General features: G+C 74.9%; 59 protein-coding genes and 1 pseudogene (1 of these 60 only partly in view). 19 read left to right on the forward strand and 41 right to left on the reverse strand.

The features are described from left to right. The 3 genes from ACI79T_RS07785 to cutA all read right to left on the reverse strand — a co-directional run. Positions 1-2 carry a 2-nt sliver of a lipase family alpha/beta hydrolase gene (locus ACI79T_RS07785; protein ID WP_456609474.1) on the reverse strand. 1,009 nt of this gene lie to the left of the window's left edge, so a 2-nt sliver of its 1,011-nt coding sequence is all that appears in the window; its start codon straddles the left edge of the window (only 2 of its three bases are visible, at positions 1-2); its stop codon lies beyond the left edge, outside the window. Positions 3-147: 145 nt separating this feature from the next. Further along, a complete protein-coding gene (locus ACI79T_RS07790; RefSeq protein ID WP_456609475.1) occupies positions 148-1,872 on the reverse strand; it encodes a putative bifunctional diguanylate cyclase/phosphodiesterase in 1,725 nt (574 codons plus the stop codon). A 145-nt stretch (positions 1,873-2,017) separates the two neighbouring features. Then, positions 2,018-2,344 carry a divalent-cation tolerance protein CutA gene (gene cutA, locus ACI79T_RS07795; protein ID WP_456609476.1) on the reverse strand — a complete coding sequence of 109 codons (327 nt, stop codon included), beginning with the start codon at positions 2,342-2,344 and terminating at the stop codon, positions 2,018-2,020. Between the two features lie 115 nt (positions 2,345-2,459). On the opposite strand from cutA, the gene ACI79T_RS07800 reads away from it, so the two are divergent. Continuing rightward, the gene (locus ACI79T_RS07800; protein WP_456609477.1) at positions 2,460-2,696 is read left to right on the forward strand and encodes a hypothetical protein; all 237 of its coding nucleotides are present in this window, start codon (positions 2,460-2,462) and stop codon (positions 2,694-2,696) included. 42 nt (positions 2,697-2,738) lie between these two features. On the opposite strand, the gene ACI79T_RS07805 is transcribed toward ACI79T_RS07800, so the two are convergent. Together ACI79T_RS07805 and ACI79T_RS07810 are read right to left on the reverse strand one after the other, a co-directional pair. Beyond that, positions 2,739-3,776 carry a hypothetical protein gene (locus ACI79T_RS07805; protein WP_456609478.1) on the reverse strand — a complete coding sequence of 346 codons (1,038 nt, stop codon included), beginning with the start codon at positions 3,774-3,776 and terminating at the stop codon, positions 2,739-2,741. After that, positions 3,761-4,207, reverse strand: coding sequence for a hypothetical protein (locus ACI79T_RS07810; RefSeq protein WP_456609479.1), 447 nt, complete (start codon positions 4,205-4,207; stop codon positions 3,761-3,763). Before ACI79T_RS07810 ends, ACI79T_RS07805 begins: the two co-directional genes overlap by 16 nt. 385 nt (positions 4,208-4,592) lie before the next feature. Here ACI79T_RS07810 and ACI79T_RS07815 point away from each other — a divergent pair, with 385 nt between their 5' ends. From ACI79T_RS07815 to codB, 3 genes are all read left to right on the forward strand, one after another. Then, positions 4,593-6,107 (forward strand): tannase/feruloyl esterase family alpha/beta hydrolase, encoded by a 1,515-nt coding sequence (locus ACI79T_RS07815; protein WP_456609480.1) that lies wholly within the window; start codon positions 4,593-4,595, stop codon positions 6,105-6,107. Positions 6,108-6,291: 184 nt separating this feature from the next. Then, the gene (locus ACI79T_RS07820; protein ID WP_456609481.1) at positions 6,292-6,780 is read left to right on the forward strand and encodes a nucleoside deaminase; all 489 of its coding nucleotides are present in this window, start codon (positions 6,292-6,294) and stop codon (positions 6,778-6,780) included. Continuing rightward, entirely contained in the window at positions 6,777-8,069 is a 1,293-nt protein-coding gene (codB, locus tag ACI79T_RS07825; protein ID WP_456609482.1) for a cytosine permease, read from the forward strand. The genes ACI79T_RS07820 and codB overlap by 4 nt, the downstream gene beginning before the upstream one ends. 81 nt (positions 8,070-8,150) lie before the next feature. Here the strand turns inward: codB and ACI79T_RS07830 are convergent, their stop codons facing one another. The 4 genes from ACI79T_RS07830 to ACI79T_RS07845 all read right to left on the reverse strand — a co-directional run bounded on the left by ACI79T_RS07830 (position 8,151) and on the right by ACI79T_RS07845 (position 12,022). Continuing rightward, a complete protein-coding gene (locus ACI79T_RS07830; RefSeq protein ID WP_456609483.1) occupies positions 8,151-8,324 on the reverse strand; it encodes a hypothetical protein in 174 nt (57 codons plus the stop codon). A 145-nt stretch (positions 8,325-8,469) separates the two neighbouring features. Further along, on the reverse strand, positions 8,470-10,992 hold the full coding sequence (locus ACI79T_RS07835; protein WP_456609484.1) for an FtsX-like permease family protein: 2,523 nt from the start codon (positions 10,990-10,992) through the stop codon (positions 8,470-8,472). Further along, complete coding sequence (locus ACI79T_RS07840) at positions 10,989-11,750, reverse strand: ABC transporter ATP-binding protein (RefSeq protein ID WP_456609485.1); 762 nt, start codon at positions 11,748-11,750, stop codon at positions 10,989-10,991. The genes ACI79T_RS07835 and ACI79T_RS07840 overlap by 4 nt, the downstream gene beginning before the upstream one ends. Continuing rightward, positions 11,747-12,022 (reverse strand): hypothetical protein, encoded by a 276-nt coding sequence (locus ACI79T_RS07845; RefSeq protein WP_456609486.1) that lies wholly within the window; start codon positions 12,020-12,022, stop codon positions 11,747-11,749. The genes ACI79T_RS07840 and ACI79T_RS07845 overlap by 4 nt, the downstream gene beginning before the upstream one ends. Before the next feature lie 156 nt (positions 12,023-12,178). Here ACI79T_RS07845 and ACI79T_RS07850 point away from each other — a divergent pair, with 156 nt between their 5' ends. The 4 genes from ACI79T_RS07850 (at position 12,179) to ACI79T_RS07865 (ending at position 15,634) form a co-directional block, all read left to right on the forward strand. After that, a complete protein-coding gene (locus tag ACI79T_RS07850; protein WP_456609487.1) occupies positions 12,179-13,444 on the forward strand; it encodes a sensor histidine kinase in 1,266 nt (421 codons plus the stop codon). Next, the gene (locus ACI79T_RS07855) at positions 13,432-14,085 is read left to right on the forward strand and encodes a response regulator (protein ID WP_456609488.1); all 654 of its coding nucleotides are present in this window, start codon (positions 13,432-13,434) and stop codon (positions 14,083-14,085) included. The genes ACI79T_RS07850 and ACI79T_RS07855 overlap by 13 nt, the downstream gene beginning before the upstream one ends. Positions 14,086-14,151: 66 nt before the next feature. After that, the gene (locus ACI79T_RS07860; protein WP_456609489.1) at positions 14,152-14,739 is read left to right on the forward strand and encodes a nitroreductase family protein; all 588 of its coding nucleotides are present in this window, start codon (positions 14,152-14,154) and stop codon (positions 14,737-14,739) included. 220 nt (positions 14,740-14,959) lie between these two features. Further along, positions 14,960-15,634, forward strand: coding sequence for a pentapeptide repeat-containing protein (locus ACI79T_RS07865; RefSeq protein ID WP_456609490.1), 675 nt, complete (start codon positions 14,960-14,962; stop codon positions 15,632-15,634). 21 nt (positions 15,635-15,655) lie between these two features. Here ACI79T_RS07865 and ACI79T_RS07870 read toward each other — a convergent pair whose 3' ends face one another. From ACI79T_RS07870 to ACI79T_RS07895, 6 genes are read right to left on the reverse strand one after another with little or no spacing between them, the layout of a single operon-like run. Continuing rightward, positions 15,656-16,123 carry a hypothetical protein gene (locus ACI79T_RS07870; RefSeq protein ID WP_456609491.1) on the reverse strand — a complete coding sequence of 156 codons (468 nt, stop codon included), beginning with the start codon at positions 16,121-16,123 and terminating at the stop codon, positions 15,656-15,658. Continuing rightward, positions 16,120-16,533, reverse strand: a complete 414-nt coding sequence (locus ACI79T_RS07875; protein WP_456609492.1) for a TadE/TadG family type IV pilus assembly protein — start codon at positions 16,531-16,533, stop codon at positions 16,120-16,122. The genes ACI79T_RS07870 and ACI79T_RS07875 overlap by 4 nt, the downstream gene beginning before the upstream one ends. Then, the gene (locus ACI79T_RS07880; RefSeq protein WP_456609493.1) at positions 16,526-16,732 is read right to left on the reverse strand and encodes a hypothetical protein; all 207 of its coding nucleotides are present in this window, start codon (positions 16,730-16,732) and stop codon (positions 16,526-16,528) included. The genes ACI79T_RS07875 and ACI79T_RS07880 overlap by 8 nt, the downstream gene beginning before the upstream one ends. Before the next feature lie 29 nt (positions 16,733-16,761). Then, complete coding sequence (locus ACI79T_RS07885) at positions 16,762-17,703, reverse strand: type II secretion system F family protein (protein ID WP_456609494.1); 942 nt, start codon at positions 17,701-17,703, stop codon at positions 16,762-16,764. Between the two features lie 13 nt (positions 17,704-17,716). Further along, positions 17,717-18,580 (reverse strand): type II secretion system F family protein, encoded by an 864-nt coding sequence (locus ACI79T_RS07890; RefSeq protein ID WP_456609495.1) that lies wholly within the window; start codon positions 18,578-18,580, stop codon positions 17,717-17,719. After that, complete coding sequence (locus ACI79T_RS07895; RefSeq protein ID WP_456609496.1) at positions 18,577-19,797, reverse strand: CpaF family protein; 1,221 nt, start codon at positions 19,795-19,797, stop codon at positions 18,577-18,579. The genes ACI79T_RS07890 and ACI79T_RS07895 overlap by 4 nt, the downstream gene beginning before the upstream one ends. Positions 19,798-20,337: 540 nt before the next feature. Here ACI79T_RS07895 and ACI79T_RS07900 point away from each other — a divergent pair. From ACI79T_RS07900 to ACI79T_RS07910, 3 genes are all read left to right on the forward strand, one after another. After that, a complete protein-coding gene (locus tag ACI79T_RS07900) occupies positions 20,338-20,733 on the forward strand; it encodes an excalibur calcium-binding domain-containing protein (protein ID WP_456609497.1) in 396 nt (131 codons plus the stop codon). 259 nt (positions 20,734-20,992) lie between these two features. Next, positions 20,993-21,613: a class F sortase gene (locus ACI79T_RS07905; RefSeq protein ID WP_456609498.1), complete on the forward strand. Its 621-nt coding sequence runs from the start codon at positions 20,993-20,995 to the stop codon at positions 21,611-21,613. A 146-nt stretch (positions 21,614-21,759) separates the two neighbouring features. Then, positions 21,760-21,894 (forward strand): hypothetical protein, encoded by a 135-nt coding sequence (locus tag ACI79T_RS07910; protein WP_456609499.1) that lies wholly within the window; start codon positions 21,760-21,762, stop codon positions 21,892-21,894. A 34-nt stretch (positions 21,895-21,928) separates the two neighbouring features. Here ACI79T_RS07910 and ACI79T_RS07915 read toward each other — a convergent pair whose 3' ends face one another. The 6 genes and pseudogenes from ACI79T_RS07915 to ACI79T_RS07940 all read right to left on the reverse strand — a co-directional run bounded on the left by ACI79T_RS07915 (position 21,929) and on the right by ACI79T_RS07940 (position 28,459). Then, positions 21,929-23,176, reverse strand: coding sequence for an MFS transporter (locus tag ACI79T_RS07915; RefSeq protein ID WP_456609630.1), 1,248 nt, complete (start codon positions 23,174-23,176; stop codon positions 21,929-21,931). Positions 23,177-23,234: 58 nt separating this feature from the next. Then, positions 23,235-23,387, reverse strand: a complete 153-nt coding sequence (locus ACI79T_RS07920; protein WP_456609633.1) for a hypothetical protein — start codon at positions 23,385-23,387, stop codon at positions 23,235-23,237. Between the two features lie 44 nt (positions 23,388-23,431). Continuing rightward, positions 23,432-23,647, reverse strand: a pseudogene (locus tag ACI79T_RS07925) (flavin reductase family protein); the annotation flags it as partial. A 97-nt stretch (positions 23,648-23,744) separates the two neighbouring features. After that, the gene (locus tag ACI79T_RS07930) at positions 23,745-24,989 is read right to left on the reverse strand and encodes a CoA transferase (protein WP_456609500.1); all 1,245 of its coding nucleotides are present in this window, start codon (positions 24,987-24,989) and stop codon (positions 23,745-23,747) included. A 254-nt stretch (positions 24,990-25,243) separates the two neighbouring features. Continuing rightward, on the reverse strand, positions 25,244-26,704 hold the full coding sequence (locus ACI79T_RS07935; protein WP_456609501.1) for an esterase: 1,461 nt from the start codon (positions 26,702-26,704) through the stop codon (positions 25,244-25,246). 216 nt (positions 26,705-26,920) lie between these two features. Then, positions 26,921-28,459: an acetolactate synthase large subunit gene (locus ACI79T_RS07940; protein WP_456609502.1), complete on the reverse strand. Its 1,539-nt coding sequence runs from the start codon at positions 28,457-28,459 to the stop codon at positions 26,921-26,923. A gap of 215 nt (positions 28,460-28,674) precedes the next feature. Between ACI79T_RS07940 and ACI79T_RS07945 the strand changes: the two genes are divergently transcribed. After that, positions 28,675-28,971, forward strand: coding sequence for a WXG100 family type VII secretion target (locus tag ACI79T_RS07945; protein ID WP_456609503.1), 297 nt, complete (start codon positions 28,675-28,677; stop codon positions 28,969-28,971). Between the two features lie 119 nt (positions 28,972-29,090). Here ACI79T_RS07945 and ACI79T_RS07950 read toward each other — a convergent pair whose 3' ends face one another. From ACI79T_RS07950 to ACI79T_RS07985, 8 genes are all read right to left on the reverse strand, one after another. After that, positions 29,091-29,915 carry a hypothetical protein gene (locus ACI79T_RS07950; protein ID WP_456609504.1) on the reverse strand — a complete coding sequence of 275 codons (825 nt, stop codon included), beginning with the start codon at positions 29,913-29,915 and terminating at the stop codon, positions 29,091-29,093. Continuing rightward, positions 29,912-30,577: a hypothetical protein gene (locus tag ACI79T_RS07955; protein ID WP_456609505.1), complete on the reverse strand. Its 666-nt coding sequence runs from the start codon at positions 30,575-30,577 to the stop codon at positions 29,912-29,914. Before ACI79T_RS07955 ends, ACI79T_RS07950 begins: the two co-directional genes overlap by 4 nt. Next, entirely contained in the window at positions 30,574-31,752 is a 1,179-nt protein-coding gene (locus ACI79T_RS07960; RefSeq protein ID WP_456609506.1) for a hypothetical protein, read from the reverse strand. Before ACI79T_RS07960 ends, ACI79T_RS07955 begins: the two co-directional genes overlap by 4 nt. Then, positions 31,749-32,045, reverse strand: a complete 297-nt coding sequence (locus tag ACI79T_RS07965) for a hypothetical protein (protein WP_456609507.1) — start codon at positions 32,043-32,045, stop codon at positions 31,749-31,751. The genes ACI79T_RS07960 and ACI79T_RS07965 overlap by 4 nt, the downstream gene beginning before the upstream one ends. A gap of 105 nt (positions 32,046-32,150) precedes the next feature. After that, positions 32,151-36,512, reverse strand: a complete 4,362-nt coding sequence (locus ACI79T_RS07970) for an FtsK/SpoIIIE domain-containing protein (RefSeq protein ID WP_456609508.1) — start codon at positions 36,510-36,512, stop codon at positions 32,151-32,153. 82 nt (positions 36,513-36,594) lie between these two features. Further along, the gene (locus ACI79T_RS07975; protein WP_456609509.1) at positions 36,595-36,906 is read right to left on the reverse strand and encodes an EthD family reductase; all 312 of its coding nucleotides are present in this window, start codon (positions 36,904-36,906) and stop codon (positions 36,595-36,597) included. An 88-nt stretch (positions 36,907-36,994) separates the two neighbouring features. Continuing rightward, positions 36,995-37,930, reverse strand: coding sequence for a quinone oxidoreductase family protein (locus ACI79T_RS07980; RefSeq protein ID WP_456609510.1), 936 nt, complete (start codon positions 37,928-37,930; stop codon positions 36,995-36,997). Positions 37,931-38,035: 105 nt separating this feature from the next. Continuing rightward, positions 38,036-39,232: an acyl-CoA dehydrogenase family protein gene (locus ACI79T_RS07985; protein WP_456609511.1), complete on the reverse strand. Its 1,197-nt coding sequence runs from the start codon at positions 39,230-39,232 to the stop codon at positions 38,036-38,038. Positions 39,233-39,427: 195 nt separating this feature from the next. On the opposite strand from ACI79T_RS07985, the gene ACI79T_RS07990 reads away from it, so the two are divergent. Together ACI79T_RS07990 and ACI79T_RS07995 are read left to right on the forward strand one after the other, a co-directional pair. Next, positions 39,428-39,865, forward strand: coding sequence for a DUF4190 domain-containing protein (locus tag ACI79T_RS07990; RefSeq protein ID WP_456609512.1), 438 nt, complete (start codon positions 39,428-39,430; stop codon positions 39,863-39,865). Between the two features lie 43 nt (positions 39,866-39,908). After that, complete coding sequence (locus ACI79T_RS07995) at positions 39,909-40,622, forward strand: M23 family metallopeptidase (protein ID WP_456609513.1); 714 nt, start codon at positions 39,909-39,911, stop codon at positions 40,620-40,622. Between the two features lie 66 nt (positions 40,623-40,688). Here ACI79T_RS07995 and ACI79T_RS08000 read toward each other — a convergent pair whose 3' ends face one another. From ACI79T_RS08000 to ACI79T_RS08010, 3 genes are all read right to left on the reverse strand, one after another. Then, a complete protein-coding gene (locus ACI79T_RS08000) occupies positions 40,689-41,642 on the reverse strand; it encodes an HpcH/HpaI aldolase/citrate lyase family protein (protein ID WP_014374837.1) in 954 nt (317 codons plus the stop codon). Between the two features lie 86 nt (positions 41,643-41,728). Next, positions 41,729-42,652 (reverse strand): DMT family transporter, encoded by a 924-nt coding sequence (locus tag ACI79T_RS08005; protein ID WP_456609514.1) that lies wholly within the window; start codon positions 42,650-42,652, stop codon positions 41,729-41,731. Continuing rightward, complete coding sequence (locus tag ACI79T_RS08010) at positions 42,649-43,521, reverse strand: PhzF family phenazine biosynthesis protein (protein WP_456609515.1); 873 nt, start codon at positions 43,519-43,521, stop codon at positions 42,649-42,651. Before ACI79T_RS08010 ends, ACI79T_RS08005 begins: the two co-directional genes overlap by 4 nt. A gap of 24 nt (positions 43,522-43,545) precedes the next feature. Here ACI79T_RS08010 and ACI79T_RS08015 point away from each other — a divergent pair, with 24 nt between their 5' ends. Together ACI79T_RS08015 and ACI79T_RS08020 are read left to right on the forward strand one after the other, a co-directional pair. Further along, positions 43,546-44,784: a magnesium transporter MgtE N-terminal domain-containing protein gene (locus ACI79T_RS08015; RefSeq protein WP_456609516.1), complete on the forward strand. Its 1,239-nt coding sequence runs from the start codon at positions 43,546-43,548 to the stop codon at positions 44,782-44,784. Further along, entirely contained in the window at positions 44,777-45,307 is a 531-nt protein-coding gene (locus ACI79T_RS08020; protein WP_456609517.1) for a DUF1003 domain-containing protein, read from the forward strand. The genes ACI79T_RS08015 and ACI79T_RS08020 overlap by 8 nt, the downstream gene beginning before the upstream one ends. A gap of 9 nt (positions 45,308-45,316) precedes the next feature. Here ACI79T_RS08020 and ACI79T_RS08025 read toward each other — a convergent pair whose 3' ends face one another. From ACI79T_RS08025 to ACI79T_RS08035, 3 genes are read right to left on the reverse strand one after another with little or no spacing between them, the layout of a single operon-like run. Beyond that, positions 45,317-45,985, reverse strand: a complete 669-nt coding sequence (locus ACI79T_RS08025) for a DUF6518 family protein (RefSeq protein ID WP_456609518.1) — start codon at positions 45,983-45,985, stop codon at positions 45,317-45,319. A gap of 58 nt (positions 45,986-46,043) precedes the next feature. Next, positions 46,044-46,355 carry an AzlD domain-containing protein gene (locus tag ACI79T_RS08030; protein WP_456609519.1) on the reverse strand — a complete coding sequence of 104 codons (312 nt, stop codon included), beginning with the start codon at positions 46,353-46,355 and terminating at the stop codon, positions 46,044-46,046. Next, positions 46,352-47,044, reverse strand: coding sequence for an AzlC family ABC transporter permease (locus tag ACI79T_RS08035; RefSeq protein WP_456609520.1), 693 nt, complete (start codon positions 47,042-47,044; stop codon positions 46,352-46,354). The genes ACI79T_RS08030 and ACI79T_RS08035 overlap by 4 nt, the downstream gene beginning before the upstream one ends. A gap of 267 nt (positions 47,045-47,311) precedes the next feature. Between ACI79T_RS08035 and ACI79T_RS08040 the strand changes: the two genes are divergently transcribed. Then, on the forward strand, positions 47,312-48,463 hold the full coding sequence (locus tag ACI79T_RS08040; protein ID WP_456609521.1) for an Mrp/NBP35 family ATP-binding protein: 1,152 nt from the start codon (positions 47,312-47,314) through the stop codon (positions 48,461-48,463). A 91-nt stretch (positions 48,464-48,554) separates the two neighbouring features. Here ACI79T_RS08040 and ACI79T_RS08045 read toward each other — a convergent pair whose 3' ends face one another. The 4 genes from ACI79T_RS08045 to sigE all read right to left on the reverse strand — a co-directional run bounded on the left by ACI79T_RS08045 (position 48,555) and on the right by sigE (position 51,711). Beyond that, positions 48,555-48,920 (reverse strand): twin-arginine translocase TatA/TatE family subunit, encoded by a 366-nt coding sequence (locus ACI79T_RS08045; protein WP_456609522.1) that lies wholly within the window; start codon positions 48,918-48,920, stop codon positions 48,555-48,557. An 81-nt stretch (positions 48,921-49,001) separates the two neighbouring features. Then, the gene (locus tag ACI79T_RS08050; RefSeq protein ID WP_456609523.1) at positions 49,002-50,453 is read right to left on the reverse strand and encodes a S1C family serine protease; all 1,452 of its coding nucleotides are present in this window, start codon (positions 50,451-50,453) and stop codon (positions 49,002-49,004) included. A gap of 101 nt (positions 50,454-50,554) precedes the next feature. Further along, entirely contained in the window at positions 50,555-51,124 is a 570-nt protein-coding gene (locus ACI79T_RS08055; RefSeq protein ID WP_456609524.1) for an anti-sigma factor family protein, read from the reverse strand. Then, positions 51,121-51,711: an RNA polymerase sigma factor SigE gene (sigE, locus tag ACI79T_RS08060; RefSeq protein WP_456609525.1), complete on the reverse strand. Its 591-nt coding sequence runs from the start codon at positions 51,709-51,711 to the stop codon at positions 51,121-51,123. Before sigE ends, ACI79T_RS08055 begins: the two co-directional genes overlap by 4 nt. A 208-nt stretch (positions 51,712-51,919) precedes the next feature. On the opposite strand from sigE, the gene ACI79T_RS08065 reads away from it, so the two are divergent. Continuing rightward, positions 51,920-52,579 (forward strand): O-methyltransferase, encoded by a 660-nt coding sequence (locus ACI79T_RS08065; protein WP_456609526.1) that lies wholly within the window; start codon positions 51,920-51,922, stop codon positions 52,577-52,579. 58 nt (positions 52,580-52,637) lie between these two features. On the opposite strand, the gene ACI79T_RS08070 is transcribed toward ACI79T_RS08065, so the two are convergent. Beyond that, a complete protein-coding gene (locus ACI79T_RS08070; RefSeq protein WP_456609527.1) occupies positions 52,638-53,033 on the reverse strand; it encodes a hypothetical protein in 396 nt (131 codons plus the stop codon). Between the two features lie 53 nt (positions 53,034-53,086). Beyond that, positions 53,087-54,307 carry a glucose-1-phosphate adenylyltransferase gene (gene glgC, locus ACI79T_RS08075; RefSeq protein WP_456609528.1) on the reverse strand — a complete coding sequence of 407 codons (1,221 nt, stop codon included), beginning with the start codon at positions 54,305-54,307 and terminating at the stop codon, positions 53,087-53,089. Between the two features lie 73 nt (positions 54,308-54,380). Here glgC and glgA point away from each other — a divergent pair, with 73 nt between their 5' ends. Next, positions 54,381-55,565, forward strand: a complete 1,185-nt coding sequence (gene glgA, locus ACI79T_RS08080) for a glycogen synthase (RefSeq protein ID WP_456609529.1) — start codon at positions 54,381-54,383, stop codon at positions 55,563-55,565. Positions 55,566-55,906: the final 341 nt, after the last annotated feature.

Here is a 55,906-nt window from a genome sequence, read left to right on the forward strand (position 1 = left end):
ATCAGCCGGGACCTCGGCATCGGATCGTCTCCTCGGGCTGGGCGCACGCCGTCGCGCGCTCGTGCGGGCACAACGACCGAGTGTCCACACGGATGTGGGGTGCCACTCGAGCCCCGGCGCGCCGGTCGGGCCGCCGGGGGGATCGGGTCAGCCGGCGGGCGGACCGTGCTCCGGCCGTGACCGCAGCCACCGCAGGAACTCGTGCCCCGGCATCGGCGCGGCGATGTGGAAGCCCTGGGCGTACCGGCAGCCGAGCTCGGTGAGCCGCTGCAGCTGCGCCGCCGTCTCCACGCCCTCCGCGAGGCTGCGCATGCCGCAGGCCCCCGCCAGCCCGACGACGGCGGTCACCACGGCGGCCGACTGGCTGCCCGGATCGTCCGCGCCCGACACGAGGCTCTTGTCGATCTTGAGCACGCCGGCCGGGATGGCGACCAGCTGGCTGAGCGACGAGAAGCCGCTGCCGAAGTCGTCGATGGAGGACTCCACGCCGAGCTCGCGCAGCCGCCGGAACTGCTGCGCGGCGCGGGCCGGGTCCTGGGCAGCACTGGTCTCGGTCAGCTCCACGACCAGCTGCCGGGCGTCGAGGCCGGCCCCGTGCAGCGCGGTCACGACGTCGTCGACCAGGGTGCCGGTGGCCAGGTGCACCGCACTCACGTTCACCCCGGTGACCACGCGCACGCCGTCGTCGCGCCAGGCAGCCGTCTGCCGGCAGGCCTCGCCCAGCACCCAGCGGGTGAGCGGGATGACCAGGTCGTGCTGCTCGGCGACCGGCACGAAATCGCAGGGCGGCAGCACGCCGCGCTCGGGGTGCCGCCAGCGCACCAGCGCCTCCGCGCCGCTGACCAGCCCCGTCGCCAGGTCCACCACCGGCTGGTAGTGCAGCAGCAGCTGACCGTCGGAGATCGCGTCGCGCAGCTCGGCCGCCAGCTGCACCTTGCGCTGCACCCGGTCGCGCAGGTCGGGGCTGAAGACCCGCACCCGGTTGCGGCCGGCGGCCTTGGCCGCGTACATCGCCAGATCGGCGTCGCGGACCAGGTCGGTGGAGCGCACCCCGGCCCGGTCCCCGGCCGGGATGGCGGCGATCCCGATGCTCGCGCTGAGCCGGTGGGTCCGGCCGCCCAGGTCGAACGGCTGCTCGAAGGTGGCCTGGCAGCGGTTGGCCAGCAGCTCCGCGCCGCCGGCGTCGCAGTCCCGGCAGAGGACGACGAACTCGTCGCCACCGAGCCGGCCCACGGTGTCCTGCGCGCGGGTGCCGTCGATCAACCGGCCGGCCAGCTGGCGCAGCAGCTCGTCCCCCACGTCGTGGCCCAGGGAGTCGTTCACGTCCTTGAAGCCGTCGACGTCGAGGAAGAGGACGGCGAGCGCGGGGCAGCGGTCGTGCTGCAGCTCGGCATCGATCAGCTCGTGCAGGTGCGCCCGGTTGGGCAGCTCGGTGAGCGAATCGTGCCGTGCCCGCCAGGCCGAGGCCCTCTCCGCCCGGACCCGGGCGGTGATGTCGACGTGGGTGACCACGACGTGCCCTGCCTGGTCGACGCGGGAGGCCTGCACGTGGAACCAGCTCGTGGTAGCGCCCGTGGGATCGGGGATCGAGCGGTCGACCGAGACCTCGGCGCGCTCGCCCCGGGACAGCTCGCGCAGCTCACGCAGCAGTCGGCGGGCATCGGCGTCGTCGCGCAGGTGCAGGGCCAGCGCGTGGTAGTCCTCGCCCGGCAGGATCGGCGCCTCGCGTTCCTTCCCCGCCTCGGACCACGCCGAGTTCGCCAGGACCACGTGGCCGGCCGGGTCGAGCAGCACCGTCGGGGAGGCGAGGGCATCGAGCACCGCCTCCACGAGCGCGGCGTCCCGGCCCGACGAGCCCGCGCTGCGGCGCACGTCCAGTGGCAACCCGGGTCTGCCCGGTTCTGGTCGCACGGCACCTCCGCTGGTCCCCGACGCGGGCGCACCCCTCACTCGGCGCGGAGCACCGCCGGAGCAGCCACCGAGCGCCCTCGGAAGGGCTGGGACCCAGGGTGCCGTATCAGGGCTCCCGCGTCTCGTCGGCGATCCACCGCAGGTAGTCGGGGTTGCCGCCGACGAGCGGCAGCGCGATGACGCAGGGCACCTCGTAGGGGTGCAGCTCCCGGGTGCGTGCGACCACCTCGGGCACCAGCGATCGACGGGTGTGCAGCGCGACCCGGGCCTCGGTGGCGTCGTGCACCGCACCCTCCCAGCGGTACACCGACCGGATCGGGACGACGTGGTGGCCGCAGGCGACCAGGCGCTCCTCGACCAGCGTCCGGGTGAACCCGGTCAGCCACTCGGCGTCCTCGGCGGTGACGACGACCTCGCAGAACTCCTCGTCCATCCGCCCATTCTCGTCCGCGCCGATCACGGCAGCTGCACCACGGCACCCGACGTCACGGCACGTCGCATCACGGCACCTTGCGTGGAACCGGTGGTCCCGGGGGTAGGGGGCGGTCATGACCGACGACATGACGATCCAGCTGGACGGCGAGGACTACGTGCTGCGCCCGGAGGGCGACGGCCTGCAGGTCGGCCGACGGATGGGCGGTGACGTGACCTGGCTGGACACCGTGGAGGGCAGCCTGCTCCCGGCTCCGGCCCGCGAGGCGCTCGAGCGCGGGGACACCTCCGACGAGGCGCTGCTGCGCGCGGTGCGCGGCGTGGTGCAGGCCGAGGTCGAGCGCGGGGGCTGACCGCACCGGGGTGGCCGCGGCGGTGCGTACCGCCGCGGTCGCTCAGTCCCCCCGGCGCCCGCCGCCGCCCCCTCCGTGGCCGCTGTCCCGGTGCTCCTCGAAGCGCTCGGCCAGGTCCCGCAGCCACTGCTCGATCTCCCCGCGCAGGTCCCGGCCGGGAGGCGGGGTCGCGACGGGGGCAGGCAGCGGGGGCGGCGCGGGGGCCGGTGCGGGCGCAGGTGCCGGCGCCGGCGCAGGTGTGGCTGACGGCGCGGGTGCCGCTGCCGGGGCGGGCGCTCGGGCAGGTGCAGGTGCGGGCGCGGACTGCGGTTCGGCCGGCGGCGGTTCGGCTGGTGCGGCCGGCGGGGCCGCAGCCTGCGCGAGCCGGGCCTCTCCGCGACCGAGGGTGGCGCGGGTGGTGTCGGCCGCCGCCGCCCACTCCCCCCAGCGCCCGGCGTCCAGCGCGACCTCCGCGGCGACATCGGTGACGCGCCCCCGCAGGCGCTCGGCGAGCGCGGCACCGACGCGGTCGGCGGCCCGCAGGTCGCAGGCCACCCGGTCGATGACGCTCGCGCCCTCGGCGCACCCGGCCCAGGCCTCCACCGCGGCGCCGATCTCGGTGGCGACCTCGGCGAGCACCCGGTCGGCGTCGGCCGGATCGTCGGTGAGCGCCGGCAGGACGGTGCGCAGGCCCGCGACGACCGGCGCGGCGACCGCCGGGTCCAGTGCGCTCACGACGAGTTCGCCCGCTCCCGCACCCGTCGGCCACCGGACGACGTCCCCCGGCGCGAGGACGCGCGCGTCGCCGGAAAGCAGCCGAATCGCCCCGGCCGAAGCCGCGTCGCTGAGCTCGAGGGGCTCGGCCTGGCCCAGGTCGCCCGACGCCCGCACCGCCACGGGGACGTCGAGGGTGTTGTGCAGCACCACGGCACCGCCGTCGACGCAGGCGTCGAGCAGGAAGTCCGTCGGCACGCCGCCGCGCTGCTGGTCGACGGTGCAGAGGCCGGCCGCCGGTGCCGCCGCCGCCGGGGCGGGCAGGGCCAGGATCGCCGCCGCCACGGCCGCTGCCGTGGCGAGGACCCGTGTCACGAGGGTGCGCATGCCGGCGCCAGCCGGGTGACCAGCACGTCCATGCCGTCGATCAGGTCCGCCCGCGCGTCTTCGGTGAGCGGCTCGCGCAGCACGGCGCGCAACGCGGCGACGACGTCCTCGGCAGCGGCCACCAGCCGCCGGTTCTCACCCTCGGGCAGCGCAGCCACGGTCGTCCGCAGCTCGTTGCGTGCCGCGGCGAGCTGCGTGCGCGCCTCCACGACCTGGACGCCGGACACGAGCAGCCCGACCGCGTGCGGAATGCCGAGGAAGTAGGTGGAATCAGCCAGCCGGTCGCAGAGCACGGGCGCGCCGGCGGGTGCGGTGTAGCGCTGCCCCGCAGTGGGACCTCCCTCTGCGGCGGTCTCGCTCGAGGCGCAGGCGGGCACGGCGGCCAGCACCATGACGAAGAGCCCTACGGCACCGGGTCTGCGCAGGGACACGCGGCGAACCTAGGGCGTGCGTGAGCTCCCGGAACAGCGAGCGTCACCCGAGCAGGCGAACCGGTCGCGCCCCGCCTGACTGTCCGTCACAAGCCGCTGACCTGCGGCGATGCATCCTGCCTACCGGCAGGCGCCTCCCACACCGGGCCGCACCCGTCGCCGCTCCCCCGGACCACCGTGGACACGGGCCGAAGGCGGCGCGGTCCCCTCCCCGGTTCCTGCCAGCGGAACAATGGTCGCGACACATTGTTAATTCTTCGCGACGCGCCGCTTTTCCCGTCCGAGCCATTGCCATTCGGGGTCACGCCTCCTTGACTGCCCGGAACGCACGCGACCAATTGTTCCGATGGGCGGAACAATGCGTGCCGGCTTTGGGGAGGCCCGCGTGACGATCCATCCGCGCACCACCGGCCGAGGGCGGGCGGGCGTCGTGCTGCTCGCCCTCGTCGCCCTCATGGCGCTCGCCGTACCGGCGACCGCCGCGCCGCCGTCGGGCGACCCCGTTCCCGGCGCACCTGCCGCGGAGCGCTGCGCCGCGCTCGTCGGCAGCACCGTCAAGGTGGACCACGACCGGGCGGTCATCGACACGGCCACCGTCGTCCCCGCCGTCGGCAGCACGCCCGAGAACTGCGACATCGGCGGCCGCATCGGCGACATCGGCTTCCGCATGCAGTTCCCGACGGAGGGCTGGAACCAGCGGTACTTCCAGACCGGCTGCGGCGGGTTCTGCGGCTACATCCCGATCGACTCGTGCGGTGACGCGCTGTCCCGCGGGTACGCGGTCGCCGCGGAGGACAGCGGGCACCAGGGCCAGAGCGACGGCTCCTGGGCGTACGACGACCGGCGGGCCGAGATCGACTGGGGCTACCGCTCGCCGCACGTGGTGGCGGTGGCGGCCAAGCAGTACATCCAGCAGTTCTACGGCCAGGCGCCGTCCTACTCGTACTTCCAGGGCTGCTCCACCGGCGGGCGGCAGGCGTTGTCGGAGGCGCAGCGCTACCCCGACGACTTCGACGGGATCGTGGCCGGCGCCCCGGCGCTGTACCAGAACTACCTGGCCCCGCTCTCCCAGGGCCACCTCGAGACGGTGAACCGGCGCGACGACGGCACGGTCATCCTGCCCGCGACGAAGGCCCCGGTCGTCGGCGCCGCGGCGCTGGCGCGGTGCGACGACCTGGACGGCGTCGTCGACGGGGTGATCGCCGATCCGGAGGGCTGCGACTTCGACCCGGGCACCCTGCTGTGTCCCGGGGACGTCGACCAGCCGACCTGCCTGACGTCGGCCCAGGTCGAGGTCGTCGAGGCGTTCTACGCGCCACCCGTCGACGAGCGCGGCCGCGAGCTCTACCCGGGCGGTCTCGTGGTCGGGTCGGAGGGCGGCTGGCCGGGCTGGTCCATCGGCACCGACACCGCGCTGTCCGGCGGCGGCAACTACGCCCAGCAGGTGCTCCAGTACCTGGCCTTCACCCGCGACCCGGGACCGGACTACTCGCTGTTCGACTTCGACCCCACGCGCGATGCGCCCAAGCTCAAGTCGATGGCGAACATCTACAACGCCGACCAGGTGAACATGCACCGCTTCGAGCGCTCGGGCGGCAAGCTGCTGGTGTGGCACGGCTGGGCCGACCCGCTGATCACGCCCGAGGGCACGATCGACTACGTCAGCAAGGCCGTCGCCGCCAACGGTGGCCGGGCGGCCACCGAGGACTGGATGCGGCTGTTCCTGCTGCCCGGCGTCTACCACTGCGCCGGCGGCCCGGGCGAGGACACCGTGGACTGGCTGACCGCCATCGAGCGGTGGGTGGAGCACGGTGAAGCACCCGACCAGGTGACCGCCAGCAAGCTGGCCGGCGGCGACGTCGTCAGCACGCGGGTGGTGCAGGAGTACGTCGTCGGCTGATGCCGGACGACGACCTGCCGCACGGCCGTTCTGCGGTCGTGCGGCAGGTCGTCAGCCGGCTCGGCGTGCCGGGCGGGGCGCCGGGTGTTCGGCCCGTAACGGCGACGACACCCCGCGGAGATGGACGGGCGGCAATCTCTCGCGCCAGGGTCGGCGCACGGATCGGCTCGGACGAGGAGACACGATGACAGTGCCGCTGGACGCACAGACCGCCCGCTCGTGGCTGGCGGTGGCGATCGAGGAGGCCCGGGCCGGGCTGGCCGAGGGAGGCATCCCCATCGGGGCGGCGCTCATCGGTCGGGACGGCAGCGTCCTGGGCCGCGGGCACAACCGCCGGGTGCAGCACGACGACCCGTCGGTGCACGGGGAGACCGACGCCTTCCGCAACGCCGGGCGGCAGCGGTCCTACCGGGGCACCACGATGGTCACCACGCTGTCGCCCTGCTGGTACTGCAGCGGGCTGGTGCGCCAGTTCGGCATCACCCGGCTGGTCGTCGGGGAGGCGGCCACCTTCTCCGGCGGGCACGACTGGCTGGCCGAGCACGGCGTCGAGGTACTGGTGCTCGACGACCCCGAGTGCCGGCAGATGATGACCGACTTCATCGCCGCGAACCCGGCGCTGTGGAACGAGGACATCGGCGAGGACGAGCCGGCCATGGAGGAGGGCCGATGAGCACCGTCCGTCCCGAGGACGCCCCGGCCGTCGTCGATCCCGACTACCCGATCGACCCGGTGCCGGCGCACGCCCGGAAGTCGCTGTTCTCCCTGGCGATCGTGCTGCTCGGTTTCACCTTCTTCACGCCCACCATGCTGGCCGGCGCCCAGATCGGCGCCGCCTTCGACGTCGGCTCGCTGATCTGGGTGCTGCTGCTGGGCAGCGCCGTCCTCGGCGTGTACGTCGCCGTGATCGGCGGCATCGGCGCCCGCACCGGGCTGACCACCGTGATGATGTGCCGGTACGCGCTCGGCCGGCGGGGGGCCAAGCTCGCCTCCCTGCTGCTGGGCGGCACCCAGGTCGGCTGGTACGGCGTCACCGTGGCCACGCTGGCCGGGCTCACCGCCAGCGCCCTGGAGTGGGAGGGGCGGGCCACCGAGATCGTGCTCATGCTGGTCGGCGGCGCGCTCATGGGCGTCACCGCGTACTACGGCTACAAGGGCATGTACGCCCTGTCGGTGGTGTCCGTGCCGCTGATGCTGGTGCTGGCCGGCTGGGTCACCTGGCGCTCGCTGGAGGAGGTCGGCGGCTGGAGCGGGCTGAGCGCCGTCGAGCCGGCCACCACCATGCCGCTGGCCACCGCGGTCACCATCGTCGTCGGCACGTTCGCCTCCGGTGGCACGCAGGCGCCCAACTGGACCCGCTTCGCCCGCACGCCGCTCAGCGGTTTCTGGGCCTGCCTGGTCGCCTTCCTCATCGGCGAGCTCCTGATGCTGGGCTTCGGCGCCATCGGGGCGATCTCGTTCGGGGAGGGCGACTTCGTCCTGGTGCTCTACCAGCTGGGGCTGGTCGGCTGGGGGCTGGTCTTCCTCGTCGCCAACCTCTGGACGACGAACGACAACACTGCCTACAACTTCGGCGTCGCCGGCGCGGAGATCGCCAACTCGCCGTCGAAGAAGCCGTTCGTGATCGGCGGCGTGGTCATCGGGACGCTGCTGGCCATCACCGGCATCTACGAGAACCTCATCGACTACCTGGTGTGGCTGGGCATCCTGATCCCGCCGCTGGGCGGTGTGGTGATCGGCGACTTCGTGGCGCGGTGGCGGCGCGGCATGCCGGAGAGCGCGACGCTCCCGGACGTCGAGTGGCGCAACATCGCCGTCTACGTGGTCGCCGCCCTCGCCGCCTGGTGGAGCAACGAGGCCGGGTGGTTCATCCCGCCGGTGGTCGGTGTCGTCGTCGCCGTCGCCGGTGTGCTGGCCGTGCAGCGCGGACGGCGTCCGGCGCAGGCGACCGTCCCGGCCTGATCACGAGACGCCGGCCCGCTCCCGGGCCGGCGTCGGCGGGGGCGGCTCAGAGCAGGTAGCCGTCCCCGCCGGCGAGCGCGGTCAGCAGACCATGACGACGAAGACCAGCACCGCCGCGACGAAGACGCCCAGGGCGATGAGCCAGCCGTGGGTCTTCTCGCGCACCGGCTTGCCCGCGGGCTGCGGGGTTGCCGGCCGCTCCTGGGCGGCGGGCCGCGCGACGAGGCTCGGGCTGTGGTGGACGTGGACGCTCATGACCGCTCCCTGTGCAGGACCGACGGGCGCCGGCCGGCGCCCGGACCGGGTCCGTGCTGGACCCGGTTCCATGCTTCGCCCGGCGGAAGTCCGCGGGGAGGGGTCGAGGGTCCCGTCCGGTGCGCCGAAGGGCCCTGCACCGGCCCTAGCCTGCGCCGGTCAGGGCCGCCGTCGCCGGCGTACGCAGCGCCGAGCGGGCCGGCAGCCCGATGCCGGCGACGGCGATCGTGGTGACGACGACGGCCGCCGCGGGCAGCAGCCACCAGGGCAGAGCCGGCCAGGGCCGGTCGAGGAACCCCAGGCCCAGCAGTGCCAGCGGCACGGCCGAGACCAGGGCCCCGGCGAGGACGGCGGCGGCCGAGACGAACCCGGCCTCCCACCGCAGCATGGCCCGCAGCTGGGCCGGGGTGGTCCCGCTGAGCCGCAGGGTGGCCAGCTCCTCGCGGCGCTGGGCCGTGGCGGCGACCAGCGAGTTGGCGACGCCGAGCAGCACGTAGCCCAGCAGCACACCGACCACCGCGAGGTTGACCCACGTCTCCGGCGGCACCGCGCGCGCCGGTCCGGCGTCCGCACCGGTCACGACCAGGCCGGGCCCCGCGGCGACCGTGGCGGCCAGGGCTCGATCCGCGGCGGCGCTGCCGTCGGTGCGGACCAGCAGCTGGTCGGCGAGGTCGCTGGTGGTGTGCCCGGCGGCCAGGTCCGCCGAGAGGACGACCGCGCCGAATCCCAGCGAGCGCCCGTAGACGGCGACCACCCGCGCGGTCACCTCCGCGCCGTCGCCGAGTGTGAGCCGCACCCGGCTGCCGACGTCGGCGTCGCGGGCGCGCGCCGCCTCGGTGCTCAGCGCGACGGTGTCGCCGGTCAGCCCGGCCAGGCTGCCGGAGCGGACGTCGAGGTCGAGGACCGCGGGCGCGGCCGGGGTGAGCACGAGCGCCGGCTGCGGTTCCACGGAGACCTCGCCGAGCACGGCCGGCGACCACAGCACCGTGGTGGTGCGGACGGGTGCGGCGGCCTCGATCCCGGGGGTGGCCCGCACGGCGGGGAGCGCGTCGTCGGGGATCCCGCCCAGCGCCGGAGCGGCGACCTGCGTGGCGCCGAGCGTGGCCTCCTCGGCCTCCCCGGTGACGGCGGCGGCGACCGTGGTGTGCGAGGCGGTGTAGGTCAGCGCGAGCACCACGGCCATCGCCAGCGCGGTGACCGCACCGGCCGAGCGCAGCGCGTACCCGTGCAGGTTGGCCACCGCCAGCCAGGTCGGCGCGGAGGTGCCCGCCGGCAGCCGCCGGGCCAGCCCACCGGTGACCCAGCGCAACAGCGCGGGGCCGGCCAGCGTCAGGCCGATGGCCCCGGTGATCCCGGCCAGCGCGGTGCCCGCCGCACCGAGCTGGGAGCGCAGGAGCAGCGGGAGCGCGGCGAGCGGGACCGCGGCGACCAGCAGGCCGAGGCCCGTCCGCGTGCGCAGCGCCGACGGCACCGCCGGCCCGGTACGGCTCTCCCCGAGGGCGGCGGTGACCGGCGCCCGCGACACCCGCCACGCCGCACCCCGGGCCGCGACCTGGACGACCAGGAGCAGGAGCAGCGCAGCGGCCAGCGCCGGCAGCGGGCTCCGGGTGAGCGGCAACTGCTCCGGGAGGAGGCCGGTGCCGACCAGCAGCCGGCGGAACCGGTCGGCGAGCAGGTAGCCCAGCGCGATCCCGGGGACCAGGGCGACGACGGCGGCCAGGCTGGCCTGGCCGGCGACCAGCCCGCGGACCTGCCGCGGGGTGGTGCCGACCGCGCGCAGCAGCGCCAGCTCCCGCCGCTGCCCGGCGATCGACACCGACAGCGCGCCCGCGATGACGAACCCGACGACGAGCAGCGGCACCCCGGCCAGCGAGGAGGCCAGCACGACGAGGAGGCTGCGGGCGGCGGCCGCCTCCGGCAGCACCAGCTCGCCCCGGTCGGCTCCGGTCGCCATCACCAGGCCGGTGCCGGAGAGCTGCGCGCGGACGGCGTCGGCGACCCGGTCGGACGCTCCCGGCTCGACCCGCAGGCCGACGAGGTCGACGGTGCCTGTGCGCCCGGCCAGCCGTGCGGCGACGTCGTCGGCGAACAGCAGCCCCGCGCCGTCCGGACCGGCCACCGCGGTGACCCGGTACTCCGCCGTCCGCCCCGCGGCGACGACGCGGGCGGGATCGCCCGGCTCGAGGCCGGCGGCCGCGGCCAGGGCCGGGTCGAGGGCCACCTCGTCCGGGCCGGCCGGCGGGCGCCCCTGCACCGACCGGTCGGGCAGCAGCTGCAGCGAGCTCCAGCCGTGACCGGCCGCGGCGGGGGCGTCGCTGCCGACCACGTCGTCGTCGTCGGTCAGCACGGCGGCCGCGAAGGCGAGGTCGCCGGCGGCGGCGGTGACGCCGGGCAGCCCGGCGAGCCGGTCGGCCAGGTCGGCGGGAACTCCCGCCCGCTCCGGCAGCGCGACCGGCAGGTCACCCTGGCGCAGGGTCTGGTCGGCGGAGACGAGCACGTCGGCGGCGGCCAGCCGGCCGACCGGGACCTCCGAGCGCAGGCCCGACTCGGCCAGGACACCGGTGCCGGTGACGATGGCGGCTCCGCCGAGGACGGCGCAGACCACCGCGACCAGCGCGGCGAGCCGGCGGCGGGCCATCCGGACGGCGATCGCGAGCACCGCGCTCACCGCCCCAGCTCGGCGAGACGGGCGGCCAGCTCGGCGGCGGCCGGGGCCTCGTGCGTCTCGACGACCCGCCCGTCGGCCATCACCAGCGCGCGGTGGGCGCGGGCGGCGGCGGCCGGGTCGTGGGTGACCATGACGACGGTCTGGCCCAGCTCGTCGACGAGGTCGCGCAGCAGCCCGAGCACCTCACCGGCGCTGTGCAGGTCCAGCGCCCCGGTGGGCTCGTCGGCGAAGACGACGGCGGGCCGGGCCACCAGCGCGCGGGCGATCGCCGCGCGCTGCTGCTGCCCGCCGGAGAGCTCGGCCGGGCGGTGGTCGAGCCGGCCGGTCAGCCCCACCCGCTCGACCAGGGAGCGGACCCAGGCACGGTCCAGGCGCTGCCCGGCCAGCCGCAGCGGCAGGGTGATGTTCTCCGCGACGGTCAGCGCAGGCACCAGGTTGTAGGCCTGGAAGACGAAGCCGATCCGGTCGCGGCGCAGCTCGGTCCGGCGGGTCTCGTCGAGCCGGCCGATCTCGGTGCCGTCGAGCAGCACGTCGCCGGCGGTGGGGGTGTCCAGGCCCGCCGCGCAGTGCAGCAGGGTGCTCTCGCCCGAGCCGGAGGGACCCATGACCGCGAGGAAGGAGCCGCGCGGCACGGTGAGCGTGACGTCGTCGAGCGCCCGGACGCCGTTGGGGTGCACCTTGGTGACCCCGTGGAGCGCGACCGCCGGTGTCGAAGGCGCGGCCGGGTCGGCGCCCGGCCCGCGCAGGGCGGCGGTCACCGCCGGCGGACGTGCAGGGTGACCAGCGCGGCGACGCAGGCCAGGGTGACCACGCCGGACGCGAGGCTGGCCGCCAGCGGCAGCACGCCGAAGGACGCCAGCGCGTTGACGGCGACGCTCAGGGCCAGCAGCAGCCACAGCGCGGTCCGCAGGGCTCCGCGGTCGGCGGATCGGTACGGCGGGAACGGCGGGGTGTCGTACCGGGGTGGGGTCGGGTGGTCGTCGGCGCTGAGGGACGGCGGGGTGTCCTCGATGCGGTAGGGGTCGGGCACGGCGGGCTCCTGGGGTATCGGGATCGGTGCACCTCGATCCTCGGGACGCCGCGGCTGCCTGCCGATCCCCTGACCTGCCCGGTTGCTGGTACAGCAGGCTGTACTCCTGGGGCCCGGGTGCTGACGGCGAGACCCCGGTGCCCCTAGCGTTCGGGGGTGCCTCCCGCTCCCCTGCCCATCGCGCCGGCTCCCGCGGTCGCCCGCGGTCTGCGTGCGGCGGCGGTCAGGGCCGGCCGGGACACGCTCACCGCGCTCGAGCAGCTGGGCGGCGGGCTGGGCACGGCGCTGCTGGCGCTGGCCGTCCTGCTGTGGGTGCTCGTCGTCGCCCTGACCTGCCTGGTCGGCGTCGGGGTGCTGCTCGTCCCGGAGACGCTGCGGCTGGTGCACGGGCTGGCCGACCGGGAGCGCGCCCGGCTCGGCCGCTGGGGCCCCGACGTGCTCGGTCCCGGTGCGGCGCCCCGATCGCCGCGCGATCCGGTGGCGCGCCGCGAGCTGACCTGGCTGGCCGGGGCGGCGACGGCCGGCCTGGTGTGGACCTTCGTCGGCGTCGCCCTGCCCATCTACGCGGTGCGCGACCTGACCTTCCCGCTGTGGGAGCCCGTGCTGCCGTCGGGCGAGGACAGCCGGCCGTGGTGGTGGTCGGTCGACGACTGGACCGGCGCCGCCGCGGTGGCGCTGCTCGGGCTGGGCTGGGCGGCGCTCACCGTCGGCGCGACCCCGGGGATGGCGCGGCTGCACGCACGGGCTGCCCGGCGGCTGCTGTCCCCGCCGCCGGGCACCGACCTGTCCCTGCGGGTGGCCGAGCTGACCGCCACCCGGGCGGCGGCGCTCGACGCGCACGTGGCCGAGCTGCGCCGCATCGAGCGGTCGCTGCACGACGGCACGCAGAACCGGCTGGTGACGGCGACCGTGCTGCTCGGCGCGGCCCGCCGCTCGCTGGGGCGGGACCCGGCCGCCACCGAGGAGCTGCTGGAGCGGGCCCAGGACGCGGCCGAGCAGGCGCTGGCGGAGCTGCGATCGGTCGCCCGCGGGATCCTGCCGCCGGTGCTGGTCGACCGCGGGCTGGCCGGTGCGCTGAGCGGCTTGGCCGCCGCGAGCCCGGTGCCCTGCACCGTGGACGTCGACGTCCCGGTGCGGTGCCCCGCCTCGGTGGAGGCGACCGCCTGGTTCGTGGCGGCCGAAGCGCTGACCAACGTCGCGCGGCACAGCGGCGCCTCGACGGCACGGGTGACGGTGCGCCTGCGCGGGGGCCGGCTGCACCTGACCGTGACCGACGACGGGCGCGGCGGGGCGGCCGAGGGCGGTGGCTCCGGGCTGACCGGGGTACGCCGCCGGGTCCGGGCGCACGACGGTGACCTCGCACTGACCAGCCCGCCGGGCGGGCCGACGACGCTGGAGGTGGCGCTGCCGTGCGGATCGTGATCGCCGAGGACGACGCCCTGCTGCGGGAGGGGCTGGCGCTGCTGCTGCGGGCCGAGTCGCTGGACGTGGTGGCCGCCGCGGGCGGACCGGACGGGTTCCTGGCCGCCGTCGACGAGCACCGCCCGGACGTCGCGATCGTCGACGTCCGGATGCCGCCGACGCACACCGACGAGGGGGTGCGAGCGGCGGTCGAGGCCCGGCGCCGGCAGCCGGAGCTGGCGGTGCTGGTGCTGTCGGCCTACGTCGAGCAGGCGTTCGCCACCGAGCTGCTGGCCGGTGGCGCGCGACGGCTGGGCTACCTGCTCAAGGAGCGGGTGGGGCGGGTGGAGGAGTTCCTCGGCGCACTGCACCGGGTCGCCGGGGGCGGGACGGCGATCGACCCGGAGGTGGTGGCCCAGCTGCTCACCCGGTCGCGCCCGGACGCCGGGCTGGACCGGCTCAGCGCCCGCGAGCGGGAGGTGCTGGCGCTCATGGCCGAGGGGCTCGGCAACGCCGCGATCGCCGCCCGGCTGGTGGTCACCGACGGGGCGGTGCACAAGCACATCCGCAGCATCTTCGCCAAGCTCGACCTGCCGCCGACGGACGCCGCCGACCGGCGGGTGAGCGCGGTGCTGCGCTACCTGGACGCGGTCCGCCGCTGAGCCTTCCGACTGGCGCGTGACCGACCGCACGGAATGCTTGAGCGTTCAACCCGCGCTGCGCCGGTCATGACCGCCAGCAAGACCGCCGTGACCGCTGTCCCCCTGCACCCACTGCTCGCCGGGCGCTGGAGCCCACGCGGCCTCGATGCCGCGCACGAGTTGAGCGACGGCCAGCTGACCGCGCTGCTCGAGGCAGCCCGGTGGGCGCCGAGTGCGAACAACAGCCAGCCGTGGCGGTTCGCGGTCACCCGCCGCGGAACGGCCGGGTTCGCCGCCGTGCAGGAGGCGCTGGCGCCGGGCAACCGGCTGTGGGCGCATGCGGCGTCCGCGCTCCTGGTGGTGGCGGCCGAGACGGTCGGCCCCGACGGCACCCCCAGACCGTGGGGCGTCTACGACACCGGCCAGGCGGTCGCCCACCTCTCGGTGCAGGCCGAGCACGAGGGCCTGGTGGTGCACCAGCTCGGCGGGTTCGACCGCGACCGGATCGCCGCGCTGCTGGACCTGCCGGCTGCGGTGGTCCCGCTGGTCGTCGTAACCCTGGGCGTGCGCGACGCCGAGGCGGAACTGCCCGAGGCGCTGGCTGCGCGGGAGCGGGCCGACCGCGAGCGCCTGCCGCTCACTGCCCTGGTGATGCCCGTCCCCGCGGCCGGCTGAGCCGGACCGCCGCAGTCGGCCTTTCACGAGCGAGACACCGAACGCGGCACCGCCCACCGGATTCCCGCGCTCGCGGCCCTCCGCCGACGCGGTCGGCGGTTCTAGCCTGGCGGCCCTCAGCGTCCTGGGCGTGAAGGAACCGGCAATGACGCAAACGACACACGGGACTTCGTCCGAGACGAGGGGCCAATCGGCCCGAGGGTGGATCACAGCCGCCGTCGTGGCTGGCACCCTGGTGCTCCAGATATGGACGCTCACCAGCGTCCAGTCCAACCAGGCCGAGTTGGAACGCCAGATCGGCGTCGCACAGCGCTTCTCGGTACTGGCAGAGCAGCTCAGTTCGGATGCCCCCATCGAGCGCATCGCCGGCTTGTACGGCCTCCGGGAGCTCGCGAACGATCAAGAATCCGCACGCGTCCGCAGTATCAAGATCATCGCGGCTTACCTGAAAACGATCAGCACTCGTGCAGACGCGTCGTACGACGAGATCGCCGTGGCCGGCGGGCAACTCGCCGGGATAAGCCGTCTGGCCTCCGATGACGATCCCGGCGAGCGGATCTCCTATGACCTCGCGGGGGTGAACCTCGCCAGCTACAGCCTCCGCGAGCTCCATGTTGATGGCGGGTACTTCCCGGACGTGGTTCTGTCGGGCGCCGGCCTGGAGGGGGCAACGATCACCTGCACGAGGCTGACCGGCGCCGACTTGCGCGGCGCTGATCTGAGCGGCGCGACCGTGAGCCGCGTCCTCCTCGATGAGCGATCGGACTTCTCCGGGACGTTGATCGACGGCGACACCGAGATTCGGGACGTCTACTGGATCGGCACGCCCGGACTGATTCCCGAGGGCAACCACGCAGGCGGCCTGGCCGAGTTCGAGCGCGAGTGCGAGCTGTAGTCCCCGGGGAGGATCCGTCCGTCAGCCGTCGACGTAGCGGTCACGCTCGACGACGAACTGGCCGGTCGCGGTGTTGGACTCGATGAACTCCGGCAGCAGCGGGATCCGCACCGTCACGGTCACGCACACCGAGAACTCTTCCCCCGGCGCCAGCGCCGGCGAGTAGCTGCCCGCCGCCTCGCACCCCGCGCCGGCCGGGGCGTAGGCCAGCCGCATGTCGGTGACCTCCACCGACTGGTCCTCCACCGCCAGCTGCGCCGCCCGTAGCGCGCGCTCGTGCCCGGTGGCCGGGTCCGGCGCGGTGCCCATGGCCCGCCCGGCCTCCCGGGCCGCGGCCTGCGAGGCGAACACCCCGCGCTGCACCGCCGAGAACCCCGCGATGATGTAGACCAGCGGCACGAACACCACCAGCGCGATGAACACGAACTCCACCAGCGCCGAGCCGCGTTCGCCGTCGACCTGCCCGAGCCGGGCGCGCAGCCACCTCACGCGGCCTCCTTCATCGACCGGCCGGTGACCTCCAGCGGCAGCACGTTGCCCAGCGCCGCCAGCAGCGAGGGCACCGACCCCGAGCAGCGCACCACCACCAGCGTCGCGCCGCCGGTGTCCAGCTCCTCCCCCGACGTGCACGCCAGCCCCTGCGCCGTCCGCACCGACGTCGCCCCGGCCACGATCTCCGCGGTGCGCGCGGCACCCAGCGCGGAGTCGACGTCGGCGTTGGCGGCGTACCGCGCGCCCTCCTGGGCGCTGGCGGTCACCACGTTGCGCACGTGCACGTAGACCGCGACCTGCAGCACCGCCAGCAGCAACGCCACGATCAGCAGCGAGACCATGACGAAGTCGACGACGGCGCTGCCCCGCTCGCCGTCGTCCGGTTGCCGGTCCGGCCGGTCAGCCACCGCTCGTGACGGACGTGAGCGCGTTGGTGACCGCGTCCACGATCGCCGTGCGGAACGGGATCAGGATCGCCAGCACGAGCGCGGCGGTCATCACGGTGATCATCACCCAGCCGGGCACGTCACCCCGCTCGGGGTCGTCGCCGCGCAACCGGTCGACGAGAGCGACGAGGGTCGCGGTGAGGTAGGCGTAGGGACGCATGGCAGCTTCCTTTCGGGTTGTCCGCGGGCTCACTGCGCCAGCGAGACGATGCTGATCAGCCCCGGGAACAGGGCGAAGAGGACGGTGACTGGCAGCACCAGGAATACGACCGGAACCATCATGGCGATCTCCTTGCGCCCGCCGGCCTCGAGCAGCCGGCGCTTGCCGGCCTCCCGGACGTCGGCGGCCTGGGCGCGCAGCACCTCGGCCAGCGGGGTGCCCCGCTCGATGGCCACGAGCAGGCCGTCGATGAACCGGGCGAGCGGATCCAGCGAAGTGTGGTCGGCCACCTGCTGCAGCGCGTCCACCAGCGGGACGCCGGCCCGCGCCCGTCCCAGCGCCGCGCCCAGCTCGCGGGCGAGCTCACCGCCGGAGAGCCGGGTGACCCGGGCGATGGCCGCCGTCGGGCTCTCCCCAGCGGTCACCGCCAGCGCGAGCAGCTCGGCGACCACCGGGAACTCGGCGAGCAGCAGCTCCTCCCGCTTCTGCACCTGCTGGGTGAGCCACCAGTCGCGGCCGAGCACGCCGCCGACCAGCCCAGCCACGCAGAGCAGGGCGACCGACAGCACGTTGAGGTCGCCGGCGGCCAGCGAGCCGATGGTGGCCACGCCCGCGGCGGCCAGCAGCCCGAGCCCGCCCCACACGACCTGCTCGATGCGGAAGTCCTCGACGCTCATCTCCCCGCCGAGGGCGTCGAGCCGGCGGCGCACCGCGGCCCGCCCGCCGAGGAAGCGGTCGATCATCCGGGCGCCGTTGCCGATCGAGGGCCCGGCGATCCGGCGGATCGCGGTGAGCATGCCCGGCTCGGTGACCGTGCCGAGCAGCCGCGACGGCGGCGGGGTGTCGTGCACGTACGGCGCCAGCCGGTCCACCAGCCGCACCGAGCGGAACGGCGGCGCGTACGTCAGCACCAGGACCAGTCCGGTTGCGGCCAGCAGACCGAGCAGCATCCCGACCACGCCGGCGCTCACCGCGGCACCCCGCTCACTGGAGCACCCGCACGTCCTGGGGCAGCCGCCCGATCCGCAGCATCAGCCGGTAGGCGACCAGACAGACCGCGCCGCCGCCGAGCAAGATCGCGGTGCCCAGCGCCGAGTCGTAGGCCGCCAGCGTCGCCGACTGGGTGGCGAGCAGCAGCAGGACCGCCCAGGGTGCGGCGACGGCCAGCCGCGCGGCCTGCACCACCCAGCCCTGGCGGGTCTCCAGCTCGGCGCGGGCGCGGGCGTCCTCGCGCAGGAACGTCGACAGGGTGCGCAGCACCCGGCCCAGGTCGCTGCCACCCACCTCGCGGGCCACCCGCAGCGTCTCCACGATGCGGTCGCCGACCGGGTCGGCGAGGTCGTCCTTGAGCCGGTCCAGCGAGCTGCCGAACCGGCCGGTGGAGCGGTACTCCGCGGCGAACCGGGCGAAGGGCGGCCGCAGCACCTCCGGCCCGCGTGTGGACAGCGCCCCCAGCGCCTCGGGCAGGGAGAGCCCGGCCCGGACGGCCGAGGCCAGGTTGTCCACGACCTCGGGCCACACCTCGCGCAGGTCGGCCTGCCGCTTGCCGGCCAGCCGGCGCACCTGCACCTGCGGCAGCAGGAAGCCGAACAGCCCGAACACCAGGCTGACGGTGACCGTGCCGGTGGTGAGCAGGACGACGACGGTGACCAGCAGACCGAGGCCGACCTGCAGCGCAAGGAGCTGGGCGGCGTTGATGCCGGTGAGCCCGGCCGCGGCCAGCTGCTGCTGCCGCCGGCCCGGGCGGCGCGGGTCGGTGCGCGGCCTGGGTGCGCGGGAGCCGCTGCGCCAGATCAGCAGCAGGCCGACCCCGAGCAGCAACCCGAGCAGGGCACCGGACTCCGTCATGCCAGCAGGCCGGCCAGGTCGAAGCCGGCGGCGGCGAACCGCTCGGCGTGCGGCGGGTAGCCGTCGGCCCGCACCAGGCGGCCGTCCCGGCTGGTGAAGACGTCGGCGGTCTCGATGACGCCGTCCTCGGAGCGTCCGGGCAGCGCGACGATCTCGCGCACCCGCCGCCGGCCGTCGGCGTCGGTGCCCGCGTGCACCACCAGGTCCACGCTGGAGGCGACGGTGGGGACGACGAACGACGTCCCGATGTTCTCCCCGGCCAGCAGCGGCAGCGTGCACATCTTCACCACGGCCTCGCGGGCGCTGTTCGCGTGCAGCGTGCACATGCCCGGCAGCCCGGAGTTCAGCGCGATCAGCAAATCCAGGCACTCCTCCTGCCGCACCTCGCCGACGACGATCCGGGAGGGCCGCATCCGCAGCGCCTCCTTCACCAGCCGGCGCAGCGGGATCTCCCCGGCGCCCTCCAGGTTGGGCTGGCGGGTCTGCATCGAGACGACGTCGGGCAGCGGCACCCGCAGCTCGAAGACCTCCTCGCAGGTGATCACCCGCTCCCGGGCGGGGACGGCGGCGCAGAGGCAGTTGAGCAGCGTCGTCTTCCCGGCCTGGGTGCCGCCGGAGACGAGGATGTTCAGCCCCGAGGCGACCGCGGCCTCCAGGAACCGGGCGGCCGGCGCGGTGATCGTGCCGAGCGCCACCAGCTCGTCGAGCGAGTGCGCCTGCAGCACGAATTTGCGGATGTTCACCGCCATGTGCCGGCGGGTGATGTCGGGGATGACCACGTGCAGCCGGGAGCCGTCGGGCATCATCGCGTCGACGAACGGGGTCGACATGTCGATCCGTCGACCCGAGGTGCGCAGCATCCGCTCCACCAGGTCGGCCAGCTCACCGGGCGCCAGGATCGTCGTGGTCAGCTCGCTGCGGCCGCGCCGGGCGACGAACACCCGACCGGGCTCGTTGACCCAGATCTCCTCGACCTCCGGGTCGTCCAGGTAGCGCTGCAGCGGCCCGAACCCGGCCACCCGGTCCAGCACGTCGCGGACCACCGACTCCGCATCACCGATCGGCGGCAGCGCCGAGGTCAGCGACCGCTCCGAGTAGTCGGCGACGACGTCACGCACCAGCAGCCGCACCGGGCCCGGGTCGGTGAACGGGTCCAGCCCACGCCGCCGGATCAGCTCGCGGACCTCGCCGTCCACGACGTCCAGAGCAGTCGGCACGCCCATCCCCCGTCGAGCCGTCGAGCAGTCGTCGAATCGGGTGGGACTGTAAGGAAACGGATCAGTCCGTAGGGGTGACGTCAGGCGATCTGTGGACAAGATCGGCCGCGATCGGGGACACGAGCACCCGGTCGGGTGAACAGGATGGGCTCGGAACGCCCCGCCGAGAGTCGTGAACACGTCAGCGGTCTCCATGCCCCCCTTCTTTGACCGGCCCCACAGGGCGACGCGCTCGCGCACCCGCCGCCAGCCGTCGGCATCGGTACCTACGTGCACGACCAGGTCCACCGCTGATGCGCGAAGTCGCCAACTCGGTCGAGGTCCGACGACCCTGCCAATGCCACCTGCGACCGGTCCCCGCCGCGGACGCGTTGACCGCAGCGTGTCGACTCATGAGCACGCGGGTGCACGGAGGGCCTGGCGAGGAGTGCCAAACAGCGGACGAGCTTTTGGGACCGCAAACAGTCACGGGTTGGTGATCCTGAGGGTTCCCTATGTCATCGTGACGCTGATCGAAACAACCATCCACGGGGAGTGATCATGCGTCGCAGTAGCACCGCAGCAGCAGGTGTCTTCGTAACCGCCGTCCTGTCCTTCGGCTTCACGGGTACCGCCCAGGCCGCTGTCGATCGTGACTGCCCGGACTTCGCCACCCAGGCCGAGGCGCAGGCCGCCTACAACGCCGTCCCCGGCGACCCCGAGCGTCTGGACGGGGACAACGACGGCGAGGCATGCGAGGACCACAGCTACGCCCCCGCGACCACGTCGTCCTCCGACTCTCAGGTGACCACCACGCCCGCGGGCGCCGTCGCCGCCGGTGACGGCAGCTCGGCCACCGAGGGAACGTCGCTTCCCTTTGTCCTCGGAGGCGTTGCCCTGACCGCAGCCGGTGGCGCTGCCTTCGCTGCCCGGCGCAGCGCCCGCGCGTCCGCCTGACCGGCGGGACATGCATCATCGCGCCCCTGCCACCCGCCCCGGTCGCTCATCGACCGGGGCGGGTGGCGTGGTGCGCATCGTGGGGGTGTATCCCCCGCCGCCTCCTCCAGCACGACCATCGGCCGCCGACGCACAAATCGAGGCCCTGCTCGCTCGTCCGTCGCACGTCAGCCGCTACGGACGACCTCGTCACCGCGCTGCGCGTCAGGCCCGAACTCGGGCCCCCCGGATCTGGGCCGGCACCTCCGCAGTACTCGCCGTGGCGGGCATTGCGTCGATCGCCTTCCTGCCCCAGAAGGCAGACGACAGCGCGCGACTCGACGCCCCGCTCGCCGTCCTCGCTCCGCCGGTCTCCGCGACGACGAGTGCTCCGGTACCGGTGCCCGCTTCCTTGCCCGACCTCAAGCCCGCCGAGACACCGCAGCTGCCGACCAGTACTCCCGTCCGGATCCAGATCCCGGCTCTCGGAGTGACCTCTCCGATCATCGAGCTCGGCCTCGAGCGGGACGGCTCCATGGAAGTTCCCTCCGGCGCCTATCCCGTGGGCTGGTACGACGGCAGTCCCACGCCCGGGCGACTCGGACCCGCCGTCCTGGCCGGCCACGTCGACTGGGAGGGCGAGCCGGGCGCCTTCTACGGGCTGCGCGAACTGCTCCCCGGGGACACTGTCGTGATCGACCGGGCCGACGGCACCGCCGCGACCTTCCGCGTCGAGCGCGTCGAGGAGCACGCCAAGGACGACTTCCCCACCGAGGAGGTCTACGGCGACATCGACCACGCCGGCCTGCGGCTCATCACGTGCGGTGGCGCCTTCGACGAGGACACCGGGGACTACCTCGAAAACGTCATCGTCTACGCCAGCTTCATCGGCACCGGCTAGGCATCTCGCCCACTAACACCCTGTGACTCGCCACCGCTCTGCTGTATCGGACCACCCCGAAGCGCGCCGCGGCATCACCGTCCGCGGCGGAAGGCGTAGCGTCGCCCCACGGAGCCGTCCAGGCTTCCGATGAGGGAGCGCGCACCATGGGTGACAAGTCCCCGCGACAGTCGATGACCAAGGCCGGCGGCAAGTCGATCAAGGAGAAGCGGCTCGACCGCAAGGCGAAGGGCGACTCGTCGCCCCCGCCGGAGATCGTGGCCCGCGGCAAGAAGCACTGACGTCCGGCTCCGGCCCACCCGGCCGGAGCCCACGTCAGCTCCCGGGCACCGGGCGCCGCAGCACCGCAGGCCGGCACACGACGGCCGCGGCCAGGACGATCAGCGCCGTCGTCCCTAGCGCGGCGCGGACCGACACCAGGTCGGTCAGCGCACCGTTCAGCGCCGCGGCCAGCGGGCGGGAGCCGACGAAACCCATCAGCCAGAGCGCCATGATCCGGCCGATGTACTCCCGCGGGACGCGGTCGTAGAGCAGCGTCGTGACGCCGTTCATGGCCAGCGTCAGGCCGAGCCCGCCCACGACGAAGGCGGTGACGGCGGCGGGCACCGACCAGCTCAGCGCGAGCCCCACCGCCGAGCCCGCGAGCAGCACCAGGCCGCTGGTGGCCAGCCACGCGTGGTCCAGCCACCGCACCAGACCCGCCTGGGCGAAGAAGCCGAGGAACGCGCCGGCGCCGAACGCCGACGCCAGCAGCCCGACCAGCTGCGGACCGCCCCCGAGGGTGTCCGACAGCGACGGCCCCAGAGTCACGGCGGGGTCGGCGCCGATGCCGACCGCGGTCACTCCCAGCAGCAGGACACCGACCACCGGATCGGTGCGCAGGTACCGGACCCCGGCGGCGACCGACAGCCGCGGGCCCGGGACGGTCGCCGCGCCGGGGGTCCGCAGCCGGAACACCGCCACCAGGAAGACCAGGTGGCCGACGGCGGCCAGGCCGAAGGCGACGCCGTAGCCGGCGGTCGCGGCCACCACGCCACCCACGGCCGGCCCGACGGCGCGGCCCACGGAGAAGGTGAGGTTGTCCAGGGCGACGGCCCGGGCCACCTCGCCCGGGCGCACCAGCGACGGGAGCAGCGCCTGCATCGCCGGCCCGCCGACGGAGAAGCCGATCCCGACGACGAGCGCGCAGACCATCACCACCCACGGGGGCACCTCGGCCACGTCGGGCGTCAGCAGCACCCAGCCGGCCAGGATCGCCGCACCCAGCGTGCACAGCGTGCGGCCGAGCAGGATCTGCTTGCGCGGGCTCCCCCGGTCGGCCATCGCACCGCTCAGCGGGGTGAGCACCAGCTGCGGCACGAACTGGGCGAAGCTGACCAGCCCGACGAGGAACGCCGACGAGGTCAGCTGCCAGACGAGGGCCGCGCTGGCGATGTTCTGGATCCAGATGCCGACGTTCGCCAGCAGCTTGCCGGCCCAGTAGGGCCCGAAGACGGGATCGGTGACCAGCCGCCGCGACGGTCGGGGCGCGGCCGGTCCGGGATCCTGCTCCGCGTCGTCCACTTCCAGGCAATCTAGGCAGCGCCGTCGGACGCCGGTCACCCGGCCTCCCGGGCGGCGGTCAGGAGCCGGGCCGCGCCATCCGGAAGGTGCGGTCGAGCACCGAGTACTCGTCGTAGCCGAGGCGGCCGACGAGGCGCATCGCAGCCGTGTCGACCCGGCCGTCCCGGATGAAGCGGTCGTCGATGTAGACGCCCACGACCTCCCCGAACACCAGGTGGAACCGGTGCGTCCCCCGCGGTGGGACACCGGCCGCGAGTCGACCACGACGCACTCCAGGGCCGCCGGTACGCCGGCCACCCGCGGCGGGCCTACCCGCCGGGACGGGACGAGTTCCAGCCCGGCGCGCTCCGCCTCGCTCTCGTCGCTGGGCAGCTGCAGGGACGTGGTGTTCATCGCCTCGCGGAGGTCGTAGGAGACCAGGTTGCAGACGAACTCGCCGGTTGCCGCCGCGTTCGCGTGCGAGTCCTTCAACCCCCCGGCGGCTCACCGCTCGCTGTCGTAGTACATCGCCGTCCTCAGCGTCGGGGTGCGCAGCCGGAGCACGGTGTGCCGATGTCGGTCGCGGCGCTCACGCGTCCCCCTGCTCTCCCAGGCGGATCACCTGCTGCTCGTGCAGCCGGCCCAGCTCGGCGTCGGTGAGACCCAGCAGCGTGGTCAGCACCTCCGCCGTGTCCGCGCCCAGCCGCGGCGCCGGCTGCGGCGGGAGGCCGCCGCCCGGCCAGCGGAGCGGGGAGGCGGCGGCCAGCATCCGGCCGATCCCGGGCTGGTTGACGTGCCGGACGACCGGGTCCTCGTCCGGTGCGTACCGCGCCGCCGCCTGGCGCATCGTGCGGTACGGGCTCCACAGCACGCGGGCGACGTCGAGCTGCTCGGCGAGCTCATCGAGAGGGCGGGCGGCGAACCACGGGCGGAGCACCGCGGCGATCGTCTCCCGGAGCCGGTACCGCTCCGACTCGCTGTCCAGGTCGGTGTCCAGCGCCCGCTCCAGCGCGCGGAACACGTCCTCGGTGGCGGTCACCCGGCACAGTGCCCGCCACTGCTTCTCGGTCAGCGCCACCACCATGAGGCGCTGCCCGTCGGACGTGGCGAAGTCGGTGCCGAAGCTGCCGTAGACGTGGTTGCCCAGCCGCGACCGGTCGCGGCCGCTGAGCTCGGCGTCGGCCAGCCAGCCGAGGTTGGCGACGCCGGCGACGGCGACGTCGGCGAGCGCGATCTGCACGTACGCCCCTCGGCCGGTGACCGAGCGCTCGTGCAGCGCCGACAGCAGCCCAGCGACGGCGGTCGCCCCGGTGAGCAGGTCCCATGCCGGCAGCACGTGGTTCACCGGTGCGTCCATCGACTCGGGGCCGGTCATCTGCGGCACGCCGACCTCGGCGTTGACGGTGTAGTCGACGGCGGGGCGCCCGTCCCGGTGCCCCTGCACGCGCACGTGCACCAGGTCGGCGCGGCGGGCGGAGAGCACCTCGTAGGAGAGCCAGCGCTGGCCGACCGCGTTGTCGAGGAAGACCCCGCTGCCCGCCGTCGCCAGCGCCGCGACCAGCTCCCGGCCGGCGTCGGACCGGACGTCGACCGTCACCGAGCGCTTGCCCTTGTTGAGCGAGGCCCAGTAGAGGCTTGCGCCGTCGGGCGCCACGGGCCAGCGGTGGTGGTCGTTGCCCCCGCCGAGCGGATCGACGCGGACCACCTGCGCGCCGAGCTGGGCCAGCGTCATGCCGGCCGACGGGCCGGCGACGAACGACGCGAACTCCACGACCGACAGGTCGGCCAGCGGCCGTCCGGACGTCGTCGGGGGAATGGCTGACGGACCGGTCATCGCACGCACCTCCACCTGGTGGACCGTCTCATCGGGATCGAGGCGGCCGCTTGTCGAGGCAAGCCTGCCGGTCCTCCCCCGGCGCCGGCGGACAATCAGCGGTCGCCGCTGAATGGCACCAGCGCGCACGTCGTCGGGGTCCGGCTCGGTCAACGGCCGGCCACGTGGCTCTCCGGCCCTGTCGGCGACGGCAGCGGGCCCTCCCTCCCGGTGGGGAGGAAGGGCCCGCTGGTCCTGCGGTGGCGCTGCGGGGATCAGCCGCCGGGGGTCACCGGGCACTCGTCGTAGAAGACCCGGGTGCCGGTGCGCACCGGGGTGGTGAACTCGCACCCGTAGTTCGGGTCGGCGACGACCTCGGGGTCGAGCACCGAGGCGCCGGCCGGCTTCACGCCGTTGTCCACCCAGTCGACGAGGTCGAGGAACTGGTCCGCGGCCTCCTCGGGGGTGTACTCGCAGTGCCCGGCGGCCCGGATCGGCCGCTGGACGAGCAGGTCGGCGTTGCCCTGGGCGGCGACGTCGCGGGCGTAGTACTGCTCCATCGAGAACGGCACGTAGTAGTCGCCGAGGGTGTGCGACGAGAGCACCGGCACGTCGATGTCACCGGTGATCGCGGGCACGGGCACCGACAGGTAGGTGCTCCGGGTCTTGGGCGCCGGGGCCACTCGCTCGACGCGCTGGTCGAGGGTGGTGCCGTCCTCGAACGTGTAGTCGACCGGGTAGTCCTGGTCGGCGTTCGTCCACACCGCACCCGGCAGCACGCCCCCGAGACCGCTGGGCTCGTTGGTCACCACGCCGTAGACGAAGTTCTGGCCCTCCCAGTAGCCGAAGGCCTCGTCGTCACCGGGACGCTCGCCGCCGGTGATCGCCGTGATGTTGTCGCGGAAGACCTCGCCCTTCTCGGTCAGCCCGTCGTACACCGGGGTCGCGCTCGTCGGGGTGCCGAGCTCGGCCTTGAACTGCGGCACGGCCTGCGAGAAGTACTCCGCCTGCGAGGGGAACGGGTAGGCGTCCACCCCGGAGAGCGTCTGCGCCAGCAGGTTGTAGTCGAGGAAGAAGTCGTAGAGCTCGTAGTCGCCCATGACCCCGCACATCGGGGCCGCGCCGTCCCACTCGACGCCGCGGTCGCGCTCCAGCAGCGTGCCGATCACGTGCCCGCCCATCGAGACGCCCTGGAGGTACCGCTGGTCGGCCCGCCCGACCCGCGCGTCGAAGATCTGCGCGAGCCGCTCGGTGGCGAGCGCACCGGCCTCGATGTCGTACCGGTTCTCCCCGTAGGAAGAGGCGGCCCAGGCGTAGCCGTTCTCGATGTAGGTGCGCCGGAGGTCGTAGCTGGGGTCGCTGACGTACACGGTGGTGCCCGTGCCGCGGTAGCCGTGCTCCCAGAAGACGACGTCGCCGTTCCAGTCGATCGGCACCTCGATGCGGTAGGCCGAGCCACGGTCGATGCCGTAGAGCACCTTGCTGATCGGATTGCCGGCCTCGTCGGTGAGAGGCACGAACTCGTCGCCCGCCTCCCCGTTCACGTAGTCGTACCGCGGGTCGGCAACGGTCCAGCGCAGGTTGTAGGTCTGCTCCTTCGGCGACTGCTGAACCGGCTGCCAGCCCGGGTCGGACGCGGTCGGGTCGGCGAGGGCCGTGCCCCCGACGGTGAACACACCGAGGCCCACCCCTGCGGCTACAGCGAGCGGGACCAACCGGTTGCGGTGCTGGGACAAGACGCGACTCCTTCAGACGTGCCGTGACGGCGATCACAGGCAGACTGACCCGCGCTCGGCGGGCGGGCAACCGCGCGGCGGCACCGGAAGGTGTTGATACGCAACCACCTGCCCGGCGACCACGGACGGCAACTGAGCCGTCACGTGTTCTCCGCCGACCTGCACGGCAGCTTCCACGACCTCGGCGCGGCCAGGTGGGCCATCCCACCCCACCGCTCAGCGCAGGACGGCGTCGATCAGGTGCGGGCCGGGCTCGGCGAGCGCCTTCTTCAGCTGCTCGGCCAGCTCGTCGGCGGTGGTGGCCCGGGTGGCCGGCACACCCATGCCCTGCGCGATCGAGACGAAGTCCAGCCCGGGGCCGCCGAGGTCGAGCAGCGTGGCGGCCCGCTCGCCGTCGTTCGCCGCGCCGACCCGCGACAGCTCGTGCTGCAGGATCGCGTAGGAGCCGTTGTCGCAGATGATCGTGGTGATGTCGGCCTGCTCGCGGGCGTGGCTCCACAGCGCCGAGATCGTGTACATGGCGCTGCCGTCGGCCTGGATGCCGATCACCGGGCGGTCCGGACAGGCCACCGCCGCACCCAGGGCCATCGGCAGCCCGTCGCCGATGGCGCCGCCGGTGAGCGCCAGCCAGTCGTGCCGGGGGGCGCCGGAGGTCAGCTCCATCAGCCCCACCCCGGAGGTGAGCGCCTCGTCGACGACGATGGCGCGCTCGGGCAGCAGCGCGCCGATCACCGCGGCCATCGTGCGCGGCGTCAGCTCCCCGGTGGGCAGCTCGGGACGGGAGGCCTCGATCAGCACCGGTTCGGCGTCCGGCGCGGCGAGCGCGGCCAGCGCCCGCAGCGCGGCCACGCCGTCCTCCCCCGGTTCGCTGAGCACGTGCACCGTGCAGTCCTCGGGCACCGGGTGGCCCGGGACGCCGGGGTAGCCGAAGAAGTGCACCGGCGCGGTGGCCCCGGCGAGCACCAGGTGCCTGGTGCCGGCGAGCGCGGCCATGGCCATCTCCGGCGGGTAGGGCAGCCGGGTGACGTCGGGCAGCCCGGCGCCCCGGGCGGCGCGGGCGGGGAAGGTCTCGGTCATCAGCCGGGCCCCGGTGCCGGCGGTGATCTGCCCGGCGGCGAGCAGCCCGTCCTCGGTCACCGCCTCGCCCCCGAGGAACAGCACCACCGGCTCGTCACCGGCGAGGACGGCGGCCACCTCCTCGACCACCGACGGCGCGACCTGCGGGGCCGGCCGCACCGGCCGCGGTGCGGCCGGCTCGGCGCCGTCCTCCCAGGACACGTCGGCCGGGAGGACGAGCGTCGCGATGCCGCCCGAGCCGACGGCGGCCACCGCGTCGACGGCGTCGGCAGCGACGTCGGCCGGCGACAGCGAGCGGCGCACCCAGCGCGAGAACGTGCCGGCGACGGCGTCGATGTCGGACTCCAGCGGCGCGTCGAGCCGCTTGTGCGAGCGCGCGTGGTCACCGACCACGTTGACCATGGGCGCCCGCCCGCGCCGGGCGTTGTGCAGGTTGGCCAGCCCGTTGCCCATGCCGGGGCCCAGGTGCAGCAGGGTCGCGGCCGGGCGACCGGTCATCCGCGCGTAGCCGTCGGCGGCACCGGTCGCGACCCCTTCGAAGAGGGTCAGCACGGCACGCATCTCCGGCACGTCGTCCAGTGCCGCGACGAAGTGCATCTCCGAGGTGCCGGGGTTGGCGAAGCAGACGTCCACGCCTGCGTCGACGAAGGTCCTGATCAGTGCCTGGGCGCCGTTCACGATCGGACCCTTGCACGGTCCGCCGGAGGAGGCGACCCGAGTCCGCGCCCTCCCGGAACCCCTCGTGGCCGCGGTCGCCGACCCGGCTACGGAGCCCTCCCAGGCGCCTGTGGACAACGCCCCGGAGGGGTCTCCGGCGTTGTTACGGTCCCGCGCAGACCCGCTGATCCGCCGGTTCCGCGTCCGCGCACCGGCCCTCCCGATTGGACATCACCATGGCCAACGTCAACGTCACCTACCAGCAGATGGAGGACGCTGCCGGCCGGCTCACCAACGGCCGCGCCGAGATCGACGGCATGCTCGGCCAGCTCAAGGGGCTCGTCGACCAGCTCGTCGCGGAGGGGTACGTCACCGACACCTCCAGCCGCACCTTCCAGGCGTCCTACGACGAGTTCACCACCGGCGCACGGAACATGATCGCCGGGCTGGACGGCATGGCCCAGTACCTGAACCAGGCCGCGGCCACCTTCCGCGACGCCGACACGCAGCTGGCCGGCGCCCTCGGTCGCTGACCGGCACTCCCCCCGCACCGGAGGCCGCCTCGCACGCAGCGGGGCGGCCTCCGGTCACGTCCGCGGGGCCTCCGGGCGCGACGCACGCGACCGGGCCCGACGCCCGCCCGCCGCGGAGATCAGTCCCAGGACAGCACCAGGTGGATCAGCAGGACGGTGAACGGCGCGCTCACCACGGCCGGCACCAGCACCCGCATGACGAAGCTCGGCTTCGGTCGCGGGACGTACCGCGGCAGCTCGGCGACGTCCCGGTCGAGGCGGCGCGAGATCCTGTCCACCCGGAACGCGAACCGGGTCGCCCGGACGCCGCTGACGAGGAAGGTGAAGAAGGGCACGGCGCCGAGGGTGCCGGTGACGACGAAGGTGGGGTGCTCCCCGGCGAGCGTCAGCATCAGCATTCCGGTGAAGCCGACGACGAGCCCCATGCCGATCACCACCGCGTAGACCCTCAGCCGCATGCTCCGCCGGCGGATGGCGGCCTGGACCCAGGTGCGCTCCACGACCTCGTGGAAGTCCTCGTCGTCCTGCGCGTCGAAGGGCATGCGGTGCTCGGGGCGCACCGGTCCCCGCGGCAGCGCCCGGCCGGCGCGCTCGGCGGCCTCCCAGGCCTCGAGCAGGTCCATCGCCCGGCGGTTCTCCCGTTCGCCCCGGACCAGCGAGACGGACGCCGCGACCGCAGCCAGGAGAGCCAGCACGGCCAGGACGACCACCACCGCACCACCGTCCTGGTCCTGACCGGAGAAACCCACGAGCGCGCCGCACCACACGATGACGACCGCGAGCAGCAGGTGACGGCCGATCCGGCGCAGGCTGAGCAGCCGGCGCTCGATCCGCGGCACGGCATCCGCCCGGGCGGCCAGCAGCTCGGCCCGGGTCGCCCACGGGCGGCCGACGGGATGGTCCACGGGCGGATCGGCGGGCCACGGGCTGTGCACGGCGGTCATCCCGACCGGTCCTCTCCCTCGTTCCCGGCGGGCGCCGGGTGCAGTCGCGAACGTCCGGCGATGACCGCCACCAGGCCGGCCAGCTCCCAGACCTGGGCCGGATCCAGGCACACCCCGACGACCAGCAGCGCCTGCGCCGCACCGGGCGCGCAGGCCAAACCCACGGCCACTCCCACCCGCACCGGTTCCGCGAGGATCTCCAGCCCGCGGACGGCGAGGTCCCGCAGCTGGGACGGCGGCAGGACGGTGCGCTCGGCGACGATGCCGACGCCGAGACCCATGTCGGTCTCGTAGGTCTCCACGTGGTGCGGCCCGGCACCCCACCGGGCGCGGACCAGCTCGGCGACGACGGCGGGGACGTCGACGTCGGGCACGGCGGGCAGCGGCACGACGCTGGTCTGCACGTGCCAGTTCGCGGCCGTCCCCTCGGGCCGCGGCGCGCTCACCACCCCGTGACTGACCACACCGGCGTCCAGCATCGCCGCGCGCCAGTCCATCAGCGCCCGGGTGCTGTCGGCCCGGACGTCGACCGGGCCGCCCGGCCACGTGCCGCGCACCAGCCGGTCGAGGTGGTCCCGCGCCTCGTCGTCGTCCGGGAGGAGGAGCTCGGTCCAGTCGCGCGGGAGGCAGAGCTCCACCAGCCCCGAGGCGCCGGGCGTCACCGCACCACGCTCGTCCGCTGGGTGAGCGAGCGGTCCCCGAGCCACGTGCCCTCCGACCGGGTCGGGTCGCCTGCCGCGACGGTGCGCACCGTCCCCGCCTGGTTGACCTTGTAGCGCGCCAGCCGCCAGAGGAACTCGCCCTCCGCCATCTCGTAGCTGGTGCTGCGGGCCAGCTCGAACCAGCTCGCCACCGAGCCGCTGCTGCCGGAGCCGGCCACCTCGACCAACCGCCGGCCCGCCCCCAGTGCGCCGAGGCCGAGGACCAGGCCGGCGGCGTCCATGAGCACCGTGCCGTCGGTGAGCGCCTCCGCGAAGCTGCCCGTGTTCCCGACCGCGGACAGGTAGTGGAAGCCCATCGACACCGCCCCGAGCACCAGGGCGGGGACCGCCAGGAGCTGCAGGCCCGGGACGAAGGCGAGGAAGCCGCAGGCGGTGCTGAGGAGACTCGCGACGTCGCCGATCAGGTCCAGCAGTGGCGCGTACTCCTCCAGCGACTGCACGAGCCCGTCGCGGAAGTCGTCCGCGAACTCCTGCACCTCGGCGAGCGCCGTGGTCACCTCCTCGGCGAGCCGGGACCAGAAGCCGGGCGCGTCCGGGGCGATGTCCATGGCCCGCTGCAGCCGGCCGGCCGCCTCCCGCCCGGCCTGCTCGTAGCCGGCGAGCAGGGTGCGGGCCTCCCCGGCGATGCGCTCGACCTCCGCGTCCGCCGTTCCCGCGGCCCGCCCCGCGGCCGCCCGGGCCCGGAGCCGCTCGGTCTCGGCGGCCGCCTGCTCCGGGGTCGGCGGCGCGTCGGAGGCCGGGGCGGCGGCCGGGATGGCGGCGTAGCCGGCGTGCGCCGCCTGGGCGCGGCGCACCGCGGCCGCGTGCTCCGCCTCCAGCGCCCGCGCGCGGCGCTGGCCGGCGTGCATGGTGTCCAGCCAGTCGTGCAGCGCGCGGCCGGCCTCGGTGAAGGACCGGGCCGCGGTCTCGACCTTGGGCCGGAACTCGTCCGACAGCAGGTCGCGGAAGGCGACGGCCGCGGAGCCCCGCCACTCGCCGTCGGCGGCTCCGGTGAGCACCGCGGAGATCCGCTCGAGCACCTGGCCGGCACCGGTGACGCCGGCGGCCACCTGCCCGGCGGCGGCCACGTCTCCCGGCGCCGGGTCGAACCCCAGCGAGGGGAACCGGTCGCTCATCGTCCGCCCGCTCCGCGCAACGCATCGCTGAGCGACACGTCGGCCTCCCGGAAGGCCGCGGAGATGCGGTCGAGGGCCTCGGCTGCGTCCGCGGCGAAGCCGCCCAGCTTGCCGATGCCGTAGGCCCACTCGTCGCCGAACTCGTCCATCCGCCGGGCCAGGGCCGGCGCACCCATCGCGGCTCCGGTCACCTCGCGCATGTCCCGCGCGGGCTGCTCCAGGAGGTCGCGGATGCCCAGGAGGTCCGACCGCACGCGGGCCAGCACCGCTCCGTCGATGTACAGATCGCTCACTCCGGCCTCCACCTCTCCGCCGCTTGCGGCCGGGTCACACTAACGAGACGCGACGGGGTCGACGGCCGTTGTCCACAGGCCCGGGCCGAGCCCCGGCAGCCTCCGTCAGGGCGCGTCCGGCAGGGTGGGGACGGCGACGGTGCGCAGCTCGCCGTCGCCCAGGTGCAGCAGCCCCCGCCCGGGCCGCACCGGGCTGCCGACGGCGCTGCGCGGCAGCCGCACGCCGATCAGGTCGCCGTCGGTGCTGCCCTGCGGGGAGAGCAGCAGCCCCTGCCGGGCCTTCCGCGCGTCCACCTGCCACCCGGAGAGCCCGGTGCAGATGCCGTCGGCGCTGCCGGCGAGCACCAGGCTCCGCCCGGGCGGCCCGGCGCCGGTCACCACCTCACGGAACACCTCCGCGGCGGGGCAGTCGCGGAGCACGTCGCCGTCGTCGAGCAGCAGGACCAGCGGCCGCCCGGGGTCGGCGGTGAGCACCTCCCGCCAGAGGGCGGCCGGTGCGGCGGCGTCCGCCACCACGGCGACGACGCCGGAGCGCCCGGCCAGGGCCCGCAGCGGGGACGCCTTCGGCGCGCAGACGGCGACCTGTGTGCCCTGCCGCAGCAGCGACTCCGCCATGACGGCCAGCACCGAGCTCCGGCCCGAGCGGCCCGGTCCGGCGACCACGAACGCCCGGCCGCCGCCCAGCAGGTCGGGGCCGGCGGCGGCCAGCTCGTCACCGCCCACCCCGACCAGCGCGAAGCCCGGTCCGGGGTCCGCCGGCCGCATCTCCCACGCCGTCTCGAAGCGGATCCGGGAGGGCAGCACGTCGACGCGGAAGGGTCGGGCCGAGTGCGGCAGCAGGGCATCGCGCACGTGCGCGGCCTTGGCGATCTCGGCCAGCGCCGCCGCCTGCCCCGCGCCCGACGCGTCGTCCGCCAGCAGCGCCACCTGGGTCTCGACAGCGCCGTCGACGGTGACCCCCCGCCCGGGCGGCAGGTCGCCGGGCACCTGCCGGCCGGGCACGCCGACCAGCGGGTAGTCGCCCCGGTCGGCCAGCCGCAGGACGAGCTTGCTGTCGGTGAGCGAGGCCAGCCGTGCGGTGCCCAGGGAGCGGTCGCCGGTCAGCACGACGGAGATCCCGGCCGACGCGCCCTCGCGCACGAGGGTCAGCAGGACATCGGTGAGCCGGCCGCCGTCGACCTCGCCGAGGGTGGGCGTGAACCCCTCCCACCGGTCGACCAGCAGCAGCACGTGCGGCAGCCGCTGGTCGGGCGGAGCCGAGTCGCGCTGCTCGGTCACGTCGGCGAAGCCACCGTCGGCGAGCAGCTGCTGCCGGCGCTCCAGCTCCCGGGCGAGCCGGTCGAGCAGCCGGACGGCGCGCTCGGTCTGGGCCCGCGGGACCACCGCCCCGCACTGCGGCAGGTCGGCCAGCGGCAGCAGCGCACCGTTGCCGCAGTCGAGGGCGTACAGGTGCACGTCCCGGGTCGAGCACCGCGCGCCGACCGCCCCGGCCACGGTCCGCAGCAGCTGCGACCGGCCGCTCCGGGGCGACCCGATGACCAGCAGGTGCCCGTCGGTCGCCGGGTCGAAGGCGGCGACGCGGCGCTCCTGCCGGGCGGGCAGGTCCTGCAGGCCGTAGGGCAGTACGCCCCCCGGCGCCGCGTCCTCGGCCAGGTCGTCGAGCAGCAGCCGCGACGGCAGCGCCGCCAGCCACGGGCTGCGCTGCGCCGGCACGGCCTCGGCGACGGCGGCGTCGCGCACCGCCTGCACGAGCACCGACAGGTCGGTGACCTCGACGTCGGCCGACGGGCCCGCCCCCGCCGGCCGCTGCGGCGCGGCGTACCCGACCTGGTGCCAGGCCAGCGGGACGGCGAACGGCGCGGCGGCGGCTCCTGCGCCCTGCCCCGGACGGCGGCCCCCGATCCGGCCGGCCTGGAACGGCACCAGCGCGCCGTGGCCGAGCCGGGCGAACCCGCGCCCGGGAGCGGACTTCGGGATCCGCGCGGCGTCGGTCGCGTCCAGCACGTCGCTGCTGTCCGCGCCGTCGGTGACCCGCAGCGAGATGCGCAGGTTGGTGTTCGCCCGGATCTCCGGCGACACGACCCCGCTGGGCCGCTGGGTGGCCAGGAGCAGGTGGATGCCGAGCGACCGACCGCGCTGCGCGATGCCGACCAGGCCGGCCACGAAGTCCGGCAGCTCCCGCGCGAGCGAGGCGAACTCGTCGATGACGATGAGCAGCCGCGGCAGCGGCGGGGAGCCGGGCTCGCGCGCCTGGCGGTCGACGTAGTCCTCGAGATCCTTGACGCCGGCCTCGGCCAGCCGGTGCTCGCGGTACCTCAGCTCCGCGCCGAGGGAGGTGAGCGCCCGTTCGACCAGGTGCGCGTCGAGGTCGGTGACCATGCCGACGGTGTGCGGCAGGTGCACGCAGTCCTTGAACGCGCTGCCGCCCTTGTAGTCGACCAGCACGAAGTTCAACGCGTCCGGGCGGTTGGCCACCGCGAGCGAGGCGATCATCGTCTGCAGCAGCTCGGACTTCCCTGCGCCGGTGGTTCCGGCGACCAGCCCGTGCGGGCCGTCGGTGCGCAGGTCGAGGGTGAGCGGACCGTGCAGCCCCGCGCCCACCACCATGCGCGTGGTCCGACCTTCCAGCTGCCAGCGCGCGCGGACGCCGTCCACGGTGGGCGGCTCCAGCCCGAGGACGTCGAGCAGCCGCACGCTGTCGGGCAGCACGGCGTCGTCGTCGGCGAGGCTGACGTCGCGCAGCGGCGCCAGCGCGCGGGCCGTCCGCTCGGCGAGCTCGGCCGCCACCGGCTCGGCGAGCACGCCGGGAACCGGGTCGTGGCCGCTGCGGCGCAGCGACAGCGTCGCCTCCCCCTCGGCGTCGAACACCGCCGTCGCGGTGGCCGCCTCGGGCAGGAAGCGCTCCTCCTCGTCCGCGCACACCGCGTAGACGCCGACCGCCGGCCCGTCCTGGAGCACCTGGGCCAGGCCCGGCACCGCGCGGAGCGGGCGGAAACCGTCCACCACCAGCACGTGCGCCGGGAAGGACTCCGGCAGCACCCGTCCCGCGCCGGTCGTCGTCGCCTCGCGCCGGGCCTTGACCAGCGCGGTCAGCTCCGCCACCCGCGCGGCGACCGTCTCCGGGTCGTTGCCGACGGACGCCACCGGCCCCTCGCCGTCGGCCGGGCGGGCGTGCGGCAGCCAGCGCACCCAGTTCCAGTCGGTGCGGGACCGCGGGGTGAGGACGGTGAGCGCGAGGTCGCGCGGCGGGTGGTGGACGGCCAGCTGCAGCACCACCCAGCGCAGCAGCCCGGCCAGCGGCTCGGCCGGGCCGGCGAGCCCCACGACGCCGGCCTCGCGCAGCGGCACGACCGCGGGCACCGCCCGCACGGTGCGCGGCTCCCGCGGCTCGTCGCGACCGGAGCGGTCGGTGACCACCACCTGGGCGGGGAGGTCCGCCGACCCGAGCCGGAGGTCGAGCGCGTCGGGGTCGGTGCGGCGCCGCTCCCACAGCCGCCGGCCGGGCAGGACCGCGGTGAGCAGGGCGGTGGCGGGGTCGGGGTGGGCGGCGCGGCGGCGGGTGGTCTCCTCGGCCAGTGCGGTCCCGATCCGCTCCCGGGCGCGGGCCAGCTCCCGCTCGTGCTCCGCGCGAGCGTGCCGGGCCTCGCGGGCACCCTGGCGGCGGTCGGCGACGGCGTTGCCGACCATCATCACCGGGCCGGCGACGGCGAACACCAGGTACAGCGGTGAGCGCAGGACGACGGCCAGCACGATCCCGATGACCAGCGGCATCACGATCATCAGCAAGGGGAACCGGCGGGGCTCCCGCGACCGGGGTTCCTGCGGCAGCTGGATGCGGACCTCCCGCTGCGACGGCAGGATGCGCGGCGCCCGGACGAAGGCCCGGGCCCCCGGGCCGGCCGGCTCGACGGCGGCGTCGGCCACCGGGGCCGGCCCGATCTCCAGCCGGGTGTCGCCGAGCTGCACCAGCCGGCCGGGGCCGACCGCCGCACCGGGCTCCTCCTCGGGCACCGGCTCGCCGTCCACGAACGAGCCGTTGGCCGATCCGAGATCGCGCAGGGTCGCGCCGTCGGCGTCCACTCGCAGCAGCGCGTGGCGGCGGGACATCGCCCGGTCGGGGAAGCCGACCGAGCCGCTGCGGCCGAGCTCGTGCTCGCCGATCGGCAGCTCGGCGACCTGCCCGCTGCCCGGGCCGCTGAGCACCCGGAGCTGCCAGCCGCGAGGGGACCGGGGCCCGACGGTGGGCGGCGCGGACAGGTGCACCACCGCGCCGTCGACCAGCGGGCTCTCCCCGACCGGCCGGTCGTCGCCGAGCCGCTCGCCGGCGATCCAGATCCCCTCGGCCGGCCGGCCGGCGATCCGCCCCAGCTCCGCGGCCACCCGGCCGACCGGCAGGTCGTCGTCCACGTCGACGGCGACGTCGAGCAGCGCACCGTCGGCCTGCCCGACGCTCACCTGGACGCGCACGCGGCGGAACGCTAGACGGACGCGGCGGTTCCGGTCCATCGGCGCCTGTGGACATCCCCGGTCGAGGGACACCCGGGCGGGGTCAGCTCGCGGTCTGCACCTCGAAGTGCACGAAGGACACCCCGCCGGTGGCGAAGTTGGCGAGGTCCGCACCGGCGGCCCGGCCCTCGGGCGATGCGAGCGCCTGCCCCATGGCCGCTTCGGAGTCGAAGTCCAGCTCGGCGACGAGGTAGGGCGCCGGCTGGGCCGGGTCCATCGCCTGGCCGTGCCCGAAGGTCAGCCGGACCAGCCCGGGCTGCTTCAGCGCCAGCGGGGTGTGGGTCTCCCGGTAGTAGGCGTCGAACGCCGCCGGGTCCTCGGGCGTCCCGTAGCTGACCACCAGCCTGTGCACCATCTCGCCGCACCTCCCGATCCCCCGGGCTCCGCTGCCCGGGCCGTTCCTGCACCCAACCAGGGAAGGGGCGACCGCCGCGACCGGTCGGTCAGAAGGTCAGCACCAGCCGGCCGCGCACGCCGCCGGCCTCGAGCACCCGGTGCGCCTCGGCGGCCTGCTCGGCCGGGAAGGTGCGGGCGACGCGGAGGGTGACCACGCCCTCCTCGACCTGCTGCCGCAGCCGGTCGAGCGCCGGGCGGTCGGTGGCCACCTTCCGGACGAGGGTCGGGAAGAACCGCAGCCCGCGTTCGCCGTTCCCCCGGTAGCCGCGCACCGTCGCGACCGCGCCGCCGTCCTTGACCGCGGGCAGGACGAGCTCGTCCTGCACCGAGCCGTCGGCCAGCCCGTCGACGCCGTCCGGGAACTGCTCGCGGATCCGGTCGGCGACGTCGTCGCCGCGGCGCACCACGACGTCGGCACCCAGTCCGCGGACGAGCTCCTCGTCCGCCGCGGAGGCGTCGGCCACCACGGTCAACCCGTCGGCCTTGGCCAACTGGATGACGTAGCCCCCGTAGGCACCCGCCGCACCGGTCACCGCGAGTACCTGTTCCGGCTGCAGCCCCATCAGGTCGAGCGAGAACCGGGCGGTGAGCCCGTTCATCGGGAGCGTGGAGGCGGCCACGGCGTCGGTTCCCGCGGGGACGCGGACGACCGAGTCGCCGGGCAGCACCTTGTCCTCGCGGTAGCCCCCGTACGGCCCGAACGGGACGACGATGCCCATCGCCAGGTCACCGACGCCGAGGTGGGTCACGCCCTCGCCGACCTCGGTGACCGTGCCGGCGACGTCCATGCCGGGCACCCACGGCGGGGTCTTCACCGGGTCACGGTCCGCGTAGGCGCCGGAGCGGGCGTGGGTGTCGGTCGGGCTGACCGCGGCCGCCTCGACCCGCAGCCGCACCTGCCCGGGGCCCAGGGGCTCGCGCTCGACGTCGACGATGTGCAGGGCCTCCGGCCCGCCGAACTCGGTCACTCCCGCTGCACGCATGCCCCCTGCCTACACGGAACGGCCACCGCGCGCTCCGGCGGAGCACTGCCCGGAGAACACCTCGGCCCCCTGCCCGAGGGGCAGGGGGCCGAGGGACGGGCGGGGTCAGCCCTTGAGCTTGTAGGTCTTGAGCAGACCGCGGCTGATGATCGTCTTCTGGATCTCGCTGGTGCCCTCGCCGATGAGCAGGAACGGCGCCTCGCGCATGAGCCGCTCGATCTCGTACTCCTTGGAGTAGCCGTAGCCGCCGTGGATGCGGAACGACTGCGTGGTCACCTCGGCGCAGTACTCGCTGGCGATCACCTTGGCCATGCCGGCCTCGACGTCGTTGCGCTGCCCGGCGTCCTTGAGGCGGGCGGCGTTGACCATCATCTGGTGGGCCGCCTCGACCTTGATCGCCATCTCGGCGAGCTGGAAGGCGATCGCCTGGTGCTGGGCGATCGGCTTGCCGAAGGTCTCCCGCTGCTGCGCGTAGGCCACGGCCAGCTCGAAGGCGCGGATGGAGATGCCGCAGGCGCGGGCGGCCACGTTGACCCGGCCGACCTCGACGCCGTCCATCATCTGGGCGAAGCCCTTGCCCGGCGCCCCGCCGAGGACCATGTCCGCACCGATGCGGTAGCCGTCGAACACCAGCTCGGTGGTGTCGACGCCCTTGTAGCCCATCTTGTCGATCTTCCCGGGGATGGTGAGGCCGGGAGCGACCTCGCCGAACCCGGAGGGCTTCTCGACGAGGAAGGTGGTGAGGTTCTGGTGCGCCTTGTCCGCGCCCTCGTCGGTGCGGACCAGCGCGGCGACCAGCGTCGAGCTGCCACCGTTGGTCAGCCACATCTTCTGGCCGTCGATGACGTAGTCGTCCCCGTCGCTCCGTGCCTTCGTGCGGATCGCGGCGACGTCGGAGCCCAGCCCCGGCTCGGACATGGAGAAGGCGCCGCGCACCTCGCCGGTGGCCATGCGCGGCAGGAAGTGGTCCTTCTGCTCCTGCGTGCCGTGCTGCTTGATCATGTAGGCGACGATGAAGTGCGTGTTGATGACACCCGACACGCTCATCCAGCCGCGGGCGATCTCCTCGACCACCAGGGCGTAGGTCAGCAGCGACTCGCCGAGGCCGCCGTACTCCTCGGGGATCATCAGCCCGAAGATGCCGAGCTCCTTGAGCCCGTCGACGATCTTCTGCGGGTAGATGTCGCCGTGCTCGAGCTCCTGCGCGTTCGGGATGATCTCCCGGTCGACGAAGCTCCTGACCGTCGACAGGATCTCGCGCTGGATGTCGGTCAGGTCAGCGGTCTGTGCCAAGCGGGTCAACGGGTGCGCTCCATTCGGGACGGCGGTGTCCGAGTTACCGAGGAGTATGGGACACCGCCGCGGCCGCTCCGGCGTGTGCCTGCTCACGCTCCCCCGCTGCACCGTGCGTCCCAGCGGCGCGTGGCGTCGACCGGGGTCCCGGCACGGCCGTGGTGGAGTAGCCGCTCGGCGGCAGCGCACGGCACAGGAGGATCCATGACCCACGGCGACGACGGGCTGTACCGCGGCGACCCGCCGCCGGCGTCGCCCGGCGTGGGGTCCGTCCCGCCCGGAGCCGGGTACGCCCCGCCCGGCCACGGCCAGCCCTACGGGCCGCCGCCTGGGTACGGCCCGCCGCCCGGGTACGGCCCGCCGCCCGGCTACGGCCCTCCCCCGGGCTATCCGGCGCCGTGGGGGCGGCCGACGAACACGATGGCGATCGCCGCGCTGGTGCTGGCCTTCGTCATGCCGCCGGTGGGGCTGGGCCTGGGCATCGCCGCGCGCCGGCAGATCCGCCGGACCGGCGAGGAGGGGGACGGCCTGGCGCTGGCCGGCCTCATCGTCGGCGGGATCGGTACCGCGATCTACACCCTCGTCATCGTGATCTGGGTCCTCGCCTTCGCCGCCCTGACCAACACCGGCTTCGGCCCCTGACCTCCGACTCCTGTTCCCCGTGCCCGGTCCCTAGGCTGCCGGCATGGCGGCCGAGCACGCAGCACGGGACCGGGAACCGCAGGCCGTCGAGCTCGCGCTGCCGTTCACCGGCCGCTGGCTGACCCGCAACAGCCCGGCCCGGCGGGTGCCGAGCCACGGCACCGACCTGCTCGGCGAGCGGTACGCGGTCGACTTCGTCGGGGTGGACGCGCGGGGCCGGACGGCGGGGACGCGCGACTGGCGGACCCTCGTCGCCACCGAGCCGCCGGAGCGCTTCACCGGGTTCGGGCGGCCGATCCTCGCCCCCGCGGGCGGCACCGTCGTCGCCGTGCACGACGGCGAGCCCGACCACGAGGCGCGGCGGTCGCAGCTGGCGCTGGTCCCCTACGCGCTCGGCCAGGCGGGGCGCCTCCGCGCGGGGCTGCACGCCGTCGCCGGCAACCACGTGATCATCGCGCTGCCCGGGGCGCGGGCCTTCGTCGCCCTGGTGCACCTCCGGCACGGCTCCGTCCGGGTTTCCGCCGGTCAGGAGGTGGCGGTGGGCGACCCGCTGGCCACCTGCGGGAACTCCGGGAACTCGACCCAGCCGCACGTCCACCTGCAGGTCATGGACAGCGCCGACCTGTCCGTCGCGCGGGGCGTGCCGATGCTCTTCCGCCGGTTCCGGGAGTCGTCGCGCGCCGGCCGGGTGCTCGTGCGGGACCGCGGGATGCCCGCCGAGGGCGCGGTGGTGGAGCCCCTGCCCGCCGAGGCATAGGAGGCTTTGCCTACGGAACCGAGTGGAATCCGTAGGCAGAGCCTCCTATGCCTGGTGAGGTGCGGCTCAGCTCTCGGGCGGCGTGAAGGACGACGTCCGGGACAGGCCGGCGGCGCGGCCCTTGCCCGCGATGACCAGCGCCATCTTGCGGCTGGCCTCGTCGATCATCTCGTCGCCGAGCATCGCCGAGCCCTTCTTGCCGCCGGCCTCCGACGTCGCCCAGTCGTAGGCGTCGAGGATCAGCTCGGCGTGGTCGTAGTCCTCCTGCGACGGCGCGTAGATCTCGTTGGCGGCGTCGATCTGGCCCGGGTGTAGCACCCACTTGCCGTCGAAACCGAGCATCGCCGAGCGCTTGGCGACCTCCTCGAAGGCGGGCACGTCGCGCACCTGCAGGAAGGGCCCGTCGATCGCCTGCACGCCGCGGGCGCGGGCGGCCATGAGGATCTGCATGAGGATGTAGTGGAACGGGTCGCCCGGGTAGTCCGGGTGCAGCGCGCCCACGACCAGCGACTTCATGTTGATGCTGGCCATGAAGTCGGCCGGGCCGAAGATGATCGTCTCGATCCGGTCGCTGGCGAACGCGATGTCGTTGACGTTGATCAGGCCCTGGGCCGTCTCGATCTGCGCCTCGATGCCGATCCGGCCGACCTCCAGGCCGTTGGCCTTCTCGATCTGGGTCAGCAGCATGTCCAGGGCCTTGACCTGGGCGGCGTCCTGCACCTTCGGCAGCATGATGCAGTCGAGTTCGGCGCCGGCTCCGCCGACGACCTCGACCACGTCCTGGAAGGTCCACTCCGTCGTCCAGTCGTTCACGCGGACGGTACGGATCTTGTCGCCCCAGCCACCCTCGTTCAGGGCCGCGACGATGTTCTTCCGGGCACCGGGCTTGGCCAGCGGCGCGCAGGCGTCCTCCAGGTCGAGGAAGACCTGGTCGGCCGGCAGGCCCTTGGCCTTCTCCAGGAACCGGGGGTTGCTGCCCGGGACGGCGAGGTTGGAACGACGGGATCGCAGCTCGGCCACGGTGCCTCCGCTTGTCGATGGAGTCGGGAAGGTCGGTTACCGGAGGGTAGCGACGCCGTGATCACCCCGCCGACCCGGCCGAGAGCTCAGGTGCCCGGCTCGACCAGCGTCGTCGGCCGGCTCGCCCGCACGACCAGCGCCACCCCGGCCACCACCAGCACGACGCCGGGGAGCGCCAGCAGCGGCGGCATCTGGCCGAGGAGGACCAGCGCGAACAGCAGCGCGCCGGGCACCTCGAGCAGGACGGCGAGGCTGACGACGGTCGGCCCCACCGTCGAGAGCACCAGGTTGAGCAGCGTGTGCCCGAACAGCTGCGCCGAGACGGTGATGCCCGCGATCAGCCACCAGTCCCGGGCCTCGAAACCGCCCAGCGGCGCCTCGACGAGCAGCGCCGCGACCGCGATGACGACGGCGCACACCGAGTAGCAGACGACGGCGTAGGCCGACGTCGCCAGCCGCCGGCGGGCGCGCGCCCCGGCCAGCACGTACCCGCCGACGCAGACCGCCCCCAGCAGGGCCAGCGCGTCGCCCGCGAACGCCTCGAGGCTCACCGTCACGTCCACCCCGACGATCAGCACCACGCCGGCGAAGGCGAGGAGCAGCCCCCACCAGACCGCGGCCGGCAGCCGCACGCCGGAGATCCGCGCGGCCAGCGCCGTCCAGATCGGCGTGGTGGTGACCAGCGCGACGGAGGCGGCCACCGTGGTCATCGACAGGCTCGGCAGCCAGGCCGCGAAGTGCGCCGCGAGGAAGAGCCCCGCGACGACCGAGCTGCGCAGGTCCCGCCAGCGCAGGCCGGTCAGGGTCGAGCGCTCCCGGGTGAGCAGCACCGGCAGCAGCGCGGCGGCACCGGCGGCGTTGCGCCAGAACGCCAGCGCCAGCATCGGCGCGGTCACCATCGCGGTCAGGGGCGCCGACAGCGAGACGCCGACGACGGCGAGGGAGAGCAGGCCGACCTCCCGGCTCCCCGGGCGGTGCAGCGCCCAGGCCTCGGCCGACGCGGTGCTCACTCCGGCACGCGGATGCGGCCGCTCGCCACCGGGACGACGGCACCGCGCACGGTCGCCGCGACCGCCCGCCCGCCGACGGCGGTCACGGTGCACTCGAGGACCGAGGGCCGCCCCATGTGCTCGCCCTGCCGCACCGTGTACGACGACGTGCCCTCCCCGGCGAGCAGCCCGCTCTCCACCAGCCACACCCCAGCGCCGAGCGCGGCGGACCCGGTGGCCGGGTCCTCGCCCCAGTCGAGGTCGCCGGCGAAGACCCGCGCGCGGGCGGTGGCCGAGCCGGCGTCCCAGGACAGCACGGAGACCCCCTCCCCCACGTCGAGGGCGGCGAGCGCCGCGCGGTCGGGCACGGCCCGGTCGACCGCCTCCGGGCACACCGAGAGGTAGGCGAACGGCAGGCCGCAGCCGGCGACGTCGGAGGGCACACCGGTGGCGTCGGGCTCCCCGAGGCCCAGGGCGGCGGCGAGTTCCGCGGGAGCCGGGCCGTCCTGGAGCGTGGGGCGGCCGCCGGAGAGCGTCGCGCCCTCGGCGTCCACCACCACGTCGAGGACCCCGGCGCCGCACTCCTGGCGCAGCGTCCCGGCCGGCAGCCGCCCGGTGCGCACCAGCGTGTGCGCCGCCCCGACGCTCGGGTGCCCGGCGAAGGGCAGCTCGGCGAACGGCGTGAAGATGCGCACCCGGTAGTCGGCGCCGGGCTCGGTGGGGGCGGACAGGAACGACGTCTCGGACAGGTGGAACTCGTTCGCCAGCGCCTGGCACTGCGCCGTCGTCAGGCCGTCGGCGTCGAACACCACGGCCAGCGGATTGCCGGCGAACGCCCGCTCGGCGAACACGTCGACGACCTCGTAGTCCAGCGCATCCGGGGCAGCCACGGCGCCGACGGTAGCCTTCGGGCCGTGACGACGGTGACCAGGGCGTACGTCTCCCGGCTCGCCGGGCTGACCGTCTTCGACCCCAACGGCGACCGGGTCGGGAAGGTCCGCGACGTCGTCGTCGGCCTCCGCGTGGGGACCGCGTGCCCCCGGGTGCTGGGCGTGGTCGTGGAGGTGGTCGCCCGGCGCCGGATCTTCGTGCCGATGGGCCGGGTCACCGCCCTGGACCCGGGCGCGGTGATGCTGAACTCGGGCACCCTCAACCTCAAGCGGTTCGAGCAGCGGGCCGGCGAGACGCTGGTGCTGGGCGAGCTGCTGGACCGGCAGGTCCGGATCAACGAGTCCGGCCGCCCCGCCCACGTGGTGGACGCCGCGATGGAGCAGACCCGCACCGGTGACTGGCTGCTCTCGCGGCTCGCCGTCCAGGAGCCCGGCCGGCTCGGCCGCCGCGGGCAGCTGCACCAGCTCGCCTGGGACGAGGTGACCGGGCTGGCGCTGCCGCAGACCGGGCAGGGCGCGGAGACGCTGATCGCCACCTACCGCGAGCTGAACGCCGCGGACATGGCGCACGCGCTGCAGGAGCTGCCGATCAAGCGCCGGCACGAGGTGGCCGAGGCCATGGACGACGAGCGGCTGGCCGACGTCCTCGGCGAGCTGCCCGAGGCCGAGCAGATCACCATCCTCGGCACCCTGGACGAGGGCCGGGCGGCCGACGTGCTCGAGGAGATGGACCCCGACGACGCCGCGGACCTGCTGTCGGAGCTGCACGACGTCGACCGGGACCGGCTGCTGGAGCTCATGGAGCCCGACGAGGCCGAGTCGGTGCGGCAGCTGCTCAAGTACTCGGAGGACACCGCCGGCGGGATGATGACCAGCGAGCCGGTGATCCTCGCCCCGGACGCGACGATCGCCGAAGCCCTGGCGCGGGTGCGCCAGGAGGAGATCACGCCGTCGCTGGCCAGCCAGGTCTACGTCTGCCGCCCGCCGTCGGCGACGCCGACCGGCCGCTACCTCGGGCTGGCGCACATCCAGCGCCTCCTGCGCGAGCCCCCGTCGACGCTGGTCAGCGGGGTGCTCGACGACCTCGAGCCGCTGAAGCCGGAGGCCCCGCTGGCCGAGGTCACCCACTACTTCGCCACCTACAACCTGGTGGCCGCACCGGTGGTGGACGCGCAGGGCCGGCTGGTCGGTGCGGTCAGCGTCGACGACGTGCTGGACCACCTGCTGCCCGAGGACTGGCGGGAGCGGGCCCGCCGTGGCTGACGGCCCCCGGCTCGACGTCCCCAGCGGTGGCGCACGGCGGTTCGGCAGCTTCCTGCGGCTCAACCCGGACGCCGTCGGGCAGTTCGCCGAGGGCATCGCGCGCTTCCTGGGCACCGGCCGGTTCCTGGCCGTGCAGACGATCCTGGTCGTCGTCTGGATCGCGCTCAACGTCTTCGCCGTGCGGCTGCGCTGGGACCCCTACCCGTTCATCCTGCTCAACCTGGCGTTCTCGACGCAGGCCGCCTACGCCGCCCCGCTGATCCTCCTGGCGCAGAACCGCCAGGCCGACCGGGACCGGGTGCAGGCCGAGGAGGACCGCGCGCGGGCCGCGTCGACCCGCGCGGACACCGAGTACCTCGCCCGCGAGCTCGCCTCGGTGCGGGTCGCGGTCGGTGAGCTGGCCACGCGTGACTTCATCCGCAGCGAGCTGAACCGGCTGGTGCCCGAGGACGGCGACGACGACGGCGGCGAGCGCAAGAAGAAGGGCAAGAAGCGCCGGGAGCAGGCCGACCCGGTGGCCTGACGCGGCGGGTCAGATGATCCCGGTGTCGTAGAGCAGCCGGTTCACCAGCTCCTGCGCCAGCCAGGCCATCGGCAGCAGCAGCCCGAGCGCCCAGAGGCGGGTGCTCCGGTGCCGCGGCAGGGCCAGCACGACCACGAGGGCGACGACGACCTCCACCACCGCCTGGACCGGGTGCAGCACCACGTCGCTGCCGGTCCACTCCAGCCAGAGCCCCCGGACCGCGCCGTTCACCAGGGCCGTGCCCGCGGCCAGGGCGAGCACGGCACCGGCCGCCGGACCGGGTCGGCAGCTGGCCCACCACGTCGCCGCGGCGAAGACGGCCACCGCCGTGGCGGAGAGCAGCAGCCAGGCGAGGACCAGCTCCGGCTCGTAGCCGAACCCCAGCACGACCACCGCCCAGCCGTAGTAGGCGGCGGTCATCGCGGCGAAGAAGACGGCCGCGCGGAGAGCGGCGGCGCCCACGCGGGGCGCGGACCGGCCGATCAGCGCCACCACCAGCACCCAGGCGGCGGGGTAGGTGCCCAGGTCGCCGGCCCACTGCCAGCCCGACTCGTCCCCCGCCTTGGCCGCGATCCCGGCGAGCACGCCCAGCAGCGCGAACCCGGCCGGCCGGAGCAGGCCGCCCGCTCCGGGTCCCGGACGGGCGGGCGTGGGGGTTTCGTCGCGCACCTCGGTCACGCCGCGATGGTGGCCGATCAGCCACGACGGCGGTGGCTGCGGCGCGCGGCGGTACCGGTCAGCCGGTGAGGACGTGCACGAGCGCGCCGGCCGCCCCGGCGAGGACGAGCACCAGGATGAACGGCGCCCGCAGGGCCAGGGCGAGCGCCGCGACGGCGAGCCCGGCCAGCCGGCCGTCGACCACGACGTCGTCGCCGCTGGTCAGCCCCTGCACGACGACGAGCGCTGCCAGCAGCGCCGCCGGCACGAAGTCGACGACCCGCGCGACCCAGGGCTGCTCCACCCACGCCGCGGGCACCGACAGCCCGGCCAGCTTGAGCAGGTAGCAGCCGACGGAGGCGACGAGCACCGCCGTCCAGGTGCTGCTCACGAGGCCACCGCCCGCCGCGGCCGGCCGGCCAGGGCGACCGCCACCACCGCGGCGACCACCTGCACCCCCGGCGGGACGAAGGGGGTGAGCGCCAGCGCGACCACCGCGCCGCCGAGCGCCACCCGGCGCTGCACGGCGGGCTCGGGGAAGGCGCGGCCCAGCCGCGGCCAGAGCAGGGCGAGGAACGCGGCCGGGACGACGGCGTCCAGCGCCGCCCGCGCCGTACCGCCCAGCGCCGCCGCACCCAGCGCACCGACGACGGTCGTCGCGTTCCAGGTCAGGTAGAGCGTCGCCCCGCCCACCAGGAACGCCAGCCCGGCGAGCGCACGGTCGGGGGCCGCCAGCGACAACGCCGTCGTCTCGTCGATGACCCAGTGCGCCGTCCCCGCACGACGGAGCGGGCCCCGCGGGCGCAGCAGCGGCACCAGCCGCACGCCGTAGACGGTGTTGCGGGTGCCGAGCAGCAGCGCGCTGCTGACGGCGGCCAGCGCGCTGCCACCGGCGCCCAGCACGCCGATGAGTGCGAACTGGGACGCCCCGGTGAACATGACGGCCGAGAGCACCAGCGCCTGCCAGACGTCGAGCCCGGCGGCGTCTGCGGCCGCACCGAACGCCACCCCGTAGAGGCCGACGGCGAGGCCCAGCCCGACGGCGTCGCGCAGCGTGCGGGTGCGGGCGGGATCGGACACGTCCGCCGAGGTTAGGCGTCGCTCCCGGAGCTCACGGAGCCTCCCCGGGACGTGCCCGCCGGCGGCGCACCGTGCGGTCGGGGACGCCCGGCGCCCCCTCCGGCGCCGGTCGTGCGCCCGCGCACGGGACCGGCCTGAGCAGCAGATCACCCCCGCGCCCGGCGGAGCGCCGTGGGAGCCGCCGTACAGTGGCTGGAGACCCGTGGAGGCAAGCGCCGAGGCCCGGAGGCCGTTCCGGGTACCCCGTCGAAGGAGACACACATCCCGATGTCCGACACCCTGACCGGCCAGCCGGCGCTCGATGCAATCAACGCCGCCCTGGCCACCGTGCAGGACCCGGAGATCAACCGCCCGCTCCCCGAGCTGGGCATGATCAAGGACGTGCGGATCGGGCCGGACGGCTCGGTCGCCGTCGAGGTCTACCTCACCGTCGCCGGCTGCCCCATGCGCGAGACGATCACCAACCGGGTCACCCAGGCCGTCTCGGCCGTCCCCGGCGTGACCTCGGTGCAGGTCGCCCTCGACGTGATGAGCGACGAGCAGCGCAGCGAGCTGCGCAAGACCGTCCGCGGGTCCGACGCCGCCGAGCCGGTGATCCCCTTCGCGCAGCCGGGGTCGCTGACCCGTGTCTACGCGGTCGCCTCCGGCAAGGGCGGCGTCGGCAAGTCCAGCGTCACGGTCAACCTCGCCGCGTCCCTGGCCAAGCGCGGGCTGGCGGTCGGCGTCGTGGACGCCGACATCTACGGCCACTCGGTGCCCCGCATGCTGGGCGTCGACGACAAGCCCACCCAGGTCGACAACATGATCATGCCGCCGCAGTCGATGGGCGTGAAGGTCATCTCGATCGGCATGTTCACCCCCGGCAACACCCCGGTCGTGTGGCGCGGGCCGATGCTGCACCGCGCGCTGCAGCAGTTCCTCGCCGACGTGTGGTGGGGCGACCTCGACGTCCTGCTGCTGGACCTCCCCCCGGGCACCGGTGACGTCGCCATCTCGATCGCGCAGCTGCTGCCCAACGCCGAGATCCTCGTCGTCACCACGCCGCAGCTGGCCGCCGCCGAGGTGGCCGAGCGGGCCGGCGCGATCGCGACCCAGACCCACCAGCAGGTGGTCGGCGTCATCGAGAACATGAGCTGGATGGACCTGCCCGACGGCTCCCGGGTCGAGGTGTTCGGCTCCGGCGGCGGTCAGACCGTCTCCGACGCCCTCACCCGGACGCTCGGTGCGCGGGTGCCGCTGCTCGGCCAGATCCCGCTGGACACCCGGCTCCGCGAGGCCGGCGACGCGGGTGCGCCGATCGTGCTCGCCGACCCCGACTCCCCCGCCGCGCAGGCCCTGGAGAAGATCGCCGACGGGCTCGCCGTCCGGCAGCGCGGCCTGTCCGGCATGTCCCTGGGCCTCACGCCGGTCAAGCACTGAGCTGACCGGCTCCCTCTGGGGGTGTTCCTCCCGCTTCCCGGGTCCTGCAGGGCCCTGGGAGCGGGAGGAACACCCCCAGAGTCGTCGGCGGCTACGTGGCGTCGATGTCGAAGGGGGGCGGGACGGCGCGGTCGCGCGCCTGGGCGGCCACCACCGTCGCCGCCGTCGCGCCCGCGGCCCCGGTCCGGCGCACCGGGACGTCCTCGTCGTCGCCCATCAGCTGGGAGCGGATGAAGGTCCTGGGGTGGTACTTGCGCAGGTCCAGATCCCGCAGGTCCGAGAACTCGTCGCCCAGCGAGTCGTTGACCTGCTCGCGCACCCCGGTGATGGCCGAGCGCATCTTCTTCAGCCCGGACGCGGCCTCCTTGGCCAGGTCGGGCAGGCGCTCGGGACCGAAGATGAACAGCGCCGCGAGCGCCAGGACGGCGATCTCGCCCCAGCCGATCGAGTCGAACACCGTCGCTCCCGTCTGGCCGACCGCCCGCGCGGTCGCCGGCACCAGCCTAGGCCGGAAGTCCCCGTTCGGTCGCCCCCCTGTTCAGGCGGTGCCGAGCGTCACCTCGACCGTGCGGGAGCTGCCCCCGCGCACCAGTTCGAGGGTGACCTGGTCACCCGGCTCGCGGGCGTCGATCGCCACGGCGAGCTCCTCCGAGCTGCCGACCGGCGTGTCGTCGACCGCGATGATGACGTCCTCCTCGCGGATGCCCGCCTGCGCCGCGGGGCTGCCCGGCTCCACGTTGAGCACCAGGGCGCCGTCGCGGGTGCCGTCGGTGACCGACCGGGCGTTGACCCCGAGGGAGGCGTGCACGGCGGTGCCGGTCGAGATCAGCTGGTCGGCGATCCGGGTCACCGTGTCGATCGGGATGGCGAAGCCGAGGCCGATCGAGCCGCCGGCCCCGGTGGAGGCGATGGCGGTGTTGATGCCGACGAGCGCCCCGCTCGCGTCCACCAGCGCGCCGCCGGAGTTGCCCGGGTTGATCGGGGCGTCGGTCTGCACGGCGCTGATGACGGCGTTGGTGTCGGTGCCCTCGCCCGAGAGGCGCACCGGGCGGTCCAGCGCGCTGACGATCCCGCTGGTGACCGTGCCGGCCAGCCCCAGCGGCGAGCCGATGGCCACCACCGGGTCGCCGACGACGACGTCGCCGGAGCGGCCGAGCGACGCCGTCACCAGGCCCGGCTTCTCCACCTTGATGACCGCGAGGTCGCTGGCCGGGTCGCGGCCGACGATGCGCGCGGCGGAGCCGCTGCCGTCGGAGAAGACCGCCCGGATCTCCGCGCCCTCGACCTCGTCGGCGCCGGAGATGACGTGGTTGTTGGTGACGATGTAGCCGTTCTCGCCGTCGACCACCACGCCGGAGCCGGTCGCGCCGGCCTGGCCGACGCGCACCTCGATCGAGACGACCGCCGGGATGACCGCGTCGGCGATGTCGGACACCGAGCCCGGTTCGCGGGTGATGCCCGGGTCGACCTGCGAGAGCGTCGTGCCGGGGGTGAACAGCGGCGTCTCGTCGGCGGTGCGGGTCAGGTACCAGCCGGTGCCGCCGCCCACCAGCCCGACGACCAGCAGGGCGAGCACGGCGAGGGTGGCCAGGCGCACCGAGACGTCGCGCAGCCGGACCTTGCGGCGGCCCTGGGCGTCGACGAGGACCGGGCCCGGCTGGCTGTCCTCGTCGTAGACGGCCGGGGCACCCAGGCCGGCGGGCGACGCCGGGTCGCGCCAGGGATCGCTGCGCGCGTCGGCCTTCCACCACGGTCCGGTGGCGGTCCGGCGCGCGCCCGGGCGGCCGCCGGGCGGGTCCTGCAGGCCACCGCGGCCGGGAGCGGGCGGGCCGAAGGCGCGCAGCAGGGCCTCCGGCGGGGGCGGCGGCACCGGGCGCGGCGGCGCCGCGGGACGGCTCCCGGCGAAGCTGCCCGACACGCGCTCGGGCCGGCCGAACGCTCCGGCCTGCGCGGGAGTGGGCTGCGGTGCGGGAACGGCGCGGGGGGTCAACCGCTGCGCCGCGCTCTCGTCGAACGCGCCGGACTGCCCGTCGGGCCGGGCGAAGACCGCGTCGTCGGCGGGGACGCCCGCCGGGTCGTCCCGGGAGTCGCTCAGGGGGTACCGCCCGGGAAGCCGGTGCCCGAGGAGGTGTCGACGGTGACGGTCCGCAGGACCGGTGGCGCGACCTCGGTGTGCTGGTCGGGGCGGGCGGTGTCGGCGCCCGGCACGCGGTCGGGATCGGCAGGGAGGGTGAGCGCCAGCGCGGTCACGCCCGCACCCAGGCCCACGAGCGCCCCGGCCACCCCGCGGCGGAACCAGGGCCCGCCGAAGGGACCGCGCCGGTGCGCGCCCTCGGTGAGGTCGAGCGACCAGGCGCCGGAGCTCCCGGAGACGGTGAGCTCGCCCGGAGCAGCGCTCATCGACCCGGTGCCCTCACCGGAGCCCGGGACGTCGGCGGTGAAGGGGATCGCGCAGAGCCGGGACATGAGGTCGCCCGGCACCGCGACGTCCGCGGAGCCGTGCAGGGCCTCCTTGGCCTCCCGCTGGGCGGCCACCGCCATGCGGCACGTCGCGCAGCCGGCGAGGTGCCGCGCCGCCCGGCCGGCGGGCCCGGCGGTCAGCTCACCGTCGACGAGCGCGGCGATCGCCTCCTGCGCGAGGTGGCTCTCCGGGATGCTCACGCCACGACCTCCCCGGGAGTGCCCGCGCGACGCGGGGCCAGGTGCGCCAGCGCCTCCCGCAGCTGCACCCGGCCGCGGTGGATGCGGCTGCGGACCGTGCCCAGCTTGATGCCGAGCGTCGCGGCGATCTCCTCGTAGGTGAGGCCCTCGATGTCGCAGAGGACCACGGCCACCCGGAACTCCGGGGAGAGCGCGTCCAGCGCGGCCTGCACCTGCGGGTCCAGGTGGGTGTCGGCGTAGACCTGCTCCGGGCTCGGGGCCCGGCCGGGCAGCCGCTCGGTGTCCTCGGGCAGCGCGTCGAAACGGATCCGCTGCCGGCGGCGGACCATGTCCAGGAACAGGTTCGTGGTGATCCGGTGCAGCCAGCCCTCGAAGGTGCCCGGCGAGTAGTCGGCCAACGACCGGAACACCCGGACGAAGGTCTCCTGCGTCAGGTCCTCGGCGTCCTGCGGGTTGCCGGAGAGCCGGTAGGCCAGCCGGTACACGCGGGCGGAGTGGTCGCGCACGACCTGCTCCCAGGTGGGGGCCACCCAGGCGTCGGGCTCCGCGCCCGGACCGGAGGGCTGCGGTGCGGTGGCCTCGGACACGCCTCCAGGATCGCAGACGGGGGCGGTCAGGACGTCCCCGGCGTCAGCGGGTCGGGCGGACACGGCTCGCTTCAGGCGCACGAAGGGTTCAACGGACGACCGGCACATCCGTGTTCCCGCGCACCGCGGCTCCCAGGAGACGCACAGGTACGGCCCAGGACGCGGCGGTCGGGGTGGTCGGGCCGGGGGCCACTACCCTCGGCCGGTGATGAGCGCCGAGGAACCGCCGCACGGGCGCGGCACAGACCAGGGCGCCGCCTACGCCGACCGCTACGCCGCGGAGTCGCCCGAGATGGCGGCCGCGCGGCACCGCGCGCACGTCCTGTCGGGAGCGGTCCCGGTCGAGCCGCCCGTGGGCGCCACCCTCGCCGTCCTGGCCGCCACGTCCGGCGCCCGCTCGGTCGTCTCCATCGGCAGCGGGGGCGGCCTCGCGGCGCTCTGGCTGCTGCGCGGCATGCGGCCCGACGGCGTCCTCACGGCGCTGGACGCCGATCCCGAGCAGCTCCGGGCGGCACGCCTGGCGCTCGCCGAGGCCAAGGTGCCCGCCAGCCGGGTGCGGCTGATCTTCGGCACCCCCGGCGAGGTGCTCCCCCGGCTCTCGCCCGGGGGCTACGACATGGTCTGCTGCGCCGGCCCGCCCCGTGAGTACTCCGAGCACCTGCCCGCGCTGCTGTCCCTGGTGCGGGTCGGCGGCACGCTCACCTGCCACGGGCTGCTCGAGGGCGGTCGCATCGCCGAGCGCACGGCCCGCGACCCGCAGACGGTGGCCTGGCGCGAGATCGCCCGGACGATCCGGGACGACGAGAGCCTGCTCCCGGCCGTGCTCCCGATCGGTAGCGGGCTGCTGGTCGCCACCAAGCGGGTCTGACCCGCTCCGGGACGCCCTCAGCAGGCGGGGCCGGACGAACGACGGTCCTCGCCGACCACTACCCGGTCACGACCTCCACGGGGAGCACGCCCTGGCCCACCTCGATGCGTGCCGGCCCCGCAGGGACGCCCTCGGGGATGCGCACCGTCGTCTCGATGCGGGCCTGGGCATCCGCGTCGACGGCGCCCAGGGGGTAGCGCTGCCCGGTCGGGCCCTCGAGGACGAGGCTGATCGGCACGTCCCGTGCCGGAGCGGCGGGGTCTCCCCCTGTGTCGTTGCATCCTGCGCGCACGTGCTCCGCCGTGAGGCCGAGGTCGGAGCCGGGGCTCACGGTGGCCGCGGACACCGTGATGGCCGGGCCCGCGCACCCGCCGCCACCGGTGCTCGTGCCGGAGCCGCACCCCGCGAGGGGGACGAGCGCCACGAGGCACGGGGCCGCCCAGCGCGAGGTCACGACCCGACCGTAGGGCGCGGACAGGTACCGCCGCAGCCGGCGAGCGGACCGGATCAGAGGTAGGCGCGGGTGCCCTTGCCGAGGACGGTGATCCCGCCGGCGCTGACGTGGTAGCGCTCGCGGTCGAGCTCCGGGTCGTAGCCGATCCGCGCCCCGGCGGGCACGACCGCGTTCTTGTCCAGGATGGCCCGCCGGACGTGCGCACCCTCACCGATGTAGGCGCCGTCCAGGACGACGCTGTCCTCGACCCGGGCGCCCCGCTCGACGCGGACCCCGGGCGAGATGACCGAGCCGCGCACCGCGCCGCCGCCGATGATCGCGCCGGCGCTGACCATCGACTCCTCGGCGCGGCCGCCGAGCACGAACTTCGCCGGCGGGCGCTGCGGCGGCAGCGTGTAGATCGGCCACCGCTCGTTGTAGAGGTTGAACACCGGCGTCACCGAGACGAGGTCCATGTGCGCGTCGTAGTAGGAGTCGATCGTCCCGACGTCACGCCAGTAGCCGTGGTCCCGCTCGGTCGCCCCCGGGATCACGTTGGTGGAGAAGTCGTAGACCCACGCCTCCCCCGCCTCCGCCAGCATCGGCATGATCGAGCCGCCCATGTCGTGCACCGAGTCCGGGTCCTCGGCGTCGGTGCGCAGCGCCTCGAGCAGGGCGTCGGTGCTGAAGACGTAGTTGCCCATGGAGGCGAAGCTCTCCTCGGGCGAGTCCGGCAGGCCGGGCGGGTCGGCCGGCTTCTCCAGGAAGCCCCGCACCTTCCCCGCGGCGTCTGAGTCGATGACGCCGAACTCGGTCGCCTCGCGGCGCGGCACCCGCAGCCCGGCGATGGTGACGCCGGCGCCGGTGTCCAGGTGCTGCTGGATCATCTGCGCCGGGTCCATGCGGTAGACGTGGTCGGCGCCGAAGACGACGACGATCTCGGGCCGCTCGTCGTAGATCAGGTTGAGGCTCTGGAAGATCGCGTCGGCGCTGCCGGTGTACCAGCGCGGGCCGAGGCGCTGCTGCGCCGGCACGGGCGTGACGTAGTTGCCGAGCAGGCTCGACATCCGCCAGGTCTGGGTGATGTGCCGGTCGAGGCTGTGGCTCTTGTACTGGGTCAGGACGGCGATCTGCCGCACGTCGCCGTTGACCAGGTTCGAGAGCACGAAGTCGATGAGCCGGTGGTTGCCCCCGAAGGGGACCGCCGGCTTCGCACGGTCCCGGGTGAGCGGAGCCAGCCGCTTCCCCTCACCGCCCGCCAGGACGATGCCGAGTACCCGTGGACCGCCGCGCATGGGAGGCACCGTAACCGCTGCCGGGGACGGCGGCGCCATCCGTCCTCCGGGACCGCCCCCCTAGGGTGACAGCGTGCGCATCGGGATCGTCACGCGTGAGTGGCCGCCGGACGTCTACGGCGGCGCGGGGGTGCACGTCGAGCACCTGGTGGCGGCGCTCCGCGCGCTGCCTCCCGGGCCGGGCGGCCCGCTGGAGCTCGACGTCCACTGCTTCGGCGGCGCGCGCGCCGACGCGACCGGGCACACCGTGCCGGCGGGGCTGCGCGAGGCCAACGGCGCGCTGCAGGCCCTGGGGGTCGACGTCGAGATCGCCGCCGCCCTCGCCGGTGCCGACCTGGTGCACAGCCACACCTGGTACGCCAACACCGCCGGCCTGCTGGCCGCCCTCGTGCACGGGGCACCGCACGTGATCACCGCGCACTCCCTGGAACCACGCCGCCCGTGGAAGGCCGAGCAGCTCGGCGGCGGCTACCGGCTGTCCTCCTGGGCCGAGCGCACCGCCTACCTGGCCGCCGACGCCGTCGTCGCGGTGAGCGCGGGCATGCGCGACGACGTACTCGCCGTCTACCCCGAGCTCGACCCCGCCCGCGTGCACGTCGTGCACAACGGCGTCGACGCCGAGGCCTACCGCCCGGTGGCCGAGCCGGAGACCGTCCGCGCGCTGGGCGTCGACCCCGACCGTCCCTACGCGCTGTTCGTCGGCCGGATCACCCGCCAGAAGGGGCTGGCGCACCTGCTCGCGGCGGCCGACCAGCTGCCCGCCGACGCCGGTCTGGTGCTCTGCGCGGGCGCCGCGGACACCCCCGCGGAGCGGCAGCAGGTCGCTGACGCCGTCGCCGCCCTCCAGGCCCGCCGCGACGGCGTCGTCTGGATCGAGGCGATGCTGCCGCGCGAGCAGCTGGTGCCGCTGATCACCGGCGCCACCGTCTTCGTGTGCCCGTCGGTCTACGAGCCGCTGGGCATCGTCAACCTCGAGGCCGCGGCCTGCGGCACCGCCGTCGTCGCCAGCGCGGTGGGCGGCATCCCCGAGGTGGTCGACGACGGCCGCACCGGCCTGCTGGTGCCCTACGAGGAGGCGGACCCCGCCGGGTTCGCCGCGGGCCTGGCCGCCCGGATGGGCGAGCTGCTGGCCGATCCGCAGCGCGCCGCCGCCATGGGCGCGGCGGGGCGGGAGCGGGTCGTCGCGGAGTTCGGCTGGGCCGCGATCGCCCGCCAGACCGTCGACGTCTACGCGGGGGTGCTCGCCGCCCGCGGGTGACCGTCCGGCGACGGGAACCGCCGGGGCCGGGCCCCCACATTGGGGGCACCGACGTCCCCACCCCTCGGCTGTCCACCGGCCGGCGGAACACCCGAGACTGTGCGCGGTCACCGCTCCCTCGGAGGGGCTCCGGGACCCGATCGCCCCAGGAGGAGGACCGCATGCCGACCCCCATCCACTCCCCGCCCGGTCGCTGAGCCCGCGGAGCCGGCCCCCTCACGCGCCGGCGGACCCGGACGACGCGCCGAATGCCGTCCGTCCACGGTTGGCGCTCCGCCGGTCGGGGCAGCACAGTCCGGCCGGCTCCCTCCCACCGCCGCACCGCGCCGGAACCACCGGTG

The sequence above is a fragment of the Blastococcus sp. SYSU DS0619 genome (assembly GCF_054051035.1).

Bases quoted from the DNA above. Each gene is read 5' to 3' on its own strand.
- cutA (WP_456609476.1), bottom strand. From the start codon at position 2,344: ATGGACGAGGAGTTCTGCGAGGTCGTCGTCACCGCCGAGGACGCCGAG.
- ACI79T_RS07800 (WP_456609477.1), top strand. From the start codon at position 2,460: ATGACCGACGACATGACGATCCAGCTGGACGGCGAGGACTACGTGCTG.
- ACI79T_RS07805 (WP_456609478.1), bottom strand. From the start codon at position 3,776: ATGCGCACCCTCGTGACACGGGTCCTCGCCACGGCAGCGGCCGTGGCG.
- ACI79T_RS07820 (WP_456609481.1), top strand. From the start codon at position 6,292: ATGACAGTGCCGCTGGACGCACAGACCGCCCGCTCGTGGCTGGCGGTG.
- codB (WP_456609482.1), top strand. From the start codon at position 6,777: ATGAGCACCGTCCGTCCCGAGGACGCCCCGGCCGTCGTCGATCCCGAC.
- ACI79T_RS07830 (WP_456609483.1), bottom strand. From the start codon at position 8,324: ATGAGCGTCCACGTCCACCACAGCCCGAGCCTCGTCGCGCGGCCCGCC.
- ACI79T_RS07860 (WP_456609489.1), top strand. From the start codon at position 14,152: ATGACCGCCAGCAAGACCGCCGTGACCGCTGTCCCCCTGCACCCACTG.
- ACI79T_RS07880 (WP_456609493.1), bottom strand. From the start codon at position 16,732: ATGCGTCCCTACGCCTACCTCACCGCGACCCTCGTCGCTCTCGTCGAC.
- ACI79T_RS07890 (WP_456609495.1), bottom strand. From the start codon at position 18,580: ATGACGGAGTCCGGTGCCCTGCTCGGGTTGCTGCTCGGGGTCGGCCTG.
- ACI79T_RS07900 (WP_456609497.1), top strand. From the start codon at position 20,338: ATGCGTCGCAGTAGCACCGCAGCAGCAGGTGTCTTCGTAACCGCCGTC.
- ACI79T_RS07910 (WP_456609499.1), top strand. From the start codon at position 21,760: ATGGGTGACAAGTCCCCGCGACAGTCGATGACCAAGGCCGGCGGCAAG.
- ACI79T_RS07930 (WP_456609500.1), bottom strand. From the start codon at position 24,989: ATGACCGGTCCGTCAGCCATTCCCCCGACGACGTCCGGACGGCCGCTG.
- ACI79T_RS07945 (WP_456609503.1), top strand. From the start codon at position 28,675: ATGGCCAACGTCAACGTCACCTACCAGCAGATGGAGGACGCTGCCGGC.
- ACI79T_RS07950 (WP_456609504.1), bottom strand. From the start codon at position 29,915: ATGACCGCCGTGCACAGCCCGTGGCCCGCCGATCCGCCCGTGGACCAT.
- ACI79T_RS07960 (WP_456609506.1), bottom strand. From the start codon at position 31,752: ATGAGCGACCGGTTCCCCTCGCTGGGGTTCGACCCGGCGCCGGGAGAC.
- ACI79T_RS07975 (WP_456609509.1), bottom strand. From the start codon at position 36,906: ATGGTGCACAGGCTGGTGGTCAGCTACGGGACGCCCGAGGACCCGGCG.
- ACI79T_RS07980 (WP_456609510.1), bottom strand. From the start codon at position 37,930: ATGCGTGCAGCGGGAGTGACCGAGTTCGGCGGGCCGGAGGCCCTGCAC.
- ACI79T_RS07990 (WP_456609512.1), top strand. From the start codon at position 39,428: ATGACCCACGGCGACGACGGGCTGTACCGCGGCGACCCGCCGCCGGCG.
- ACI79T_RS07995 (WP_456609513.1), top strand. From the start codon at position 39,909: ATGGCGGCCGAGCACGCAGCACGGGACCGGGAACCGCAGGCCGTCGAG.
- ACI79T_RS08040 (WP_456609521.1), top strand. From the start codon at position 47,312: ATGTCCGACACCCTGACCGGCCAGCCGGCGCTCGATGCAATCAACGCC.
- ACI79T_RS08065 (WP_456609526.1), top strand. From the start codon at position 51,920: ATGAGCGCCGAGGAACCGCCGCACGGGCGCGGCACAGACCAGGGCGCC.
- glgC (WP_456609528.1), bottom strand. From the start codon at position 54,307: ATGCGCGGCGGTCCACGGGTACTCGGCATCGTCCTGGCGGGCGGTGAG.